The organism is Paraburkholderia sp. Tr-20389 (assembly GCF_017104565.1).
Classification (GTDB): domain Bacteria; phylum Pseudomonadota; class Gammaproteobacteria; order Burkholderiales; family Burkholderiaceae; genus Paraburkholderia.
In genome coordinates, this window is the sequence record NZ_JAAGPD010000075.1 from 1 (window position 1) to 43,102 (window position 43,102).

38 protein-coding genes and 1 other RNA gene are annotated in these 43,102 nt (G+C 63.5%); 26 read left to right on the top strand and 13 right to left on the bottom strand.

Translation table 11 applies throughout. From position 1 onward, the window contains the following. On the top strand, positions 1-738 hold a 738-nt coding region (locus G3N95_RS38360), incomplete at its 5' end, for a type 1 glutamine amidotransferase (RefSeq protein ID WP_205975290.1). Between the two features lie 266 nt (positions 739-1,004). Further along, on the top strand, positions 1,005-1,748 hold the full coding sequence (locus tag G3N95_RS38365) for a DUF2968 domain-containing protein (protein ID WP_205975291.1): 744 nt from the start codon (positions 1,005-1,007) through the stop codon (positions 1,746-1,748). A 175-nt stretch (positions 1,749-1,923) separates the two neighbouring features. Here the strand turns inward: G3N95_RS38365 and G3N95_RS38370 are convergent, their stop codons facing one another. Both G3N95_RS38370 and G3N95_RS38375 read right to left on the bottom strand, forming a co-directional pair. Then, on the bottom strand, positions 1,924-3,009 hold the full coding sequence (locus G3N95_RS38370; protein WP_346778442.1) for a hypothetical protein: 1,086 nt from the start codon (positions 3,007-3,009) through the stop codon (positions 1,924-1,926). Between the two features lie 155 nt (positions 3,010-3,164). Further along, the gene (locus tag G3N95_RS38375; protein WP_205975325.1) at positions 3,165-3,731 is read right to left on the bottom strand and encodes a GNAT family N-acetyltransferase; all 567 of its coding nucleotides are present in this window, start codon (positions 3,729-3,731) and stop codon (positions 3,165-3,167) included. A 413-nt stretch (positions 3,732-4,144) separates the two neighbouring features. Here G3N95_RS38375 and G3N95_RS38380 point away from each other — a divergent pair, with 413 nt between their 5' ends. Beyond that, positions 4,145-5,446 carry an MFS transporter gene (locus tag G3N95_RS38380; RefSeq protein WP_205975292.1) on the top strand — a complete coding sequence of 434 codons (1,302 nt, stop codon included), beginning with the start codon at positions 4,145-4,147 and terminating at the stop codon, positions 5,444-5,446. 149 nt (positions 5,447-5,595) lie between these two features. Here the strand turns inward: G3N95_RS38380 and G3N95_RS38385 are convergent, their stop codons facing one another. After that, a complete protein-coding gene (locus G3N95_RS38385; protein ID WP_205975293.1) occupies positions 5,596-7,455 on the bottom strand; it encodes a tetratricopeptide repeat protein in 1,860 nt (619 codons plus the stop codon). A gap of 148 nt (positions 7,456-7,603) precedes the next feature. Between G3N95_RS38385 and G3N95_RS38390 the strand changes: the two genes are divergently transcribed. From G3N95_RS38390 to G3N95_RS38400, 3 genes are all read left to right on the top strand, one after another. Beyond that, on the top strand, positions 7,604-7,948 hold the full coding sequence (locus tag G3N95_RS38390; RefSeq protein ID WP_205975294.1) for a metalloregulator ArsR/SmtB family transcription factor: 345 nt from the start codon (positions 7,604-7,606) through the stop codon (positions 7,946-7,948). Beyond that, a complete protein-coding gene (locus tag G3N95_RS38395) occupies positions 7,945-9,054 on the top strand; it encodes a cation diffusion facilitator family transporter (protein WP_205975295.1) in 1,110 nt (369 codons plus the stop codon). The genes G3N95_RS38390 and G3N95_RS38395 overlap by 4 nt, the downstream gene beginning before the upstream one ends. Before the next feature lie 109 nt (positions 9,055-9,163). After that, positions 9,164-10,879, top strand: a complete 1,716-nt coding sequence (locus G3N95_RS38400; protein WP_205975296.1) for an FAD-dependent monooxygenase — start codon at positions 9,164-9,166, stop codon at positions 10,877-10,879. An 81-nt stretch (positions 10,880-10,960) separates the two neighbouring features. Here G3N95_RS38400 and G3N95_RS38405 read toward each other — a convergent pair whose 3' ends face one another. From G3N95_RS38405 to G3N95_RS38420, 4 genes are read right to left on the bottom strand one after another with little or no spacing between them, the layout of a single operon-like run. Then, positions 10,961-11,215: a formate dehydrogenase subunit delta gene (locus tag G3N95_RS38405; protein ID WP_205975297.1), complete on the bottom strand. Its 255-nt coding sequence runs from the start codon at positions 11,213-11,215 to the stop codon at positions 10,961-10,963. Positions 11,216-11,224: 9 nt separating this feature from the next. After that, complete coding sequence (fdhF, locus tag G3N95_RS38410; RefSeq protein WP_205975298.1) at positions 11,225-14,164, bottom strand: formate dehydrogenase subunit alpha; 2,940 nt, start codon at positions 14,162-14,164, stop codon at positions 11,225-11,227. Positions 14,165-14,178: 14 nt separating this feature from the next. After that, on the bottom strand, positions 14,179-15,735 hold the full coding sequence (locus tag G3N95_RS38415; RefSeq protein WP_205975299.1) for a formate dehydrogenase beta subunit: 1,557 nt from the start codon (positions 15,733-15,735) through the stop codon (positions 14,179-14,181). Further along, positions 15,732-16,244, bottom strand: coding sequence for an NAD(P)H-dependent oxidoreductase subunit E (locus G3N95_RS38420; protein ID WP_205975300.1), 513 nt, complete (start codon positions 16,242-16,244; stop codon positions 15,732-15,734). The genes G3N95_RS38415 and G3N95_RS38420 overlap by 4 nt, the downstream gene beginning before the upstream one ends. A gap of 134 nt (positions 16,245-16,378) precedes the next feature. Between G3N95_RS38420 and G3N95_RS38425 the strand changes: the two genes are divergently transcribed. Both G3N95_RS38425 and G3N95_RS38430 read left to right on the top strand, forming a co-directional pair. Next, positions 16,379-17,461: a substrate-binding domain-containing protein gene (locus tag G3N95_RS38425; protein ID WP_205975301.1), complete on the top strand. Its 1,083-nt coding sequence runs from the start codon at positions 16,379-16,381 to the stop codon at positions 17,459-17,461. A gap of 143 nt (positions 17,462-17,604) precedes the next feature. After that, positions 17,605-17,871, top strand: a complete 267-nt coding sequence (locus G3N95_RS38430; RefSeq protein WP_205975302.1) for a hypothetical protein — start codon at positions 17,605-17,607, stop codon at positions 17,869-17,871. 60 nt (positions 17,872-17,931) lie between these two features. Here G3N95_RS38430 and G3N95_RS38435 read toward each other — a convergent pair whose 3' ends face one another. Further along, on the bottom strand, positions 17,932-18,291 hold the full coding sequence (locus tag G3N95_RS38435; RefSeq protein WP_205975303.1) for a hypothetical protein: 360 nt from the start codon (positions 18,289-18,291) through the stop codon (positions 17,932-17,934). Between the two features lie 386 nt (positions 18,292-18,677). On the opposite strand from G3N95_RS38435, the gene G3N95_RS38440 reads away from it, so the two are divergent. Further along, positions 18,678-19,805, top strand: coding sequence for a glycosyltransferase family 4 protein (locus tag G3N95_RS38440; RefSeq protein ID WP_205975304.1), 1,128 nt, complete (start codon positions 18,678-18,680; stop codon positions 19,803-19,805). Between the two features lie 31 nt (positions 19,806-19,836). Here G3N95_RS38440 and G3N95_RS38445 read toward each other — a convergent pair whose 3' ends face one another. The 5 genes from G3N95_RS38445 to ompA form a co-directional block, all read right to left on the bottom strand. Then, positions 19,837-20,097, bottom strand: coding sequence for a PAAR domain-containing protein (locus G3N95_RS38445; protein ID WP_205975305.1), 261 nt, complete (start codon positions 20,095-20,097; stop codon positions 19,837-19,839). A gap of 209 nt (positions 20,098-20,306) precedes the next feature. Continuing rightward, positions 20,307-20,676: a transfer-messenger RNA gene (gene ssrA / locus G3N95_RS38450) on the bottom strand. 106 nt (positions 20,677-20,782) lie between these two features. Next, positions 20,783-21,496 (bottom strand): HAD-IA family hydrolase, encoded by a 714-nt coding sequence (locus G3N95_RS38455; protein ID WP_205975306.1) that lies wholly within the window; start codon positions 21,494-21,496, stop codon positions 20,783-20,785. 37 nt (positions 21,497-21,533) lie between these two features. After that, entirely contained in the window at positions 21,534-22,232 is a 699-nt protein-coding gene (gene ubiG / locus G3N95_RS38460; protein WP_205975307.1) for a bifunctional 2-polyprenyl-6-hydroxyphenol methylase/3-demethylubiquinol 3-O-methyltransferase UbiG, read from the bottom strand. A 197-nt stretch (positions 22,233-22,429) separates the two neighbouring features. After that, positions 22,430-23,077, bottom strand: a complete 648-nt coding sequence (ompA, locus tag G3N95_RS38465) for an outer membrane protein OmpA (RefSeq protein WP_205975308.1) — start codon at positions 23,075-23,077, stop codon at positions 22,430-22,432. 515 nt (positions 23,078-23,592) lie between these two features. On the opposite strand from ompA, the gene gyrA reads away from it, so the two are divergent. The 17 genes from gyrA to cysM all read left to right on the top strand — a co-directional run bounded on the left by gyrA (position 23,593) and on the right by cysM (position 42,917). Next, positions 23,593-26,220 carry a DNA gyrase subunit A gene (gyrA, locus tag G3N95_RS38470; protein WP_205975309.1) on the top strand — a complete coding sequence of 876 codons (2,628 nt, stop codon included), beginning with the start codon at positions 23,593-23,595 and terminating at the stop codon, positions 26,218-26,220. Between the two features lie 116 nt (positions 26,221-26,336). Continuing rightward, on the top strand, positions 26,337-26,942 hold the full coding sequence (locus tag G3N95_RS38475; RefSeq protein WP_205975310.1) for a DUF2059 domain-containing protein: 606 nt from the start codon (positions 26,337-26,339) through the stop codon (positions 26,940-26,942). 214 nt (positions 26,943-27,156) lie between these two features. Then, positions 27,157-28,239 (top strand): 3-phosphoserine/phosphohydroxythreonine transaminase, encoded by a 1,083-nt coding sequence (serC, locus tag G3N95_RS38480; protein WP_205975311.1) that lies wholly within the window; start codon positions 27,157-27,159, stop codon positions 28,237-28,239. Between the two features lie 72 nt (positions 28,240-28,311). Then, positions 28,312-29,394, top strand: coding sequence for a prephenate dehydratase (gene pheA, locus G3N95_RS38485; protein ID WP_205975312.1), 1,083 nt, complete (start codon positions 28,312-28,314; stop codon positions 29,392-29,394). Positions 29,395-29,473: 79 nt separating this feature from the next. Next, positions 29,474-30,589: a histidinol-phosphate transaminase gene (gene hisC, locus G3N95_RS38490; protein WP_205975313.1), complete on the top strand. Its 1,116-nt coding sequence runs from the start codon at positions 29,474-29,476 to the stop codon at positions 30,587-30,589. Between the two features lie 51 nt (positions 30,590-30,640). Next, the gene (locus G3N95_RS38495; RefSeq protein ID WP_205975314.1) at positions 30,641-31,603 is read left to right on the top strand and encodes a prephenate dehydrogenase/arogenate dehydrogenase family protein; all 963 of its coding nucleotides are present in this window, start codon (positions 30,641-30,643) and stop codon (positions 31,601-31,603) included. Between the two features lie 17 nt (positions 31,604-31,620). Beyond that, entirely contained in the window at positions 31,621-32,925 is a 1,305-nt protein-coding gene (gene aroA / locus G3N95_RS38500; RefSeq protein WP_205975315.1) for a 3-phosphoshikimate 1-carboxyvinyltransferase, read from the top strand. A 48-nt stretch (positions 32,926-32,973) separates the two neighbouring features. After that, entirely contained in the window at positions 32,974-33,660 is a 687-nt protein-coding gene (cmk, locus tag G3N95_RS38505) for a (d)CMP kinase (RefSeq protein ID WP_205975316.1), read from the top strand. A gap of 150 nt (positions 33,661-33,810) precedes the next feature. Further along, positions 33,811-35,541 carry a 30S ribosomal protein S1 gene (gene rpsA / locus G3N95_RS38510; protein WP_205975317.1) on the top strand — a complete coding sequence of 577 codons (1,731 nt, stop codon included), beginning with the start codon at positions 33,811-33,813 and terminating at the stop codon, positions 35,539-35,541. Between the two features lie 22 nt (positions 35,542-35,563). After that, positions 35,564-35,887 carry an integration host factor subunit beta gene (locus G3N95_RS38515; protein ID WP_012400156.1) on the top strand — a complete coding sequence of 108 codons (324 nt, stop codon included), beginning with the start codon at positions 35,564-35,566 and terminating at the stop codon, positions 35,885-35,887. A gap of 326 nt (positions 35,888-36,213) precedes the next feature. Then, on the top strand, positions 36,214-36,507 hold the full coding sequence (locus G3N95_RS38520; protein WP_205975318.1) for a LapA family protein: 294 nt from the start codon (positions 36,214-36,216) through the stop codon (positions 36,505-36,507). Between the two features lie 56 nt (positions 36,508-36,563). Next, positions 36,564-37,739 carry a lipopolysaccharide assembly protein LapB gene (gene lapB, locus G3N95_RS38525; RefSeq protein ID WP_205975319.1) on the top strand — a complete coding sequence of 392 codons (1,176 nt, stop codon included), beginning with the start codon at positions 36,564-36,566 and terminating at the stop codon, positions 37,737-37,739. A gap of 84 nt (positions 37,740-37,823) precedes the next feature. Further along, a complete protein-coding gene (locus tag G3N95_RS38530; protein ID WP_205975320.1) occupies positions 37,824-39,236 on the top strand; it encodes a UDP-glucose/GDP-mannose dehydrogenase family protein in 1,413 nt (470 codons plus the stop codon). Beyond that, the gene (rfaE1, locus tag G3N95_RS38535) at positions 39,193-40,191 is read left to right on the top strand and encodes a D-glycero-beta-D-manno-heptose-7-phosphate kinase (RefSeq protein WP_241019183.1); all 999 of its coding nucleotides are present in this window, start codon (positions 39,193-39,195) and stop codon (positions 40,189-40,191) included. The genes G3N95_RS38530 and rfaE1 overlap by 44 nt, the downstream gene beginning before the upstream one ends. Positions 40,192-40,272: 81 nt before the next feature. Continuing rightward, the gene (gene rfaD / locus G3N95_RS38540) at positions 40,273-41,265 is read left to right on the top strand and encodes an ADP-glyceromanno-heptose 6-epimerase (protein WP_205975321.1); all 993 of its coding nucleotides are present in this window, start codon (positions 40,273-40,275) and stop codon (positions 41,263-41,265) included. Between the two features lie 76 nt (positions 41,266-41,341). Beyond that, a complete protein-coding gene (locus tag G3N95_RS38545) occupies positions 41,342-41,710 on the top strand; it encodes a helix-hairpin-helix domain-containing protein (protein WP_205975322.1) in 369 nt (122 codons plus the stop codon). A 304-nt stretch (positions 41,711-42,014) separates the two neighbouring features. After that, entirely contained in the window at positions 42,015-42,917 is a 903-nt protein-coding gene (cysM, locus tag G3N95_RS38550; protein WP_205975323.1) for a cysteine synthase CysM, read from the top strand. Positions 42,918-43,102 lie beyond the last annotated feature (185 nt).

A 43,102-nucleotide genomic window follows, 5' to 3' on the forward strand; every position in this document is an offset into this window, starting at 1 on the left:
TACCCCGAGCCGGGCGCGAAGGGGCTGCGCGGCAAGACGCTGCAGTATCTGGAGGAATCGATCGCGCACTGGGTGATGTCGCGCGACGTGCTCGTGTTCATGATCCCGACGGTCGGGCACCAGGGCATGCTGCACCCGAGCAACATCCGCCTGCGCGACTACGCGAAGCATCTGGACGGTCTGTTGCTGCAAGGCGGCGCCGACGTGTCGCCGCAGTCGTACGCGGAAACGGCGACGCGTCCCGAGTGGCCCGGCGACCGTGTGCGCGACATGTACGAACTCGAACTGCTGCATGAGTTCATCGAGTCGGGCAAGCCAGTGCTGGGCGTGTGCCGCGGCTGCCAGCTGATCAACGTCGCGTTCGGCGGCACGCTGTATCAGGACATCGCGACGGACGTGCCGACGGCCGGCATCCACGTCAACGAACATTACGACCAGCATCGTCACTCGGTTCATTTCCCCGAGGGCTCGACGCTCGTCAACATGTTTCCGGGGCGGCGCGAGGCGATCGTCAATTCGATCCACCATCAGGCGGTCAATCAGCTCGGCCGCGATCTGAACATCGAGGCTGTGTCGGCGACGGACGGCATCATCGAGGCCGTGCGCTATCGACGCGCGCCGTTCGTAATGGGTGTGCAGTGGCACCCCGAGTTCCATCGCGCGGGCGGTCCCGAGCTGCTCGACTGCACGCCGCTGCTGGACACGTTCCTGCGGGTCGCGCGCGAAACGCGCTTCTGATCTCTCTATCTTTTCGTCGAACGCGAGTGGGGCGCAAAGGCCCGCTCGCGTTTTGCATTTATGCGCGAAGTGTTTCTATCGGAATCCGTGTTGCCGCTGATCGGCTCTCAGGAATTGCGTCACGTTTTACGATCTTTTGCGTTTGCGCGTCAAATTACTTAGTTATCCGTTTATCTTGATTTAAAGTCCTGTTTTCAGGCGTCAAAAAGGGCAAAATCCGCGCGATAATCCGAGCCTGTTTCTGGATACGCATGGAGTATCGACGTATGAAGTACCCCTTGGATCTGCGCCGCGCAGTCATGCTCGCGATTGCTTGCGCGCTCATGCATGGCGGCATTGCGCAGTCGGCCGGCAAAACAGCAACGGGAACGAGTATCGCGCGTGCGGGTGCGGCGAAAGGCGCGCAGGCCGACGCGCCGGACGTATCGACGGAAACAGGTTCTGCCGATACGGCGGACGAGACCATCGGCCTCGATCCGCATGCCGACTCGAACGGCAGCGCACAAGGCGATGTCGCCGATCTGATGCAACTGATCCACGACGGCGGCCTCGTCGAAATGCGCACCACGTACAACGGCGGCTATGGCGCGTCGCTGTTCTTCCACGCACCGAGCATGACCTACTATGTCGCGCTGTTTCAGGACAAGCATTTCTGGCGCGTGATCAGAACGTCCGACCAGACGCGCGCCGAAGCGATCTATGCAGGTTTCGCGCGGCAAACGGCGCAGCTTGCGGAGGTCGAGATTCGCCGTGCACAGTTGCAGGCGCAGAAGGCGTCGATCGAGCGCGTGATCAATGAGTCGCAGGCGCGCGCGCAGCGCCTGCAGGCCGATATCGAAGTGGCACGTACCCAGGAAGCGAAGGTCGCCGACTACCAGCGGCAGACGCAGGACGAGACGCTTTCGTTACGCGACGAGAAAGAGAAGGCTCAGGCGCAATTGCGTCAGTTGCAGCAGCAGGTTCTGATGCTGCAACATCAGGCGGAGGCAGGATTGCCGGCAAACCGGTGAGGGCGTCGCCTGCGCGAGAGCGCGATTGCCTTTAACGAGCTGTCGCAGCGCGCCGGGACGGCGCAAAGCAAAGAAAAGAAAAACAAAGGGCTGAGTCCAGGATCACCTTGGACTCAGCCCTTTTTGCTTTCAGAGGTGACGACTGCTTGCCGCGGAAACATCGCGGCTCGCGGGCCTACTTCGAAAAGCCATCAGGCGCGTCAGTGATGCGCCGATGCGACATGTGGTTCATCCACTCGGTGTTGTCCGTGTCGACGGGTGCGTGACGCATCGTGGCGGGCGGGATATCGCTGACATGCGTGCCGGCCGACGTCGTGACGGAACCATAGTCGCTGTCGAAGCGCGCCGACGGCGCGGCGGGCGAGTAGGCGCCCGCGATCGAAGGCAGATGACGTGGGAGTTGGCCCGACGCCATCTGCGGATCGGACGGCACGGGCAGGCCTTGATCTCGATGCGGTGCGATGTCCGTCAGACGAGGCGTCGCACGCGAGGCGTGGCGCGTTTCCGACTTCGCTACCGTGTCGCGCTCGCGCTTCGCTGCATTCGTGGTGCGCGTATCGTGAGCATTGCGAGCCGCGTGCGCGAGATGGTCGACGGCCGGCTGCTTCGAGCGCTTCGACGGGACGCTCGCGCGTGAATCGATTGCGCGCGAAGTAACTGGCGTGCGTTCCGCATTGCTTGCGACCAGATCGCCGCGCGCGCGATTCCAGGCGAGCGGCGCGTCTGCCGGACGTTCGACGCGGCCGGACTGGCTGCGTGACTGTCCCGTTGGAGATGGTTGTCCATGTGCCCGCGCAGGCGCGTTGAGCGTGACCTCGGGCGCCGCCGCGACGGTCGTCGACGACGACGGGTGTCGAGGATGATTCGCCATCAGCCACGCGATCAGGGCTGCGCTGCCGATGGCGCATGCGCCGCCCGCCAGCATGTGCGACGGGCGGCCCTTGCGCGCCGAAGTAAGCACGGGATCGCGCATGCCGAGTGAAATGGTGTCGGCCTTGAATACGGGAGCGGAAGTAACGGCGACGGACGGCTTGTGATTCGCAGCTTGAGCATCCCAGCGCGACATCGCGCGAATGGCGGCGGCGCTCATGCAGAAGGTTCGCATCATCGCCGCGTATAGCGCCTTGAGCTCCGTACGAAAGCTCGCGCCGGGCGGCAGCAGCGACCACTCGCGACCGACGGAGCGTGAGACCAGCTCGAGCTGGCGAAGGCGCGGCATGGCGAGTTCGCCGGCAACGAGTGTGAGTAGGGGTGTCGACACGGTCCTCGCCTCGATATTGTTCGTGTTTTTAGCCTCGGAGCGGCAAACATCAGCAGACGCAAACGGACTGCATGCTCATGGCTGAGTCGAGGCCTTGGGTCGCGGTATGGTGGCAGGCACCGGTAGATCAAAACTATCGGATCAATCTGAAATTATTAGCCATCCTGATGACTCGGTGAGGCGCGGTCGAGCGAATAGACGTATCTGAATGCCGTGATATCGACGCCGCCCATATGGTCCGGCTCCGCGCCGGAAAACTGCCAGCCCTGGCGTTCATAGAACGCGATCGCGGGTGCGTTGCCTTCCAGCACGTACAGATATAGCTGCGCTTCGCCATGCTCGCGCGCCCAGTCCTGCGCGGCGCGCATCAGCAGCTTGCCCGCGCCGATTCCCTGGTGAGCGGGCAGGGCGTGCAGATTGTCGAGCAGCACGCCCCAAGGCGAGTCCGGCTGGCGTTCGACGCACACGAAGCCGATCGGCTCGCCCGCGCGCTCGGCGATCAGCACGATGCGGCGTTCGGCCCCCGGCGCCGACATCCGGGCGCGCCAGTACGACGCGCGCTCGTGCGCCACTTCGCCGTCGAGAAATGCATCGGGCAGCAATCCGCGATAGGTCGCCTGCCAGCTCGCGCTGTGAATGGCGGCGATCAGATCGGCGTCGGCCTCGCTAGCGGGGCGCAGGGCGAGGGACGAAAGTGCGGGCGGCGAGACGGAATCAGGCATTGCGGCGGTAGAAACGAAACGATGAGCGGGTATCGGGCAGCCATTGGGCGGCAAGAGGATCACGATACGGCGCATGTCGTCCGGCGTCATCTGGCGGGACTTGCCGGGCAGGAACGGCACCGGAAGAATTTTCTTCTTTATTTGCCGTTGTAAGCAAATTGTATTGAATGCATGCCATTCAGAGTAACGTTATTATCACGTGAGGCGCGTGTTGTAAGTGAAACTTCACGTTTACCCTGATATCTCCACGGCAATCGTCGCAGCAGAATACCGCGCCCACGCAAGCGTCGCGCCCTGACAGGCGGAAACCCGACCTGGCCGCGCCGGACCGGGCATCCGCGCACTCCCCGCGGATCGTTTGAACTGCCCAACGCTGCCTGTGATGCAGGCAACGGGCTCATTTCGAGATAGTCATGGCAACAGCCTCCCATGCTCAAGTAGCGACGGACGAATCCAAGGTCCGTACCGTCTTCCGCGTCGTCAGCGGCAACTTCCTGGAAATGTACGACTTCATGGTCTACGGCTACTACGCCGCTGCGATCGCGAAGACGTATTTTCCGAGCGGCGATGAATTCGCGTCACTGATGCTGTCGTTGTCGGTGTTCGGCGCAGGCTTCCTGATGCGTCCGCTCGGCGCCATCGTGCTCGGCGCTTACATCGACCATCACGGCCGCCGCAAGGGCCTGATCCTCACGCTCGCGCTGATGGCGCTCGGCACGCTGACGGTCGCGGCGATTCCCGGCTACGCGACGATAGGCGTGCTCGCGCCCGTGCTCGTGCTGCTCGGACGTCTGTTGCAGGGCTTCTCGGCGGGTGTCGAACTGGGCGGCGTGTCGGTGTATCTGTCGGAGATCGCGACCAAGGGCAACAAGGGCTTCTATTGCTCGTGGCAGTCGGGCAGCCAGCAGGTCGCGGTGGTGTTCGCCGCGCTGATCGGCGTGTTCCTGAACCGCCTGCTGCCCGCCGACCAGATGACGGCGTGGGGCTGGCGCGTGCCGTTCCTGATCGGCTGTCTGATCGTGCCGTTCCTGTTCCTGATCCGCCGTTCGCTGAAGGAGACGGAGGAATTCCTCGCGAAGAAGCATCGTCCGACGATCGGCGAGATCTTCGCGTCGATGATGCAGAACTGGGGCATCGTACTGGGCGGCATGGGCATGGTCATCATGACAACGGTGTCGTTCTACATGATTACCGCGTACACGCCGACCTTCGGCAAGGAAGTGCTGAAGCTCTCCGCAATCGACACGCTGATCGTCACCGTCTGCATCGGCGTATCGAACCTGATCTGGCTGCCCGTGTCGGGCGCGATCTCGGACCGCGTCGGCCGCCGCCCCGTGCTGCTGACGTTCACGATCCTGACGATCCTCACATCGTATCCGGCCGTGCAGTGGCTGGTTGCCGATCCGTCGTTCGCGCGTCTCCTGATGGTCGAACTGTGGCTGTCTTTCCTGTACGGCTGCTACAACGGCGGCATGGTCGTCGCGCTGACGGAAGTGATGCCCGCCGACGTGCGCACGGCAGGTTTCTCGCTGGCGTATAGCCTCGCGACGACGATCGGCGGCTTTACGCCAGCCATCGCAACCTACCTGATCCACTCGACGGGCAACAAGGCGGCGCCTGGCCTGTGGATGAGCGTCGCCGCCGTGTGCGGTCTGATTGCGACGCTCGTGCTGTATCGCACGGAAGAAGCGCGCAACCAGTACCGGACGGCCTGAACGATCGGGTGTTCCGGGGTGCATGCCCCGATGCTGAAAAACGAAAACCCCCGCACGCGTGCGGGGGTTTTTCATTTCATCGGTTTCATCGGTTGCATCGGTTGCATCGGTTGCATCGGTTGCATCGGCGACACGGTGCGCGCCAGGCCTCACTCGCGCAGCGCAGCCGCCACCTCTTCGACGACTTCCGTCCACGCGCCGGGCTGTGGCTGCCGCACGAGCCGTGCGGACGGATACCACGGGCTGTGCCGATCGCCGGTGAACCAGCGCCAGTCGGCCGCGAACGGCAGCATCAGCCACAGAGGCTTGCCGAGCGCGCCCGTCAGATGCGCAATCGACGTATCGACGGACACCACGCCATCCAGACGTTCGACGATGGCCGCCGTGTCCGCGAAGTCGCGAATGCGCCCGTCGAAGCGATGAATAGTCTTCGCGCGCGGATGCATGTCGAGTGCGGCGCGTTCGTCGTCGGTGAGCGAAGGCTGCAGCACGATCCAGTCGATGCCTTCGAGCGCGAACAGCGGTTCGAGCGCGGCGAGGGGCAGCGAGCGGTTCTCCTGGCGCTGCGCGCGCCCCGACCATGCGAGGCCGAACTTGCGCCTGGCGTGCCCGCCAAGCGAGCCGCGCCACGTGCGGCGCGCCGCGGCAGGTGCTTGCAGATAAGGCGTGCGTGCCGGAATCGTGTCGAGTTCCGTGCCGAGCGCGAACGGCAGGCTCAGCAACGGGCACTGCAGATCGGCGCGCGGCCGCGGCGCCCCTTGCGGGATCACCGTGACGCGCCATTGTTCCGCCGTCGGCGCGAGCAGCGGCACGAGCTGCGACTGCACTTCGAGTACGATCCGCACCGCGCGTCTTGCCACCGGCTCGACGAAACGCACGAATTGCAGCGTGTCGCCGAAACCCTGCTCGGCGTGCACGAACAGCGTCTTTCCTTCGATCGGCTCGCCGTTCCAGCGCGGCAGCGCCGCCGGATCCGGCGCTGCGGACGGCGGCACTGCGGCGTTCTCCAGCCGCCATTCGTATTCGGGCAGCCCGCGCTTGAAGTCGCCGAGCGTAAGCAGCGTCACGCCACGATTCATATGCGCCATCGGCAGATCGGGCCGCAGGCGCAGTGCCTGGTCGAAAGCGCGCACGGCGGCGTCGTGTGCGCCGAGCGCGTGGCGCGCCGCGCCGAGGCTCAGCCACGCCAACGCGAAGGTCGGGTCGAGACCGACGGCGCGCTCGAAGCGCGGCCGCGCCTCTTCGTGACGGCCAAGCGACGCGAGCGCGTTGCCGAGGCCGAATAGCGCGGGCGGCAGGGTCGACTGCATCTGCAGGACCGCTTCGAATTCGGCGACGGCCTGTTCGTGCTGACCGGTCGCGTCAAGCGTATTGGCGAGGTTGAAGCGCGCGGCGACAAAGCGCGGCTCGACCTTCAGTGCCGCGCGGAAATGGGCGCTCGCCTCCGTCGCGGAACCGAGCGCGTTGAGCGCCATGCCCATGTTGTTGTGCGCGCCCGCGTGGCCTGGCCGCAGTTCGAGCGCGCGCCGGAAAGAATCGGCGGCCTCGCGATGCCTGCCCAGCGCATGCAGCGCGTTGCCGAGATTGACGTGCGACGACGCGTCCATCGGCTGCAGACGCAGGGACTTCTGGAACGCGTCGACGGCGTCTTCATGGCGCCCGGCGAGCGCGTATGCATTGCCGAGGTTGTAGTGCGCCATCGGAAACGTCGGCGCGAGCGTCAGCGCGTTGCGAAAGCGTTCGATTGCCTGGTCGAGCCGGCCGAGCGCCTTCAGCGCGTTGCCGAGGTTCAGCTGCAACGCGGCGTCTTGCGGGCGCAAGTCGGCGGCGCGGCGCACGAGGTCGGCCGCTTCTTCGTGCTGGCCTTGTTGATGGCGCAGCACGCCGAGCAGATGCAGCGCGTCGACGTGAGCGGGATCGAGATCGAGGGTGGCGCGATAGCCGCGCTCGGCGTCGTCGAGCCGGCCGTCACGATGCGCGCTATACGCGCGGTCGAAAACTGGGTGCATGACGCAGGCGAGGGTGTGATGCAGGAAAACGCGCATTTTCCCACACTCGGCGGATGCTTCCCGACTTGACGTCGAGAGTGTTGCTCAATAACATGTGAACACCTGTTCATATGTATGTATCGACTTCGCGTCGATCGCTCTTCCGCGCATGTCAGCCGTTCTCTCCCTGAATACCGACGACCGCGTCGTCCAGATCGCCGATCTGTTCCGCCTGCTAGGCGATCCGACGCGCCTGCGCATCGTGCTCGCATGCGTCGACGAGCGGCGCGCGGTGGGTGCGATAGCGGAATCGCTGAACCTGTCGCCGTCGCTCGTGAGCCACCATCTGCGCTTGCTGCGGGCGGCGCGCATCGTGCGCGCGGAGCGCCAGGGCAAGCAGGTCTTTTACATCGCGGCCGACGGGCACATCAGCGGCATGCTGACCGACATGCTCGAACACGTCGACGAACCCGTCAGCGACGCCGCGGCCGAATTCACGCAGGATCACACATGAAATACACCGCTCATCAGAACGACGACGCGCCCGACCAGCATCTGCCGAAGCCGCATGTACACACGGATGCCTGCGGCCACGCGGGACACGACCACGCAGACCACGCTCATTCGCATGACGACGGCCACGCGCACGACCACGCGCACGAAGCGGGCAGCAAAGGCTCGCACGCGGATCATGGGCACGGGCATGGCCACGGACATCATCACCATCACCACGCGCCTGCCGCCGGACACGGCCGCGCGTTCGCGATCGCCGTCGCGCTGAACGTCGCGATCGTCGTCGTGCAGGGCGTCTACGGCGTGCTGGCCAATTCGACGGCGTTGCTCGCCGATGCCGGCCACAATCTCTCCGACGTGCTCGGCCTGCTGCTCGCGTGGGGCGCAACATGGCTCGCGACGCGCCGGCCGTCCGCGCGCTACACGTTCGGCCTCGGCGGCTCGTCGATTCTCGCCAGCCTGCTCAATGCGGGGCTGCTGCTGTTCGCGTGCGGCGTGATCGTCGCGGAAGCGGTGGGGCGACTGATTCATCCTGCACCTGTGGCAGGGCTCGACGTGTTCATCGTCGCGTGCGTCGGCATGGTGGTGAACGGCTTCTCGGCGTGGCTCTTCATGCGCGGCCAGGAGGACGACCTGAACATTCGCGGCGCGTTCCTGCATATGCTCGCCGACGCCGCCGTATCGGCCGCCGTCGCCGTCAGCGGCCTCGCCATCCTGTTCACCGGCTGGACGTGGCTCGACCCGGTGATGAGCATTGTCGTCGTCGCGGTGATCGTGTACGGCACGTGGGGCCTGTTGCGCGATTCCGTGAGCCTCGCGCTCAACGGCGTGCCGCCCGGCGTCGACATGCAGAAGATCCGCGCGTACCTCGCCGCGCAGCCGGGCGTCACCGACGTGCACGACCTGCACGTGTGGGCGCTGTCGACCACGGGCAACGCGCTGTCCGCGCATCTCGTGATTCCTGACGGTCATCCGGGCGACCGGGTGATCGACGCAATCGTGGGCACGCTGCGCGCCGACTTCGACATGCATCACGCGACGCTGCAGGTCGACATGGGCACGACGCAGCATCGCTGTTCGCTCGATCACGCGCCGCACGCGCATTGAGGTCGGCTGTTCTTCCGATGACGCGTTGATGCGCCGCGTCGTCGGCCGCACGGCAGCGATGCAAACGCTCGGCGTACACTAGCAGGCATGTCCGACTGCGGAGGTCTGCATGACGGGTGCTTCCTTCGACGCACCGCCCGTGCTGATCGTCGGCGCGGGGCCGACGGGGCTGGCGGCAGCCATGAGTCTTGCGCGCGCGCACGTGCCCGTGCGGCTCATCGACAAGGCGCAGCAAGCGGATCCGCATTCACGCGCGATCGGCATTCAGGCGCGCACGCTCGAACTGCTGGAGCAGCATCGGATCGTCGAACGGTTTCTGGAACTCGGCCACCGCGCGCGCACGGCGAATCTGTATTCGAATGGTCATCGGCTCGCGCGACTCGACTTCGATCCGTTGCAGACCCGCTATCCATATCTGCTGTTCCTCGAGCAGTCCGTCACCGAGCAGCTGCTCACGGAGCACCTGGCCACGTTCGGCGTACAGGTCGAACGCGGCGTCGAACTGACGATGTTCGCGCAAGGTTCGGCGGGCATCAACGCGACGCTGCAACGCGCGGACGGCCATATCGAAACGCTTCATCCGTCGTACATGATCGCCGCCGACGGCGCGCACAGTGGGATTCGCCACCGGCTCGGCATGAGCTTCGCGGGCAAGACGTTCGAGCAGACCTTCCTGCTCGCGGACCTCGAAGCCGATACCGGCTGGTCCGACGATGAATTCCATATCTTCGCTTCGGGCGCAGGGCTCGCGGCGCTGTTCCCGATGGGCAAAGGCCGGCACCGGCTGATCGCCGATCACCCCGCGATGCCGCCGTCCGCGCCGCCGGCGAACGACGCCGCGCCGCTCGCGGCGATTCCCGCGCCGACGCTCGACGAATGCCGTCTGGTCGCGAAGAGCCGCATTCATCATCCGATCGACATCACGGACCTGACCTGGTCGAGTTACTTCCATCTGAATAGCCGCATGGTCGAGCAGTTGCGCGCGCAGCGCGTGTTTCTCGCCGGTGACGCCGCGCACGTGCACAGTCCCGCCGGCGCGCAGGGGATGAATACGGGCATCCAGGAGGCGTTCAATCTCGGCTGGAAAATCGCGCGCGTGCTGCAGGGCGATGCGCCCGAGCGGCTGCTCGACACGTACCACCTCGAACGTCATCCGATCGAGCGCGACGTGCTGCGGCAAACGAGCTTCGTCACGCAACTGGCGGAAGCGGATCATGGCCCGCTCAAGCTGCTGCGCGAGCGCGTGATGCCCGTGCTTGCCGCGCTGGGGCCGCTGCGCGATGCCGCGCGGCTCACCGTCAGCGAACTGGCGATTCAGTACCGGCGCTCGCCGTTGACGCTCGAACGCGTGCTCGACGGCGGTCCGCGCGCGGGCGAGCGTGCGCCTGATGCGCTGGTGCATGTCGTCGACGGGCCGCTGGGGCGCGCGCCCGGCGTCGGCTGCATCTTCGATCTGCACGACCCGGCGTTCTTCTCACTGTTCCTGCTCGTCGATCCACCCGAAGAAACCGCTTCAGGCAACGGCAAACTGCTGGGCCTCGCGCGCAAGCCCGTGCGCTCCGCGGATCTCGACCGGTTCGTCGCCGCTGTCGAAGATCTGCTGCCGGCCGCGGTGCGCGTATGGCGTGTATCGGATGCGGACGGCGAGGACGGCGGGCCGTCGCTCAGCGAATCCTTCGGCCGTACGCGGCCTTCGTTCTATCTGGTGCGGCCCGACGGCTATGTCTGCGCGCGCGGCAGACCGGGCTCCGATCTGAATGGACTGCTGCGCCACTGCGAAGCGTGGTTCGCGAAAGGCGCGCCACCTTCACCGCCGCCGCCCTGACGTGGCGCATAAAAAAAAAGCGTCCGCATCGTTTCCGATGCGAACGCCAAGGTGCTGTTGCTCTTGCGTGGATGGAACGCGTTACGCTGCCGCCGGCTCCTTCGGCGTCAGATCCTCGCGATGCCTGACGAGCGCCTCGCGGACCATTTCGTGCAGCTCGAGCTCCACGCCTTCGGGCTTCGCGTGCAGCGTCGCCAGAATCGCGCGGCGCATGCGCGGCTCCCAGAAGCGGCGGATGTGATCCGCAATGTTGTCGATCGCTTCGTCGCGATCCGGCATCGACTCGAAGAAGTCGCCGATGCGGTTCGCCATGTCGACCAGGTTATGTGCGTCCATTGCGTGGCCTCATTTGCCTGACGTTGTAGCCAGCTCGCGCTTGCTCAGATGCTCGAGCTGTTCGTTGTTGAAGCGCGAGTACTCCTTCTGCCATTCCGACGGCTGCTCGACGGGCATCACCTGCACGGCCGTGACCTTGTACTCGGGACAGTTCGTCGCCCAGTCGGAACTGTCTGTCGTGATCACGTTCGCGCCCGATTCGGGGAAGTGGAACGTCGTGTAGACGACACCCGGCTGCATCCGGTCCGCCACCTTCGCGCGCAGCACGGTGTAGCCCGCCCGCGACTCGATGCCGACCCAGTCGTCGTCCTTGATGCCGCGGTCTTCGGCGTCGTGCGGATGGATCTCCAGCCGGTCTTCCTCGTGCCAGCGCGAGTTTTCCGTGCGCCGCGTCTGCGCGCCGACGTTGTATTGCGACAGGATGCGGCCCGTGGTCAGGATCAGCGGGAACTTCTGGTTGACCTTTTCCGGCGTCGCCACGTACTTCGTGATCACGAACTTGCCCTTGCCGCGCACGAACTCGTCGATGTGCATCGTCGGCGTGCCTTCCGGTGCCTGCTCGTTGCACGGCCACTGGATGCTGCCCAGCTTGTCGAGCTTCGCGTACGACACGCCGTGGAAAGTCGGCGTGAGACGCGCGATCTCGTCCATGATCTGCGACGGATGCGTGTAGTTCATCTCGTAGCCGAGCGCGCGGGCCAGCAGGATCGTCACTTCCCAGTCCGAGTAGCCGGGGAGCGGCGGCATCACCTTACGCACGCGCGAGATGCGGCGTTCGGCGTTCGTGAAGGTGCCGTCCTTCTCGAGGAAGGTCGAACCCGGCAGCAGCACGTGTGCGTACTTGGCGGTTTCGTTCAGGAAGATGTCCTGCACGACGATACATTCCATCGACGACAGCGCCGCGCCCACATGCTGCGTGTTCGGGTCGGACTGCACGATGTCTTCGCCCTGGCAGTACAGGCCTTTGAAGCTGCCATGAATGGCGGCGTCGAACATGTTCGGAATGCGCAGGCCCGGTTCCGGCTGCAGCGTCACGCCCCATTCGCCTTCGAACAGCGTGCGCGTCACGGTGTCGCTGATATGGCGGTAGCCCGGCAGTTCGTGCGGGAACGAACCCATGTCGCACGAGCCCTGCACGTTGTTCTGGCCGCGCAGCGGATTCACGCCGACACCTTCACGCCCGATGTTGCCCGTCGCCATCGCAAGGTTCGCGATGCCCATCACGGTCGTCGAGCCCTGTGCGTGTTCCGTCACACCGAGGCCGTAGTAGATCGCCGCATTGCCGCCCGTCGCATACAGACGCGCCGCTTCGCGCACCTGCTGTGCCGGCACGCCCGTCACGCTTTCCATCATTTCCGGCGAGTTCTCCGGCAGCGAGACGAAATCGCGCCAGTGCCCGAACGCGCGCGTTTCGCAGCGCTCGGCGATGAACGACTCGTTGAGCAAGCCTTCCGTGACGATCACATGCGCCAGCGACGTGACCATCGCGACGTTCGTGCCCGGACGCAGCTGCAGATGGTGCTGTGCCTTCACGTGTGCCGTATCGACGATGTCGATGCGGCGCGGATCGATGACGATCAGCTTCGCGCCCTGACGCACGCGGCGCTTCAGACGTGAGCCGAACACCGGGTGACCGTCGGTCGGATTCGCGCCGATCACGATGATGACGTCGGATTGATCGACGGAAGCGAAGGTCTGCGTACCCGCCGATTCGCCGAGCGTCGTCTTCAGGCCGTAGCCCGTCGGCGAGTGGCACACGCGTGCACAGGTGTCGACGTTGTTGTTGCCGAACGCGGCGCGCACGAGCTTCTGCACGAGATACGTTTCCTCGTTCGTGCAGCGCGACGACGTGATGCCGCCGATCGAATCGCGGCCGTACTTGTCCTGGATGCGGCGGAATTCCGATGCCGCGTAGCCGAGTGCTTCTTCCCAGCTCACTTCGCGCCACGGATCGGTGATCTTCGCGCGGATCATCGGTTTCTTGATGCGGTCCTTGTGTGTCGCGTAGCCCCATGCGAAGCGGCCCTTCACGCACGCATGGCCTTCGTTGGCCTGGCCGTTCTTGTGCGGCACCATCCGCACGACGGTGTTGCCCTTCATCTCGGCCTTGAACGAGCAGCCGACGCCGCAGTACGCGCAGGTCGTCACGACGGAATGCTCGCCCTGGCCCAGCATCACGATGCTCTTTTCGGACAGCGTCGCCGTCGGGCATGCCGCGACGCACGCGCCGCACGACACGCATTCCGATTCCATGAACGGCTGGCTTTCGCTCGCGGCGACGCGCGATTCGAAGCCGCGGCCCGAGATAGTCAGCGCGAAGGTGCCTTGCGTTTCTTCACACGCGCGCACGCAGCGGTTGCAGACGATGCACTTGGACGGGTCATACGTGAAGTACGGATTCGATTCGTCCTTCTGATCCTTCAGGTGATTCGCGCCGTCGAAGCCGTAGCGCACTTCGCGCAGGCCCGTGACGCCCGCCATGTCCTGCAGTTCGCAGTTGCCGTTGGCGGGGCAGGTGAGACAGTCGAGCGGGTGATCGGAGATGTACAGCTCCATCACGTTGCGACGCAGGCCTTGCAGACGATCGGTCTGCGTGCGCACCTTCATGCCCGCTTCGACGGGCGTCGTGCACGACGCGGGATAACCGCGCCGGCCTTCGATTTCGACGAGACACAGACGGCACGAGCCGAACGGTTCGAGCGAATCGGTCGCGCACAGCTTCGGAATGTTGACGCCGGCTTCGGCGGCCGCGCGCATCACCGACGTGCCTGCGGGGACCGTGATCGCCTGGCCGTCGATTTCGAGCGTCACGTCGACGTCGGAATGACGCAGCGGCGTGCCGTAGTCGGTGTCGTCGAACGGACCGCGCTCGTTGCGCAGCGCGCCTGCCTTGCAGGCACAGTTGCCGGAGCCGCAGCCGCCGGATTGGAAAGTGATCGGATCGGACATCTTGGGCTCCTTGGTCAGGCTGCCGCTTTCGGCGTCGCGGTTTCGAGACCGAAGTCTTCGGGGAAATGGTCGAGCGCGGAGACGACCGGGAACGGCGTCATGCCGCCCATCGCGCACAGCGAACCGGACACCATCGTGTCGCACAGGTCGCGCAGCAGTTGCACCTGCTTCGTCGACGTGTCGCCGTTGCGGATGCGCTGGATCACCTCGACGCCGCGCGTCGAGCCGATCCGGCATGGCGTGCACTTGCCGCACGATTCGAGCGCGCAGAAGTGCATCGCGTATTGCGCGAGGTCGGCGAGATTCGACGTGTCGTCGTGAATCACGAGACCGCCGTGACCGACGACGGCGCCGACCTTCGCGTATTCCTCATAGTCGAGCGGAATGTCCCACTGGCTTTCGGGCAGATACGTGCCGAGCGGGCCGCCCACCTGTACGGCGCGCGCCGGACGGCCGCTCGCCGTGCCGCCGCCGTAGTCGAACATCAGTTCGCGCAGCGTGCAGCCGAACGCGAGTTCCACGAGGCCGCCTTGCTTCACGTTGCCCGCGATCTGGAACGGCAGCGTGCCGCGCGAGCGGCCCATGCCGAAGTCCTTGTAGAACGCCGCGCCCTTCGCGAAGATGATCGGCACCGTGGCGAGCGTGATCACGTTATTGATCACGGTCGGCTTGCCGAACAGGCCTTCGAGCGCGGGAAGAGGCGGCTTGGCGCGCACGATGCCGCGCTTGCCTTCGAGCGATTCGAGCAGCGCCGTTTCTTCGCCGCACACATACGCGCCCGCGCCTTTCGCGACGAACAGTTCGAAGCGGTGTTCCGAACCGAGCACGCTGTCGCCGAGCCAGCCGGCGGCGCGCGCCTTGACGATGGCTTCTTCGAGCGTCGCGATCGAATGCGGATACTCGCTGCGCACATAGATATGGCCGACCGTCGCGCCCGTCACGATGCCCGCGATGATCATCCCTTCGATCAGCACGAACGGATCGCTTTCCATCACGAGGCGGTCGGAGAACGTGCCCGAGTCGCCTTCGTCGGCGTTGCAGACGATGTACTTCTGATCGGCCTTCGCGGCGCGCACCGTGCGCCACTTGATGCCGGCCGGGAACGCCGCGCCGCCGCGGCCGCGCAGGCCGGATTCGATGAGCGCGTCGACGGCCGCGTCGCCCGTCATCGCGAGCGCGTTGTACAGGCCGACGATGCCGCCGTTGGCGACGTAGTCGTCCGTCGAAAGCGGGTCGGTGATGCCGATGCGCGCGAACGTCAGACGCTGCTGTTTCTTCAGATACGGAATCTCGTCGACGACGCCGACCTGCTTCGCGTGCGTCTTGCCTTCGATAAAGCCGGCATCGAACAGCGGCTTCACGTCGTCGGCTTCGACGTTCGCATAACCGATGCGGCCTTCGGGCGTTTCGACTTCAACGAGCGGTTCGAGATACAACAACCCGCGCGAGCCGTTGCGCACGAGTTCAATGTCGATGCCGCGCGCTTTCGCTTCGTCGGCAATCGCGTTGGCGAGCGCGTCTGCGCCGAGCGCCAGCGCGGCGGAGTCGCGGGGAACGTAGATGCGCGTCATGCCGTTTCCTCCACGCGTTTCATTGCGGCTGCAAGCAGCGCGTCGAACTTCTGCGGCGTGACCTTGGCGTGCAGTTCGCCGTTGATCATCATCGCGGGCGACAGCGCGCACTGGCCGAGGCAATACACCGATTCGAGACCGACTGCGCCGTCGCAGGCGTGGTCGTGTCCATCATGAGCGCCGTGCTTGTGCGCGTCGAAGCGGCAACCCGTGCGCGCTTCGATGTGTTGCGCGAGCGCTTCCGTGCCCATGCTGCGGCACGCTTCCGCGCGGCACAGCTGCACCGTGACGGGCGCTGCCGGCGATTGACGGAAGTGATGGTAGTAAGTGATGACGCCGTGGACTTCCGCCCGTGACAGGTTCATCGTTCGCGCCAGCGGGGCGACGGTATCGGGCGGCACGAAGCCGACGTCGTCCTGAATGGCGTGCAATAGGGCAACCAGCGACATGCCGGGCTGTGCGTGTCGGCGCACAAGTTCGTCTGGCGCAAGGGCGTTCGGTCGATCCACAGTGGGGCTCCTCCAAAGTCGATATATGCACTTGTTATTCATAAGCCGTGCATCTATGCTTTGCTTGTTTGATATATCAATGCGAACGATAGGCGGGTGGATCGGCTTTCGCAATAGGAACTACAACAGCATATATGATTCGAATCGAATGCCGGGCTCAGCTGATTGTGCGGGACAGCAACGGCCAAACGTCCAGCCTGACTGACGCGGTGCCGCTACTGGCCCTCGTCGACCAGACGGGAAGCATTGCGCAGGCCGCTGCGCTTAAGGGTTTGTCCTACCGACATGCATGGGGTTTGTTGCGCGCCATCGAGACCCAGCTGGGCGGCGCGCTGATCGAAAAGGAGCGCGGGCGCGGCTCGGCGCTCTCGGAACTCGGACAGGCGGTGTTGCGCGCGCAACGACTTTGCGGGGAACGTCTGGACGGCAACATGCAGGCGCTGGCGAGCGAAGTCGCGAGCGACCTGAACCGCTGGCTCGCACCGCCCGCGGACGATGTGCGCATCCACGCATCGCATGGCTACGCGGTGGCCGCGCTCGTCACGGCGCTGGTCGCCGACGAAGTGCCGCTCGACATCAAGTATCGCGACAGCGCCGAAGCGATCACGGCGCTCGCGCGCGGCGAGTGCGACCTCGCCGGTTTCCATTTGCCGCGCGGCGAGTTTCGTGCGGCGTGTGCGGACAAGTATCGGCAGTGGCTCGATCCGCAACGTCATGTGCTGGTGCATCTGACGCGCCGCAAGCAGGGGCTTTTTCTCGCGAAGGGCAACCCGAAAGCAATCGGCGGATTGACGGATCTCGCCCGCGACGACATCCGCTTCGTGAACCGGCAGCATGGTTCCGGCACGCGCATGCTGATCGACCTCGCGCTGCGGCGCGTCGGCGTCGACCCGGACCGTGTCAACGGCTATGCCTCGACGGAACTGACGCACTCGGCGATCGCCGCTTTCGTCGCGAGCGGAATGGCCGACGTCGGCTTCGGCGTCGAACCGGCCGCGCATCATTTCGGGCTCGATTTCATTCCGATCGTCGACGAGGACTATTACTTCGCATGCGATCGCGCGCGTCTCGAACGCGAGCCGCTGACGACCGTGATGGCGGTGCTGCGCGGCGAACCGTTCCGGCGGAGCGTCGCGCATCTGGAGGGCTACGATCCCGGCGACTGCGGCAAACTGCTCGAACTGGAAGAGGGATTGGAAGAGCGCGGCGGTGCCTGACCCGGGGCGACGGGGCGCGGAGGGTAAGCGCCTGTAACAACGACGGAGACTGCCGACGCTGCGTCGCGCGACGCTTTGCGATAATCTCTACGCTTTCGTTACTCTGCCTCAGATGCGCGGCTCGTGTGCCGCCTCGATTCGATATGAAATATTTCGTTCCTGCTTGTGCCGCCGCGCTCACGGCCGGCGCGCTGTTTGCCACGATGTCCGTCGCTTTTGCGCAGAATTCGCCCGGCGTGCCGGGCGGCATCCTGACCGAGGAGTTCAAGCTCAACGAGCATCCGCAGATGCCGTTTGGCGCATCGGCTCCGTCGAAGAAATATCAAAGTGACAAGAAGTCGAAGCTGCGCAAGCGCGGCGACGACGGCGATCCGAACGGCTGCAACCTCAAGTGCCCTGACGACCAGTAAACGACACGACGCACGCGGCGCGTTGCGGCGTCGCGTGCGTTTATCAGGCTGCGGCGCGGCTTACGGCTTGGCCGTGTGCCACATGTCCTTGAATCCATCTCCCTTCATGTCGCCCGGCTTTTCGTCCTTCGCAAAGCGGTAGAGCGGCTTCCCCTTGTACGCCCATTGCTTCTGTCCGTCGGCGCCGTCGATCACGGTCCAGTCCCCGGACGGCTTATCGCCGGCATCGGCCGCGGCGGCCGGCCATGCGGCGGCGCAACCACCCGAACAGGCGCTTTTGCCCGGTGTCGTATCCTTGTCGAAGGTGTAGAGCGTGCGCCCCTGTTCGTCGGTGAAATGGCCGTCCATGGCTTTGGGCGGCGCTGCGAAAGCGGCCTGCTGAACGGCGAGCGCGGCGATGAGGAGGAGGGTCTTGCGCATGATGCGGCTCCTGTTCTGACGTTGTATATGGAGTGTATGCAATCGATCGGCGGACGCGCGCCTTTCATTCACTGAACAGCATTGCATGCGCGCGCATCGAATAAACGGCTGGCGCGCGGTCTTATTCCATCCGTCGATCGAACGTATTGCATGCGCCGTCTACGCGCGATTCATCCGAAGGTCCGTCTCGTTCGCGAGCGGGCCTTTTTTCATGCGCATGCGGGACGCGGCGATGCGTCGCCTGAGGTGATGTAAGGAATGGTAAGCATGCGCGATATAATTCTCCTGATGAATTAGAGGCAATGCGAAATGCATTGCGCCGGTCTGTTGCGTCCGATCAGGCCGAGCGGCGTAGTCAAGCCCTCATGGACGGGGGAAAGCCGAGCATGAAAATACTATTGACCAACTTCCACAACGGTCGCGGGGGCGGTCACGATACGTACGTCGTCTCGATCGCGCGCGCCCTGGCGGGGCGTCATGAAGTTGTCGTCGGCGCACCGAAGAGCAGCCGTCTCCTGCAGCATGCACGAGCGGTCTCCAATATCCGCGCGCTCCCGATGGAATTTCCCGCCAAGCTGAAAGAGCTGGGACGCTTCGTCGGTGCGATCCGCGAACTGCGCGCGCTCCTTGAGCGAGAACGCTTCGATGTGGTTCATATGAACGGTTCGCCCGATCACCGGCTCGTAATGCTGGCGACGATGTTTGCGTCGTTCAAGCGTCCGTATTTCGTTTACACGAAGCACAACACGATACGCGTCAAGCGCGACTTCATGACGAAGCTCAAGGCGCGACGCGCGACGCATCATGTGATCGCCGTGTCGAAACCGGCGGCGAAGCTGCTTGAAGGCTCCGTGTATGCGGACTGCGGGATGTCGGTGATCGCGAATGGCGTGGACATCGACTTCTACGCGCCGTTCGACGATGCGCTCGCGGCGCGCAAACGCGAGGCGCTTCTGGGCGAAGCGCATGCAGGCAAGCTGGTGGTCGGCACGATCACCGGGTTCGACTGGTACAAGGGAACGATGGACATGGTGGCGGCCGTCGCCGCGTTGCCCGAAGCGCTGCGCAAGCGGGTGGTGCTGGTCGTCGTCGGCACCGAGCCGGACGACGAGCAGCGCGAGGTCATCGAATCGCTGAACATGAGCGACAACCTGCTCGTCACCGGCTTCACGGACGACGTGCGCGGCTATGTGGCGACCTTTGATGCCGGCTTCATGGTGTCGTACGCGGTGGAGAGCAGCTCGTTCGCTTGCCGCGAGATGATGTCGATGGGGCGCCCCGTGCTTGTCACGCGCTACGCGAGTTTGCCGGACAACGTCGACGATGGCGTCGACGGCTGGATCGTCGAACCGCGCGATACGCACGCCATGATCGTGCGGCTGCAAGCGATGCTCGCGAACCGGAGCCGCTTACCCGCGATGGGACGAAGCGCTCGGGCGAAAGCCGAGCGCGAGTTTTGCAACAGCAGGTTCATTCGGGAAACGGAGCAGGTGTACGTGCGCGCTGCGGCGTGACAGGTCGCGCTCGCAGCGGGTGCGTCGTGCTCTACGTTTGCTGGCTTCGCACGAGTGTTGCGCCGCAAGTGGTGATATCGCCGATGTAGGCGATGCGCTTGCCATTATGTCTGCGCCTTCCGGTAGCGATAATCGGGTATTTGCCGCCGCAGCGCGGACAGGCGACCAGATGCCCGTCGAGCGCTACGCCGATACCGTCTTCGAGCAGATCCTGCGCCGCTTCGACGATCTCGCCGCCGTGATCCGTGACGTCGCCAAAGCGGGCGATGATGGGGTCGACTGTCTGATTCATGCCGGGATGTCCTTGTTTGATTAGTTCTACTGGGCGAATAGGGTGAGCCGCCGGGCCTGCTCGACGGGTCCGCCATTTCACTTCATGCCGGATCGGGTGACTATCAGAAAAGTTTGAAATTGGGGCGAGGGCGGCGACCGGACAACAAAAAACCCGCAGAGCTTGACGCTGTGCGGGTTTCTGTCCTGCGGTGTACACCACGTGAAAATTGGTGGAGGCGGCGGGAATCGAACCCGCGTCCAGAAGTCCTCCACGACTAGTTCTACATGTTTAGTTCTGTCTTTTGATTTAACCGGAGCGACGCGGACGAACACGCTGCGCTACGGCGATTCACTAGATTTTCGACCCGGACGTCGTGACGCCGCCAAGGCTTAACTGACGTATATGACCTCTGTCGGTATTGCTACCGGTCTTGCGACACTAGCCCGTCAGTGAACTAGGCAGAGGACGGCGGCCCTTAGGCTGCCAGTGCGAACGTATCGTCGTTTGCAGTTACGTTTTTCCCATTGATTAACGAGGTGACGGGTCCTCGACATGCCCTAGCCGCTTCGCAACCCCTGTCGAAACCAGGTCGCCCCCGCAGAAGGAATGAGCCACAGATGTGGCTCAAGTAAGCATTTTACAATAGCGGCCCGCCGGAGTCACGGCGAAACATTCGCATGGTGACGGGGTCCGCGTTCGCGTATCAGCTGATATCGCGCAGCAGTTTCTGCAGCTCGGCCGTCGAAATGACGACATGCTTCGCGTGCCACTGGGTGGGCGGAATGTCGTTGCCGCAGTAACCGTATGCCGCTGCGACGGTCACCATGCCGGCTGCGAAGCCGGCCTGCACGTCGCGCAGGTCGTCGCCGACATAGACGATCCGCTCCGGCGGCAAATCTAGTTCCTTCGCTGCGTGCAGGAGCGGCGCGGGATGAGGCTTCGAATGGGGCGTCGTGTCGCCGCTGACGACGCAGCCCGCGCGTGTATCCAGCCCCAGTTGAGCGACGAGCGGTTCCGTCAGCCGGGAAACCTTGTTCGTCACGATGCCCCAGCGCACGCCGCGCGCGTCGAGGTCGTCGAGAATCTCGTCGATGCCGGGGAACAGGATCGTCTCGATGCAGAGATCGGCTTCATAGTTGGCGAGGAACTCGTCGCGCATCGACCCGTAGTCGTGATGCTCCGGGCCGATGCCGAACGCACCACCCAGCAGGCCGCGCGCACCCGCCGACGCGAGCGGTCGCAACTGTTCCAGCGGCACCATCTCGAGGCCGCGCTCGTGACGCATCCTGTTGACGGCTGCGGCGAGGTCGGGCGCGGTATCGGCCAGGGTGCCGTCGAGGTCGAACAGAATGCCCTGGCAAAGGCCGATCGATGCTTCTTCGTCTTCGCGCTGAGGCAGGGGCGTGGGATCGCTCATTGAAGTAGGTGCAGTTAGCCGGGCTCTAAAAAATGGATCAGGCTTCGCGACGGCACGCGAGCATGTAATTCACATCGGTGTCGTTCGACAGGCCGAAATGGCGCGTCAGCGGGTGGTAGGTGATGCCCTTGATGTCCGCGGTCAGCAGGCCCGCTGCGCGCGCGAAGCCGGCGAGCTCCGACGGTCGGATGAAGCGGGCGTAATCGTGCGTGCCCTTCGGCAGCATGCGCGCGAGGTACTCGGCGCCGATCACGGCAAACAGATACGACTTCACATTGCGGTTGAGTGTCGAAAAGAACACCCAGCCGCCGGGCTTGACGAGCGTCTTGCACGCCTCCACGACCTTCGACGGATCCGGCACGTGCTCGAGCATTTCCATGCACGTGACGACGTCGAAAGACGCGGGTTCGCGGGCCGCCAGCGCTTCTGCCGCGATTTCCTCGTAATTTACCGTTACACCGCTTTCAAGGCTGTGAAGATCAGCGACGCCCAAAGCCTCATTGGAGAGGTCGATTCCCTTCACATCTGCGCCCAATGTCGCCATCGACTCGGACAGAATTCCGCCGCCGCAGCCGATGTCGAGCACGCGCTTGCCTGCGAGGTGCGCATGCGAGTCAATCCAGTTGAGCCGAACCGGATTCAGTTCGTGCAGCGGTTTGAACTCGGCGTTCGGGTCCCACCAGCGATGCGCGAGATCGCTGAATTTCTGCAGTTCGTGGGGATCGGCGTTGGTCATGACGGATGCGGGCCTCGAGGGCGGGAAGAGCGGGGTGGATCGGAGAAACCCTGAGTATATAGGGCTGTGCACGGGCGGGCAAAAAGCGCCGGGTCACGGACGGCCGATACGCGGGCCTCGACGTCCCTGTTGAGGTGCTCGGAGGCATAAAAAAAGCCCCGCCGAAGCGGGGCTTGCATACTGCGGTATTCTGTAGCTTACTGCTTCGAAGTACCGACAACTTCCACTTCCACGCGACGATCCGGTGCGAGGCAGGAGATGAGTTGCTTGCGGTTCTTCTGGTTGCAGCCCGTCGTAACCGGGTTGCGCTTGCCCTTGCCTTCCGTGTAGATACGGTTGGCTTCGATGCCCTTGCTGACCAGGTATGCCTTGACAGCTTGTGCACGACGCAGCGACAGACGGTCGTTGTACTTGTCCGAACCGATGCGGTCGGTGTAGCCCGTGGCCACGACGACTTCCAGGTTCAGGCCTTGAATCTTCGATGCCAGATCGTCCAGCTTTTCCTTGCCAGCCGGCTTCAGGATAGCCTTGTCGAAGTCGAACAGCGTGTCAGCTTGATACGTGATCTTCTGGCTGGTGATTGCCGGAGCGACCGGTGCCGGTGCCGGCGGGGTCGGTGCTTGTGCGACCAGTGCGCCATCGCACTTTGCGTTAGCCGTTGCCGGCGTCCAGAACGCATCGCGCCAGCAAAGCTCGTTCGTGCCGTTCATCCACACGTATTCGCCGGTGCCGTTCACCCAGTTGTCGTTCGTGGCTTGTCGCGACGCCGGCACCGACTGTGCCGAAGCGGATGCAGCCATAACTGCGGTAGCTGCAATGAACGCGAGCTTTGAAAGTTTATTCATATTTCTCCTCTCGAAATTGAGATTACCGCAGGTTTACTGCGAGCCTGTTGACGTAGACCAGTCATACATTGCTCGAAGTATAACATCGGTGCAGAACAAAAGACGTTGTGTATAGACTTCGAGCCGTGTCTGAACTTGTGCGTTGGCATTTTGCCATATCGTTCCCTTCCGACGATAAAAAAATCCGCCCCCCATCCTTACGTCCGGTCGAATGTGGTGCATGCGCAACAAAAGGTGTCAAGTTCGTCAAAAGGCCGCTGGAGGCCGATTCGGGCGGCTTGCGAGTGAGCATTTTCCGGGCCCGCTCACGTCGCCTTCGAGGCGCTTCCAGGTGCCGTTTTCGGGCGTCCCACTAATAGGTATACGTACGTCGCCGGGAGCGGATGCGCCGCATGATAGAATCGCGTGATGCGCTGCGCTCGCAGCCGCACAGGAAGTACACCCAGGGGTAGGCCCAAGCGGTGAGGTGAAGAACGCGTTTCCCTCACCGTCTTCGCGCGTAAACGATACGGACAATGGATCAATTCGCCAAAGAGACTCTACCAATCTCCCTAGAGGAGGAAATGCGCCGCTCGTATATCGAGTACGCGATGAGCGTGATCGTAGGGCGCGCGCTTCCCGATGTCCGCGATGGTCTGAAGCCGGTGCACCGGCGCGTGCTGTACGCCATGCACGAACTGAACAACGACTGGAACCGGGCGTACAAGAAGTCGGCGCGTATCGTCGGTGATGTGATCGGTAAGTACCATCCGCACGGCGATTCGGCTGTATACGACACGATCGTCCGCATGGCGCAGGACTTTTCGCTGCGCTACATGCTCGTCGATGGACAAGGCAATTTCGGGTCAGTCGACGGCGACAACGCCGCGGCGATGCGTTACACCGAAATCCGCATGGCGAAGATCGGCCACGAGCTGCTCGCCGACATCGACAAGGAAACGGTCGATTTCCAGCCGAACTACGACGGCAGCGAAAATGAACCGGCCATTCTGCCCGCGCGCATTCCGAACCTGCTGATCAATGGCTCGTCGGGCATCGCCGTCGGCATGGCGACGAACATTCCGCCGCATAACCTGAGCGAAATCGTCGACGCCTGCCACCACCTGCTGAAGAATCCGGAAGCGACGATCGACGAGCTGATCGAGATCGTACCGGCGCCGGACTTCCCGACGGCGGGGATCATCTACGGCGTCGCCGGTGTGCGCGACGGCTATCGCACCGGGCGCGGCCGCGTCGTGATGCGCGCGACCACGCACTTCGAAGAGATCGATCGCGGCCAGCGCATGGCGATCATCGTCGACGAGCTGCCGTATCAGGTGAACAAACGTTCGCTGCTCGAGCGTATCGCCGAACTGGTGAATGAGAAAAAGCTGGAAGGCATTTCGGACATTCGCGACGAATCCGACAAGAGCGGTATGCGCGTCGTGATCGAGCTGAAGCGCGGCGAAGTGCCTGAGGTCATTCTCAACAATCTGTACAAGGCAACGCAGCTTCAGGACACGTTCGGCATGAACATGGTCGCGCTCGTCGACGGCCAGCCGAAGCTGCTGAACCTGAAGGAAATGCTCTCGCATTTCCTGTCGCATCGTCGCGAAGTGCTGACGCGGCGCACTGTATACGAACTGCGCAAGGCGCGCGAACGCGGTCACGTGCTCGAAGGCCTCGCCGTTGCGCTCGCCAACATCGACGACTTCATTGCGATCATCAAGGCCGCACCCACGCCACCTATCGCGAAACAGGAGTTGATGGACCGCTCGTGGGATTCGTCGATCGTGCGCGAGATGTTGCAGCGCGCGGAGACCGACAATGCTTCGTCCGGCGGCCGCGCCGCGTATCGTCCGGAAGGGCTGAACCCGGCGTACGGCATGCAGGGCGACGGTCTCTACCGTCTGTCGGACACGCAGGCCCAGGAAATCCTGCAGATGCGTCTGCAGCGACTGACGGGTCTGGAGCAGGACAAGATCATCGGCGAGTACCGCGACGTGATGACCCAGATCGCCGACCTGCTGGATATCTTGGCGCGCCCGGAGCGCATAACTTCCATCATCTTCGACGAACTCACCACGATCAAGAGCGAATTTGGCGACGAACGCCGTTCGCGGATCGAGATGAACGCGACCGAGCTGAACACGGAAGACCTCATCACGCCGCAGGACATGGTCGTGACGATGTCGCACTCCGGTTACGTGAAATCGCAGCCGTTGTCCGAATATCGCGCCCAGAAGCGCGGAGGTCGCGGCAAACAGGCAACGCAGATGAAGGAAGACGACTGGATCGACACGCTCTTCATCGCGAACACGCACGATCACATCCTGTGCTTCTCGAACCGCGGCCGCGTCTACTGGCTGAAGGTCTACGAAGTGCCGCAGGGCTCGCGCAATTCGCGCGGCCGTCCGATCGTCAATATGTTCCCGCTGCAGGAAGGCGAGAAGATCACGGTCGTTCTGCCCGTCAAGGAATTTTCGGCGGACAAGTTCGTTTTCATGGCGACGGCGCTCGGCACGGTCAAGAAGACGCCGCTCGAAGCCTTCAGCCGTCCGCTGAAGAAGGGCATCATCGCAGTCGGTCTGGATGACGGCGACTACCTGATCGGCGCGGCTATCACCGACGGCGAGCATGACGTGATGCTGTTCTCGGACTCGGGCAAGGCGGTGCGTTTCGACGAGAACGACGTTCGTCCGATGGGCCGCGAAGCGCGCGGCGTGCGCGGCATGCAGCTCGAAGACGGTCAGAGCGTCATTGCGCTGCTGGTGGCGGGCGACGAGCAGCAGTCGGTGCTGACGGCAACGGAAAACGGCTATGGCAAACGCACGCCGATCACCGAGTACACGCGTCACGGCCGCGGTACGAAGGGCATGATCGCGATCCAGACGTCCGAGCGCAACGGCAAGGTGGTCGCGGCAACGCTGGTCGACCCGGAAGCGCAGATCATGCTGATCACCAATACGGGTGTGCTGATCCGCACGCGTGTGTCAGAAATTCGAGAAATGGGCCGCGCAACGCAAGGTGTTACACTCATCAGCCTTGATGAAGGCACCAAGCTTTCCGGTCTGCAACAGGTTGCTGAAGCGGAAGCAGACGTGGACGGCGACGCCGACCTGCCTGCTGACGAAGCAGGTGGTGACGAAAGCGAAGCGTCGTGATCCGCAGCAAAGCTTCTCAAGTAATGCGTAAAGCTGCGCGGGCATTCTGAGTGCATCGGGACCGATGCGCCGCCTGCGCGGTGAAGCACCAGATTAATTTCTCTTAGGGAGTAGTGATGCAAAATCGTTTCAAGCAGTTGATGGTTCTGGCCGCTTTCGTGCCGACGCTCGCGATGGCGCAAGCGCTGCAAACCCAGCAGCCGGCCCCGGCTGCTCCGGCCGCTGCTGCTCCGGTTGATCCGGCGAAGCAGGCTGCCATCAAGGATCTGCTGAACGCGATCGACGCGCAGAAGCTGGTCGGCGCAATCGGCAACAGCGCGCAAATGCAGGCCAAGCAGCTGGTTCCGGCAATCCTGTCGGACGCGCTGTCGGAAAACAAGACGATGACGGACAAGCAAAAGCAGGCTTCCGTCCCGACGCTGCAGAAGAACGCGGTGCCGAAGCTGGTTGACTCGGCAGGCCAGGTCTTCGCAACGGACGCATTCAAGCAGGACGCAATGCAAGCCCAGTACGACGCATACGCGAAGTACTACAGCGTCCAGGAAATCAAGGATCTGACCGCGTTCTACAACAGCCCGACGGGCCGCAAGTTCATCCAGGTGCAAGACCAGGTTGGCCGCGACGTCGTGAACGGTCTGATGCAGAAGTACATGCCGCAATCGATCAAGGCAACGCGCGACCAGGCTGACAAGGAAGTCGCTTCCGTCAAGCCGGCGAAGTAAGCAGGTCGAACAAGGCTGAACGGCGCTCAAGGCGTCCCGTCACAGGCGCTGCAAGAGGGAAATGCGTGAAACCCCTTGAAACGCCGAGGTTTGGCGGGTTTTGAGCGTCAATGCGATAATGGCCGTTTGCGCTTGCGCGCAGACGGCCATTTTCTTTCAGGCGCGGTTTTCGGCACTTTCGTACGCCGTGCGCCTGCTTCCCAGGGTTCTCACGATGCGCGTCTTCAATTTCTCCGCCGGTCCGGCGGCCATGCCCGAAGAAGTGCTGCGCCAGGCAGCCGACGAAATGCTCGATTGGCGCGGCAGCGGCATGAGCGTGATGGAAATGAGCCATCGCGGCAAAGAATTCATGACGATCCATGAAGAGGCGTTGACCGATCTGCGCGAACTGCTGCAGGTGCCCTCCAGTCATCAGATTCTGTTCCTCCAGGGCGGCGGGCTCGGCGAAAACGCGATCGTGCCGATGAACCTGATGGGCCGCAAGGCACGCGCGGATTTCGTGGTGACGGGCTCCTGGTCGCAGAAGTCGTTCAAGGAAGCGCAGAAATACGGCACCGTGCATCTGGCCGCGAGCGGCGAAACGGCCGACGGTTTCACGCACGCTCCGGCGCGCGCCGAGTGGAATCTCTCCGACGATCCCGCCTACGTGCACCTGTGCACGAACGAAACTATCCACGGCGTCGAGACGTTTGAGATTCCCGATCTCGGCGACATTCCGCTCGTCGCCGACGCGTCGTCGCACATCCTGTCGCGCCCGATGGATATCGCCAAGTACGGCGTGCTGTTCGGCGGCGCGCAGAAGAACATCGGCATGGCGGGCGTCACGGTCGTGATCGTGCGCGAGGATCTGCTCGAGCGCTCGATGAGCATCTGCCCGTCGGCGTTCGAATGGAAGACGGTCGCGCTGAACAATTCGATGTACAACACGCCACCCACGTACGCGATCTACATCGCCGGGCTCGTGTTCAAGTGGTTGAAGAAGCAGGGCGGGTTGACGGCGATCGAGGCGTGCAATGTCGAAAAGTCGAAGCTGCTGTACGACACGATCGACTCGAGCAGTTTTTATCTGAACAAGGTGGAGCGCAACGCGCGGTCGCGGATGAACGTACCGTTCTTCCTCGCCGACGAGTCGCGCAATGAAGATTTCCTGGCCGGCGCGAAAGCGCGCGGGCTGGTGCAGCTGAAGGGCCACAAGTCCGTCGGCGGCATGCGGGCGTCGATTTACAACGCGGTGCCGCTCGAAGGCGTCAAAGCGCTTGTCGAGTACATGAGGGAATTCGAACAGCGCAGCGCGTGATCGTGCCGGTCGCGGCGCACGCATCCTCTCCGAACCGGGCCCTGACTGGACCCGAATTGGCCCTTTAGAAGCATGGACGACGAACTCAATTCTCAACTCAAACCGCTGCGCGAACGTATCGACGCGATCGACGCGCAGCTCATCGCGCTGCTGAATCAACGCGCGGCGGTCGCACTCGAAGTCGGCGAGGTGAAGAAGCACTTCAACGCGCCTGTGTTTCGGCCGGAGCGCGAGCAGCAGGTCATCGCGCGTCTGCAGGACATGAGCGACGGCCCGCTCGCGGGCGAGCACATCAGCGCGATCTGGCGCGAGATCATGGCCGCGAGCCGTGCGCTGGAAAAGAACATCACGGCCGCGTATCTCGGTCCGGCAGGCACCTATAGCGAACAGGCAATGCACGAATACTTCGGTCAGTCGATCGAAGGCCTGTCGTGCTCGTCGATCGACGAGGTGTTCCGCTCGGTCGAAGCGGGCGGCGCAGAGTTCGGCGTCGTGCCCATCGAGAATTCGACGGAAGGCGCGGTGTCGCGCACGCTGGATCTGCTGCTGCAAACCCAGTTGCTGATCGGCGGCGAGCTGGCTCTGCCTATCCACCATAATCTGCTGACGCTCAACGGCGACCTGTCGGGTGTGACGCGCGTGTGCGCGCACGCGCAGGCGCTCGCGCAGTGCCAGCGCTGGCTGGCGACGCACGCACCGCATGTCGAGCGCCAGGCGGTATCGAGCAATGCCGAAGCCGCGCGCATGGCGGCCGACGACCCGACCATCGCGGCCATCGCCGGTGACCGCGCCGCGACTCAATATGGTTTGCAGGTCGCTTACGCACTGATCCAGGACGATCCGCACAACCGCACGCGTTTCGTGATGATCGGCAAGCAGCCGACGGGTGCGAGCGGTTACGACAAGACGTCGCTGATCGTGTCGGTGGCGAACGAGCCGGGCGCGATGTTCAAGCTGCTGGAGCCACTCGCGAAGCACGGCGTGTCGATGACGCGCTTCGAGTCGCGTCCGGCCCGCGTCGGCACGTGGGAGTATTACTTCTACATCGACGTCGAAGGCCATCGCGACGATGCGTCCGTGTCCGCCGCACTCGCCGAACTCGGCCAGAAGGCCGACTTCCTGAAGATTCTCGGCTCGTATCCGCGCGCCCGCTGACACGCGGCCCGCATTCGTTTCGCAACCACGCAACCACGCGTAACCCACAAGCAAGCCTGACAGCTACCCGGAGATTTTCATGACAACGTCGTCTTTCGGTCCTTCCTACGTTCGCGCGATCGCGCCTTATGTGGCTGGCAAGCCGATCTCGGAAGTCGCACGCGAATTTGGGCTGGACGAAGCGCGTATCGTGAAGCTGGCGTCGAATGAGAATCCGCTGGGCATGCCCGAGTCCGCTAAGACGGCGATGGCGCAGGCTGCAAGCGAACTCGGCCGCTATCCGGATGCCAACGCATTTGAACTGAAGGCTGCGCTTTCCGCGCACTACGACGTGCCCGCCGACTGGATCACGCTCGGCAACGGCAGCAACGACATTCTCGAACTGGCCGCGCATGCGTTCGTCGAGAAGAGCCAGTCGGTGATCTACGCGCAATATTCGTTCGCCGTGTACGCGCTGGCGACGCAGGGTCTGGGCGCGCGCGCGATCGTCGTGCCCGCCGTCGGCTACGGCCACGATCTGGACGCGATGCTCGCCGCGATTACCGACGACACACGCCTCATTTTCGTCGCGAACCCGAACAATCCGACGGGTACGTTCATCGACGGCGCGACGATCGAAGCGTTCCTCGCGAAGGTGCCGCGCAGCGTCGTCGTCGTGCTCGACGAGGCGTACACGGAATACCTGAGCGCCGACAAGCGCTACGACTCGATCGCGTGGGTGCGCCGCTATCCGAATCTGCTGGTGTCGCGCACGTTCTCGAAGGCGTTCGGTCTCGCGGGTCTGCGCGTCGGATTCGCGATTGCGCAGCCGGAACTGACGGATCTGATGAACCGTCTGCGTCAACCGTTCAATGTGAACACGCTGGCGCAAGCCGCCGCGATCGCCGCGCTGAACGACAAGCCGTTCCTGCAGAAGAGCGCGGAACTGAATGCGCAGGGCTATCGCCGCCTGACGGAAGCGTTCGACAAGCTCGGTCTCGAATACGTGCCGTCGTACGGGAACTTCGTGCTGGTGCGCGTCGGCAACGACGATGCAGCCGGCAATCGCGTGAATCTCGAACTGTTGAAGCAGGGCGTGATCGTGCGCCCCGTGGGCAGTTACGGTCTGCCGCAGTGGCTGCGCGTGACGATCGGCCTGCCCGAAGAAAACGACGCGTTCGTTGCGGCGCTCGAAAAGACGCTCGCGACGGCCTGAGCGTATCCATGCAATCCACGCGCCTCATCGATAGCGAGGCGCGTTTTTTCTGTGACTGACGTGGCAGCGTTCTCTTTCGACAAACTGGTGATTTTTGGCGTCGGGCTGATCGGTGGATCGCTCGCGCGCGCGTTACGCGAACGCGGCGACGTCGGCGGCGCGCGGCGGGTGATCGGCGTGGGCCGCTCGGCGGCCTCGACGGCGCGCGCGCTGGAACTGGGCGTGATCGACGCGAGCGCGGCGCTGACGGACGACGCGGCGTTGCGCGACGCGCTCGACGGCGCCGACGTGGTGCTGCTGGCCGCGCCCGTCGCGCAGACACAACCTCTGCTCGAACGGATTGCGCCGTTTCTGAATCCGTCGACGATCGTCACCGACGCCGGCAGCACCAAGTCCGACGTCGTCGCGGCGGCGCGCACGGCATTGGGCGAGCGCATCGGCCAGTTCGTGCCCGGACATCCGATCGCGGGCCGCGAATCGAGCGGCGTCGATGCGGCGCTGCCCGACCTGTACGTGAACCGCAACGTCGTGTTGTGCGCGTTGCCGGAGAACGCGGCGGCCGACGTCGATCGTGTTGCCGCGATGTGGCGCGCGACTGGCGCGAGTGTGCACGCGATGTCGCCCGAACAGCATGACCGCGTGTTCGCGTCGGTCAGCCATCTGCCGCACGTGCTGTCGTTCGCGCTGGTTGAGCAGATTCTCAATTCATCGGATGCCGAGCTTAAGTTTTCGTTTGCGGCGGGCGGATTCCGCGACTTCACGCGCATCGCCGCGTCGAGCCCGGAAATGTGGCGCGACGTGTGCGTGGCCAATCGTGCGGCGCTGCTGAACGAAATTGACGGATACACGGCTGTGCTGGCGCGTCTCCGGTCGGCGATCGAAGCAGGCGACGGCGCAACGCTGGAAGCCGTGTTCGCGCGCTCGCGCACCGCACGCAGCGCGTGGCAGGAGCGCGCCGCGTCAGCGCAGCAGGCGTCGCCCGCGCGCTCGGCCGCCGACGACGCGTCGAAATAAAGGACACTGGAATTCATATGGAACACCTCGATCTCGGACCATTTTCCCGTGCTACCGGCACGGTCCGTCTGCCCGGCTCGAAGAGCATCTCGAACCGCGTGCTGCTGCTCGCGGCGTTGGCCGAGGGTGAGACGACGATCACGAATCTGCTCGACTCCGACGACACGCGCGTGATGCTCGATGCGCTCGAAAAGCTCGGCGTGAAGTTGAAGCGCGACGGCGACACCTGCGTCGTGACGGGCACGCGCGGCGCGCTGCCGGCGGTGCGCGCGGACCTGTTTCTCGGCAACGCCGGCACGGCGGTGCGCCCGCTGACTGCGGCGCTCGCGGTGAACGGCGGCGACTACCGGATTCACGGCGTGCCGCGCATGCACGAGCGGCCGATCGGCGATCTGGTCGACGGGCTGCGCCAGATCGGCGCGAAGATCGACTACGAAGAGAATGAAGGCTTTCCGCCGCTGCGCATCCGCCCGGCGCAGATCGCCGTCGATGCGCCGATCCGCGTGCGTGGCGATGTGTCGAGCCAGTTCCTGACGGCGCTGCTGATGACGCTGCCGCTCGTGAAGACGGATAGCGGCGAGACGATCGTCGAAGTAGCGGGCGAGCTGATTTCGAAGCCGTACATCGAGATCACGATCAGGCTGATGGAACGCTTCGGCATCAAGGTCGAACGCTTCGGCTGGGAGCGCTTCACGATCCCGAGCGGCGTGCGTTATCAGTCTCCGGGCAAGATCATGGTGGAAGGTGATGCGTCGTCGGCGTCGTATTTCCTCGCGGCGGGCGCGCTGGGCGGCGGACCGCTGCGCGTCGAAGGCGTGGGGCGCGCGAGCATTCAGGGCGACGTCGGTTTCGCGACGGCGCTGATGAAGATGGGCGCGAACGTCACGATGGGCGACGACTGGATCGAAGTGCGCGGCGTCGGTAACGACCACGGCAAGCTCGACCCGATCGACATGGACTTCAACCTGATCCCCGACGCGGCGATGACCATCGCGGTTGCCGCGCTTTTCGCGGACGGCACGACCACGCTGCGCAATATCGCGAGCTGGCGCGTGAAGGAAACCGACCGGATCGCCGCGATGGCGACGGAGCTGCGCAAGGTCGGCGCGAAGGTGCAGGAGGGCGAGGATTTTCTCGTCGTCACCCCGCCCGAAAAACTGACGCCGAACGCCGCGATCGACACGTACGACGACCACCGGATGGCGATGTGCTTCTCGCTGGTGAGCCTCGGCGGCGTGCCCGTCCGGATCAACGATCCGAAATGCGTCGGCAAGACGTTTCCCGATTATTTCGAGCGTTTTCTCACGCTCGCGCAACCCTGACCCTGCATAGCTAACACGCGCCGCCCGTTGCGACGGGCGACCTTTTCAATGAAACCGACCCGCCCCTTTCACCAGACGCCCGTCATCACGATCGACGGCCCGACCGCTTCCGGCAAAGGCACGGTGGCCGCGCTGGTCGCCGCCGAACTCGGCTTCCATCTGCTGGACAGCGGTGCGCTGTACCGGCTCGCGGCGCTCGCGAGCGTACGCTATGACATCGCCGCCGATGACGCCGACGCACTTGCGAAACTGGTCGGCGAACTCCATATCACTTTCCGCGAGGGCATCGCTCAGTTGGACGGCGCCGACGTGTCGACCGACATCCGCGCCGAGGAAATCGGCAACCGGGCTTCGGCGATCGCCATTCACGCACCCGTCAGGGCCGCGCTCGTGGCCCGTCAGCGGGCTTTCCGCAAGCAGCCGGGCCTCGTCGCCGACGGCCGCGACATGGGCACGGTGATCTTTCCTGACGCCGCGCTGAAGGTGTTTTTGACGGCCAGCGTTGAGGCGCGCGCGACCCGCCGGCATAAGCAATTGATCCAAAAAGGTTTTTCTGCTAATATGGATGACTTGCTCCGGGATTTGCGTGAGCGCGACGAGCGTGACAGTCAGCGCACAGCCGCGCCGCTCAAGCCTGCAGCAGATGCGCAGCTTCTCGACACCTCTGCATTGTCGGTCGACCAGGCGGTCGAACAGGTGGTGCAATGGTTCCGGGCGCTGGTTCCGCAAAGCTGAACGCGGAACGACCCGCATCAGGTGTTTTTGTTGTCGTGTTGGTGCTTTGCGGTGAAACGCGAGGCGATTGTTTAACCCTTAACCCCGTATGGCTTTCGCTCCTTTGCCGTAGTGATGAACCGTGAAGGTTCACCTGACGCTGCGAGAACCATGCAAATTCAGATTTTTATGTCCGACCTGCAAACCTCTACCCCGAATACCGAATCTTTTGCGGCTCTGTTCGAAGAGTCGCTGACCAAGCAGGACATGCGCGCTGGCGAAGTGATCTCCGCCGAAGTCGTGCGTGTCGACCACAACTTCGTGGTCGTCAACGCTGGTCTCAAGTCCGAAGCCTACATCCCGCTCGAAGAGTTCCTGAATGACGCGGGCGAGGTAGAAGTGCAGGCGGGCGACTTCGTTTCCGTCGCGATCGACGCGCTGGAAAACGGCTACGGCGACACCATCCTGTCGCGCGACAAGGCGAAGCGTCTGGCTTCGTGGCTGTCGCTGGAAAAGGCCCTCGACAACAACGAACTCGTGACGGGCACGATCACGGGCAAGGTCAAGGGCGGCATGACCGTCATGGTCAACGGCATTCGCGCATTCCTGCCGGGCTCGCTGGTCGACACGCGCCCTGTCAAGGACACGACGCCGTACGAAGGCAAGACGCTGGAATTCCGCGTCATCAAGCTGGATCGCAAGCGTAACAACGTGGTGCTGTCGCGCCGCGCAGTGATCGAAGCGACCCAGGGCGAAGAGCGCGCAAAGCTGCTCGAAACGCTGAAGGAAGGCGCGATCGTCGAAGGCGTGGTCAAGAACATCACCGACTACGGCGCGTTCGTGGACCTCGGCGGTATCGACGGCCTGCTGCACATCACCGACATCGCATGGCGTCGCGTGCGTCACCCGAGCGAAGTTCTGTCGGTTGGCCAGGAAGTCACGGCAAAGATCCTCAAGTTCGACCAGGAAAAGAACCGCGTTTCGCTCGGTATCAAGCAACTGGGCGACGATCCGTGGGAAGGCATTTCGCGCCGCTACCCGTCGGGCACGCGTCTGTTCGGCAAGGTCACGAATATCACCGACTACGGCGCGTTCGTTGAAGTCGAATCGGGCATCGAAGGCCTGGTCCACGTGTCGGAAATGGACTGGACGAACAAGAACGTTGCACCGTCGAAGGTTGTCCAGCTGGGCGACGAAGTCGAAGTCATGGTCCTCGAGATCGACGAAGACCGCCGTCGTATCAGCCTCGGCATGAAGCAGTGCAAGCCGAATCCGTGGGACGACTTCAGCCGCAACTTCAAGAAGGGCGACAAGCTGCAAGGCGCGATCAAGTCGATCACCGACTTCGGCGTGTTCATCGGTCTGCCTGGCGGCATCGACGGTCTGGTTCACCTGTCGGACCTGTCGTGGTCGGAAACGGGCGAAGAAGCTGTCCGCAAGTACAAGAAGGGCGACGAAGTGGAAGCGATCGTTCTCGGCATCGACGTCGAGAAGGAACGCATTTCGCTGGGTATCAAGCAGCTCGAAGGCGACCCGTTCAGCAACTTCGTTGCAATGAACGACAAGGGTTCGATCGTCGACGGCGTGGTCAAGACGGTGGACGCGAAGGGTGCAGTGGTTCAGTTGACGGCTGATGTCGAAGGCTACCTGCGCGCTTCGGAAATCGCACAAGATCGCGTGGAAGACGCTCGCAACGTCCTGAAGGAAGGCGACAAGGTCAATGCGATGATCATCAACATCGACCGCAAGTCGCGCGGCATCAACCTGTCGATCAAGGCGAAGGATTCGGCTGAGCAGCAGGAAGCGATTCGCGGCCTGCAATCCGACACCAGCTCGGCAGCAAGTGGCACGACGAACCTCGGCGCGCTGCTGAAGGCCAAGCTCGACGGCCAGAACCAGTAAGCCTTAAGGGGTCTGCTGCAGTATGACCAAATCGGAATTGGTCGCCCAGCTGGCTACGCGATTTCCGCAACTTGTCCTCAAGGATGCGGATTTCGCGGTGAAGACGATGCTCGACGCGATGTCGGACGCTTTGGCGAACGGCCATCGCATCGAAATTCGCGGCTTCGGCAGCTTTGGCTTGAACCGCCGTCCGTCCCGCGTCGGACGCAACCCGAAGTCGGGTGAAAAAGTGCTGGTGCCTGAGAAGCACGTGCCGCATTTCAAGCCTGGCAAAGAGTTGCGCGAACGCGTCGACCGTAATGCGGGGGAGCCTCTGAAAGCCGATGCCGCGGACGACGATCTTTGAGCCGGCTCTGTGAAGTTCTTGCAGTTCCGGTTGAAGTTCGCCGCGGCTAAGCCAGTCACACGGCATTGACCAGAAAAAAGCGCCTTAGGGCGCTTTTTTTTCGTCCGTTGCGCGCGGCTATGCACGGAACGCGGGGCGCACGTGTGCCACGATCAGAGCAACATTTCCCGTCTCTTAAACGACAGTAAGGCATCGCGAGCCGCACGCCTGTGCCAGTCGAGTTAGGCTTCATTTACAATACGGGTCACTTCGGCGCGGGCGAACACCGTGGCGCGACGCGTCATCAAGCCGGCGTCATCCCGCAACCGCCGTCAAGAGATCAATACATGAAATTTATCGTCTGGCTGATTCGCGTACTGGTGTTCGTGCTGCTGCTGGTGCTCGCACTGTCCAATACGCAAAGCGCTACGCTGAATTTCCTCGCCGGGTATGCGTGGCAGGCTCCGTTGATTCTGATCGGACTGGCGTTCTTCGTAGTAGGCCTGCTGGCGGGCCTCGTATCGTCGCTGCCGGCGATGTTCCGTCTGCGGATGGAAAACGGCCGCCTTAAGCGCGATCTTCGCGTGGCGCGCGAAACGCCCGCCGTCGTCGAAGAGCCGCCGATGCCGCCGCTCATCTAGCCCTCTAACGCCGTGTGCCGCCGGCGCACGGCCTCTTTCGCACTCCGCACATTCGCATGGATCTAGACCTCTGGTGGCTGCTCGTCATACCCGTCGCGTTCGCGTTCGGCTGGGTGGCTGCGCGCTACGACCTCAAGGCGCTGCTGTCCGAAAGCGCCAATCTGCCGCGTTCTTATTTCCGCGGCCTCAACTTTCTGTTGAACGAGCAACCGGACCAGGCTATCGACGCCTTCATCGAAGTCGTCAAGCTCGATCCGGAAACGATCGAACTGCACTTCGCGCTCGGTAATCTGTTCCGGCGCCGCGGCGAAACGGATCGCGCGATCCGCGTGCACCAGAACCTGCTGAGCCGCGCGGACCTGCCCGTCACCGAGCGCGATCACGCGCTGTACGAACTGGGACAGGACTTCCTGAAGGCAGGCCTGCTCGACCGCGCCGAAGAGACCTTCAAGTCGCTCGAATCGGGCGACTATGCGCTTGGCGCACAGCGTGCGCTGCTCACGATCTACCAGATCGAGAAGGACTGGAACAAATCGATCGATACCGCGCGTCGGCTCGAAACGATGGGCGCCGCGTCGCTCGACAAGGAAATCGGCCACTTCCATTGCGAACTGGCACAGGAAGCGCTGCAGCAGAAGAAGCCGGACGAGGCACGCCGTCAACTGGATCTTGCGCTGAAGGCGCATCCGCAGAACGTGCGCGCCACGATCCTGTTCGGCGATGTCGACGCGGCGGCCGGGCAGTACGAGGCCGCGATCGCGCAATGGCTGCGTGTCGAGGAACAGAACTCTGCCTATCTGCCACTCGTCGCTGAAAAGCTGATGAAGGCGTACGAAGCGCTGGGTCGTCCGGAAGAGGGCGCCGATCTGCTGACGACATGGGTGGACCGCTATCCGTCGAACGATCTGCTCGACGTCGCGTATCAGCACGTGTCGGCGCTGCGCGGTCCCGAAGCGGCGCACGCGCTCGCGCGCACGCAGATGCAGAAGTCGCCGAATCTCGCGGGCATGACGCGCCTGCTCGAAGCGCAGCAGGCGGTCGCCGAAGAGCCTCGCCGCAGCGAACTGGAACTGATGCGTACGCTGATCCGTCAGCGCACCAAGAATCTGCCGCGGTACACGTGCCAGAATTGCGGCTTCCGGGCGCGCCTCTTCTACTGGCAGTGTCCGGGCTGCAGTGGCTGGGAAACCTATGCGCCACGCCGCGTCGAGCCGATCACGGCGTCGAGTTGACGCGAGGCGCGCGCAACAATCGCAAGGCCGTCGCGCAGCATCGAAGCGTCGAACATTGAACCCGCATCATCTACCGGGAAGCGTATGAAAATCACCATTATCGGCACGGGTTACGTAGGTCTTGTCACGGGCGCATGTCTTGCCGAAGTCGGCAACGACGTTTTCTGTCTGGATGTCGATCCGCGCAAGATCGACATTCTCAACAACGGCGGCATGCCGATTCACGAGCCAGGCCTGCAGGAGATCATCGCGCGTTCGCGCGCGGCCGGCCGCATCACGTTTTCGACCGATGTCGCGGCGAGCGTCGCGCATGGTGAAGTGCAATTCATCGCGGTCGGCACGCCGCCCGATGAAGACGGCTCCGCGGACCTTCAATACGTGCTTGAAGCGGCCCGCAACATCGGCCGCACGATGAACGAGTTCAAGGTGGTCGTCGACAAATCGACGGTGCCTGTCGGCACCGCGCAGCGCGTGCGCGCGGTGATCGAGGAAGAACTGGCGAAGCGCGGCTTGAAGGGCAGTGCACAGCATGGCTTCTCGATCGTATCGAACCCCGAGTTCCTGAAGGAAGGCGCGGCCGTCGAAGACTTCATGCGGCCGGACCGCATCGTCGTCGGCGTCGACAACGACGAGGAAGGCGACAAGGCGCGCGAGAAGATCCGCCGTCTGTACGCGCCGTTCAACCGTAACCACGAACGCACGCTATACATGGACGTGCGCTCGGCCGAGTTCACGAAATACGCGGCGAACGCAATGCTCGCCACGCGTATCTCGTTCATGAACGAGATGGCGAATCTGGCCGACACCGTCGGTGCTGACATTGAGGCCGTGCGTCGCGGCATCGGCTCGGACCCGCGCATCGGCTATCACTTCCTGTACGCGGGCGTCGGCTACGGCGGCTCGTGCTTCCCGAAGGATGTGCAGGCGCTGATCCGCACGGGTGCCGAGCGCGGCCACAATTTGCGCATTCTCGAAGCCGTCGAAGAGGTGAATCACGAACAGAAGGAAGTGCTCGTGCGCAAGATCACGGGCTCGCTCGGCGAGGATCTGAGCGGCCGCACGTTCGCCGTGTGGGGCCTGTCGTTCAAGCCGAATACGGATGACATGCGCGAAGCGCCGAGCCGTCGCGTGATCGCGCAACTGCTCGCGCGCGGCGCGACAGTGCGAGCTTACGATCCCGTCGCGACGACGGAAGCGAAGCGCGTATTCGCTCTCGATCTGGCGAAGCTGCCCGAGCAGCAGGCGCGCCTGCATTTCGAGAGCACGCAGGACGAGACGCTCGGTGGTGCCGACGCGCTCGTCATCGTCACGGAATGGAAGGAGTTCAAGAGCCCGGACTTCACGCATCTGAAGTCGCAGCTCAAAGCGCCGTTGATTTTCGACGGCCGCAATCTGTATGAACCCGAGGCGATGTCGGAGCTCGGCATCGACTATCACTCGATTGGACGTCCCTATGCAAGACCCGCTGAAACTTCATCCGACTCCGGCCGTGCCTGAAGGCGCAACGCTCGCGCCCGAGGTGGGCGTCATCGCGCGCGAGCGGCTTGCGGCCGCGCGCGTGCTGGTGGTCGGAGACGTGATGCTCGACCGCTACTGGTTCGGCGATGTGAACCGGATCTCGCCGGAAGCACCTGTTCCCGTCGTGCTCGTTCAGCGCCAGGAAGACCGCTTGGGCGGTGCGGCGAACGTCGCGCGCAATGCAGCGGCGCTCGGTGCGCAGGCTGGCTTGCTGTGCGTGGTCGGCCACGACGAGCCGGGCGAGCGCGTCGTGCAATTGCTCGGCGATAGCGGCGTCGCGCCGCATCTCGAGCGCGATCCCGAGTTGCCGACGACGATCAAGCTGCGCGTGCTGTCGCGTCAGCAGCAGTTGCTGCGGGTCGATTTCGAGAAGGCGCCCGCGCACGAAGCGCTGCTCGCAGGTCTCGCGCGCTACGACGCATTGCTGCCCGCTCACGACGTGATCCTGATGTCGGACTATGCGAAGGGCGGCCTGACGCACGTCACGCAGATGATCGCGAAGGCGCGCGCGGCGGGCAAGCCGGTGCTGGTCGATCCAAAGGGCGACGACTGGGAGCGCTATCGCGGCGCCACGCTGATTACGCCGAACCGCGCGGAGTTGCGCGAGGTGGTGGGGCAGTGGAAGTCCGAAGCCGATCTGCTCGCGCGCGTGACGAAGCTGCGCGCCGAACTCGATCTGAAGGCGCTGCTGCTCACGCGTTCAGAAGAAGGCATGACGCTGTTCTCTGACGAGGGCAAGCTGCACGCGGCGGCCGTAGCGCGCGAAGTGTATGATGTGTCCGGCGCAGGCGATACCGTGATCGCGACGCTCGCCGTCATGCTCGGCGCGGGCCTGCCGCTCGACGAAGCCGTGTCGCTCGCGAATCGCGCCGCAGGCATCGTGGTCGCCAAGCTCGGCACGGCCACTGTCGACTACGACGAACTCTTTCACTGATGCCCGCGCGCGCCCGCTTCCTCGCGTGGCGCGCGGCGGTTCATCTCCGCATCCGTTGACTATCATCACTGCAGGACGACCATGACCCTCATCGTCACCGGCGCGGCTGGTTTTATCGGCAGCAATCTTGTCAAGGCGCTCAACGAGCGCGGCGAAGACCGCATCATCGCCGTCGACAATCTGACGCGCGCCGACAAGTTCAAGAATCTCGTCGACTGTGAAATCGACGACTATCTCGACAAGACGGAATTCGTCGAGCGCTTTGCGCGCGGCGACTTCGGCAAGGTCCGCGCGATTTTCCACGAGGGCGCCTGTTCGGACACGATGGAAACCGACGGCCGCTACATGATGGACAACAACTTCCGCTATAGCCGCGCGGTGCTCGATGCGTGTCTCGCGCAGGGCGTGCAGTTTCTGTATGCGTCGTCGGCGGCGACCTATGGCGGCTCGACGCGCTTCGTCGAAGAGCGCGAGGTCGAGGCGCCGCTGAACGTGTACGGCTATTCGAAGTTCCTGTTCGATCAGGTGATCCGGCGCGTGCTGCCTGCGGCGAAGAGCCAGATTGCGGGCTTCCGCTACTTCAACGTGTACGGGCCGCGCGAGTCGCACAAGGCACGCATGGCGTCCGTCGCGTTCCACAACTTCAACCAGTTCCGTGCGGAAGGAAAGGTGAAGCTGTTCGGCGAATACAACGGCTACGCAGCCGGCGAGCAGACGCGCGATTTCGTCTCCGTCGAAGATGTGGTGAAGGTGAATCTGCACTTCTTCGATCATCCGGAGAAGTCGGGCATTTTCAATCTGGGCAGCGGCCGTGCGCAGCCGTTCAACGATATCGCGTCGACGGTGGTCAACACGCTGCGCGCACTCGACGGCGAGCCGGCGTTGTCGCTCGCGGAACTGGTGCAGCGCGGGTTGATCGAGTACATCCCGTTCCCCGATGCGTTGCGCGGCAAGTATCAGTGCTTCACGCAAGCCGATCTGACGAAGCTGCGTGCAACTGGCTACGACGCGCCGTTCCTCACGGTGCAGGAAGGCGTCGATCGCTACGTGCGTTGGCTATCCGGCCAGGTGTAAATCGTTCGTACGCCTCTCTACACTGGGGTCTCCCGGTCGGTGATCGTCACCGGCCGGTGTTTCAGGGAGATTCCATATGCTCAAAAAAATCCTCGTCACGGCGGCCATGCTCGCCGCTTTCGGCCAGGCGTTCGCCTCGGTCGACGTCAACTCCGCTAACGAATCCGCGCTGCGCGGCATCAAGGGCATTGGGCCCGCGAAGGCGAAAGCCATTCTCGACGAACGCGCGGCCCACGGCCCGTTCAAGGACGCGGCGGATCTCAGCAAGCGGGTCAAGGGTCTCGGCGGCCATACGGTCGAACGTCTGCAGGCCGAGGGCCTCGCTGTCGGCACATCGGGCGCTGGTGCGACGGCTGTCGCTGCTGCTGGCGCTCCGGCTGCGGCGCCGCATGCGAAGGCCGCGGCCGCTGCGAAGAGCGATACGGCCGTAGTGGTCAAAAAGTAACCTGTTGATCCGAGCGCCCGATGCGTGTCGGCAAGACACGCGGGGCAGGCGCTCGTGTCGCGTGTCATCGTTTCCATCGAGCGGGGTTGCTACTGGCCACTCCTTCAGCCGTCGTTCAGATGACTGGCTCCCGCGGCAGATCCAGCCTGCCGCGGCTTTTTGCGTGCGTTCGGGGCGGCTTGCACACGAGAGCCGCACAGCCAAAGCATCCATGCACGCGACAGGGGCTGCCGGCAGTGCTACGTCCGGTAGTTTAGAATCGACGGATTCAAGACTTCCCGCACCGTCACAGCACGCAACCGATATGGCTTACAAAACGATTGAAGACACGATCGGCAATACGCCCCTCATTCAGCTTGTCCGCGTCGTGGACGACGACATCCGCGCCCGCAACAACGTCGTGCTCGGCAAGCTGGAAGGCAACAATCCTGCGGGTTCGGTGAAGGATCGCCCGGCGCTGTCGATGATCAAGAAGGCGGAACTGCGCGGGCGCATCAAGCCCGGCGACACGCTGATCGAAGCGACGAGCGGCAATACGGGTATTGCGCTGGCGATGGCAGCGGCCATCCGCGGCTACAAGATGATTCTCATCATGCCGGAGGATCTGTCGCTGGAGCGCCGTCAGAGCATGGCCGCATACGGCGCGCAGATCCTGCTGACGCCCGTCACGGGCGGCATGGAGTACGCCCGCGATCTCGCCGAGCAGATGCAGCGCGAAGGCAAGGGCATCATCCTCGACCAGTTCGGCAACCCGGACAATCCGCTCGCGCATTACGAAGCGACGGGCCCCGAGATCTGGCGCGACACGGAAGGGCGCATCACGCACTTCGTGTCGGCGATGGGCACGACAGGCACGATCATGGGCGTGTCGCAGTATCTGAAGGAACAGAATCCGGCGATCGAAATCGTCGGTGCGCAGCCGGAAGAGGGCTCGCGCATTCCGGGCATCCGCAAATGGCCGGAAGCGTATCTGCCGAAGATTTTCGACCGCAGCCGCGTCGATCGCGTCGAAAACGTGAGCCAGGCGGCGTCGGAAGCGATGGCGCGCCGGTTGGCATCCGTCGAAGGCGTGTTCTGTGGCATCTCCTCGGCGGGCGCGTGCGAAGTGGCGCTGCGTGTCGCGCGCCAGGTCGAGAACGCGACCATCGTGTTCATCGTTTGCGATCGCGGCGACCGTTATCTGTCGACGGGTGTGTTCCCCGCGTAAGTCGGGTTGCCGCGCACAAGCGGCCTCTGCATCCAGACAAAGAAAAACGCCGGCATGTGCCGTAATGCCGTTCAGTTAAGCGACTGAACGGCATTTTGTTTTTGGCGCAAACCGGTTGTAAACGGGACGCGGCGATGTTAACTTTCATCGCCATGCTGGTCGATGATCTGCGCCTGCTTGTTGAA

Excerpts from the sequence above, each read along its gene's own strand:
- G3N95_RS38365 (WP_205975291.1), top strand. The coding sequence starts at position 1,005 with ATGAAGTACCCCTTGGATCTGCGCCGCGCAGTCATGCTCGCGATTGCT.
- G3N95_RS38375 (WP_205975325.1), bottom strand. The coding sequence starts at position 3,731 with ATGCCTGATTCCGTCTCGCCGCCCGCACTTTCGTCCCTCGCCCTGCGC.
- G3N95_RS38380 (WP_205975292.1), top strand. The coding sequence starts at position 4,145 with ATGGCAACAGCCTCCCATGCTCAAGTAGCGACGGACGAATCCAAGGTC.
- G3N95_RS38385 (WP_205975293.1), bottom strand. The coding sequence starts at position 7,455 with ATGCACCCAGTTTTCGACCGCGCGTATAGCGCGCATCGTGACGGCCGG.
- G3N95_RS38390 (WP_205975294.1), top strand. The coding sequence starts at position 7,604 with ATGTCAGCCGTTCTCTCCCTGAATACCGACGACCGCGTCGTCCAGATC.
- G3N95_RS38395 (WP_205975295.1), top strand. The coding sequence starts at position 7,945 with ATGAAATACACCGCTCATCAGAACGACGACGCGCCCGACCAGCATCTG.
- G3N95_RS38400 (WP_205975296.1), top strand. The coding sequence starts at position 9,164 with ATGACGGGTGCTTCCTTCGACGCACCGCCCGTGCTGATCGTCGGCGCG.
- G3N95_RS38405 (WP_205975297.1), bottom strand. The coding sequence starts at position 11,215 with ATGGACGCACATAACCTGGTCGACATGGCGAACCGCATCGGCGACTTC.
- fdhF (WP_205975298.1), bottom strand. The coding sequence starts at position 14,164 with ATGTCCGATCCGATCACTTTCCAATCCGGCGGCTGCGGCTCCGGCAAC.
- G3N95_RS38415 (WP_205975299.1), bottom strand. The coding sequence starts at position 15,735 with ATGACGCGCATCTACGTTCCCCGCGACTCCGCCGCGCTGGCGCTCGGC.
- G3N95_RS38425 (WP_205975301.1), top strand. The coding sequence starts at position 16,379 with ATGATTCGAATCGAATGCCGGGCTCAGCTGATTGTGCGGGACAGCAAC.
- G3N95_RS38430 (WP_205975302.1), top strand. The coding sequence starts at position 17,605 with ATGAAATATTTCGTTCCTGCTTGTGCCGCCGCGCTCACGGCCGGCGCG.
- G3N95_RS38435 (WP_205975303.1), bottom strand. The coding sequence starts at position 18,291 with ATGCGCAAGACCCTCCTCCTCATCGCCGCGCTCGCCGTTCAGCAGGCC.
- G3N95_RS38440 (WP_205975304.1), top strand. The coding sequence starts at position 18,678 with ATGAAAATACTATTGACCAACTTCCACAACGGTCGCGGGGGCGGTCAC.
- G3N95_RS38445 (WP_205975305.1), bottom strand. The coding sequence starts at position 20,097 with ATGAATCAGACAGTCGACCCCATCATCGCCCGCTTTGGCGACGTCACG.
- G3N95_RS38455 (WP_205975306.1), bottom strand. The coding sequence starts at position 21,496 with ATGAGCGATCCCACGCCCCTGCCTCAGCGCGAAGACGAAGAAGCATCG.
- ubiG (WP_205975307.1), bottom strand. The coding sequence starts at position 22,232 with ATGACCAACGCCGATCCCCACGAACTGCAGAAATTCAGCGATCTCGCG.
- ompA (WP_205975308.1), bottom strand. The coding sequence starts at position 23,077 with ATGAATAAACTTTCAAAGCTCGCGTTCATTGCAGCTACCGCAGTTATG.
- gyrA (WP_205975309.1), top strand. The coding sequence starts at position 23,593 with ATGGATCAATTCGCCAAAGAGACTCTACCAATCTCCCTAGAGGAGGAA.
- G3N95_RS38475 (WP_205975310.1), top strand. The coding sequence starts at position 26,337 with ATGCAAAATCGTTTCAAGCAGTTGATGGTTCTGGCCGCTTTCGTGCCG.
- serC (WP_205975311.1), top strand. The coding sequence starts at position 27,157 with ATGCGCGTCTTCAATTTCTCCGCCGGTCCGGCGGCCATGCCCGAAGAA.
- pheA (WP_205975312.1), top strand. The coding sequence starts at position 28,312 with ATGGACGACGAACTCAATTCTCAACTCAAACCGCTGCGCGAACGTATC.
- hisC (WP_205975313.1), top strand. The coding sequence starts at position 29,474 with ATGACAACGTCGTCTTTCGGTCCTTCCTACGTTCGCGCGATCGCGCCT.
- aroA (WP_205975315.1), top strand. The coding sequence starts at position 31,621 with ATGGAACACCTCGATCTCGGACCATTTTCCCGTGCTACCGGCACGGTC.
- cmk (WP_205975316.1), top strand. The coding sequence starts at position 32,974 with ATGAAACCGACCCGCCCCTTTCACCAGACGCCCGTCATCACGATCGAC.
- rpsA (WP_205975317.1), top strand. The coding sequence starts at position 33,811 with ATGCAAATTCAGATTTTTATGTCCGACCTGCAAACCTCTACCCCGAAT.
- G3N95_RS38515 (WP_012400156.1), top strand. The coding sequence starts at position 35,564 with ATGACCAAATCGGAATTGGTCGCCCAGCTGGCTACGCGATTTCCGCAA.
- G3N95_RS38520 (WP_205975318.1), top strand. The coding sequence starts at position 36,214 with ATGAAATTTATCGTCTGGCTGATTCGCGTACTGGTGTTCGTGCTGCTG.
- lapB (WP_205975319.1), top strand. The coding sequence starts at position 36,564 with ATGGATCTAGACCTCTGGTGGCTGCTCGTCATACCCGTCGCGTTCGCG.
- G3N95_RS38530 (WP_205975320.1), top strand. The coding sequence starts at position 37,824 with ATGAAAATCACCATTATCGGCACGGGTTACGTAGGTCTTGTCACGGGC.
- rfaE1 (WP_241019183.1), top strand. The coding sequence starts at position 39,193 with ATGCAAGACCCGCTGAAACTTCATCCGACTCCGGCCGTGCCTGAAGGC.
- rfaD (WP_205975321.1), top strand. The coding sequence starts at position 40,273 with ATGACCCTCATCGTCACCGGCGCGGCTGGTTTTATCGGCAGCAATCTT.
- G3N95_RS38545 (WP_205975322.1), top strand. The coding sequence starts at position 41,342 with ATGCTCAAAAAAATCCTCGTCACGGCGGCCATGCTCGCCGCTTTCGGC.
- cysM (WP_205975323.1), top strand. The coding sequence starts at position 42,015 with ATGGCTTACAAAACGATTGAAGACACGATCGGCAATACGCCCCTCATT.